This is a genomic window from Salinicoccus sp. ID82-1, assembly GCF_021991715.1.
Classification (GTDB): domain Bacteria; phylum Bacillota; class Bacilli; order Staphylococcales; family Salinicoccaceae; genus Salinicoccus; species Salinicoccus cyprini.
Genome location: NZ_JAGFLY010000002.1, coordinates 171,074 through 228,744, shown reverse-complemented (window position 1 = coordinate 228,744; position 57,671 = coordinate 171,074). Strand labels below are relative to the sequence as shown.

46 protein-coding genes, 1 tRNA gene and 3 pseudogenes (1 of these 50 cut by a window edge) are annotated in these 57,671 nt (G+C 44.5%); 10 read left to right on the top strand and 40 right to left on the bottom strand.

Features of this window, described 5'->3' with window-relative positions; all coding sequences use genetic code 11:
• Window positions 1-335: 335 nt before the first annotated feature.
• The 5 genes from J4760_RS13350 to J4760_RS06605 all read right to left on the bottom strand — a co-directional run bounded on the left by J4760_RS13350 (window position 336) and on the right by J4760_RS06605 (window position 5,885).
• Complete coding sequence (locus tag J4760_RS13350; RefSeq protein WP_020006662.1) at window positions 336-872, bottom strand: YdhK family protein; 537 nt, start codon at window positions 870-872, stop codon at window positions 336-338.
• Window positions 873-1,387: 515 nt separating this feature from the next.
• Window positions 1,388-2,704 carry an APC family permease gene (locus J4760_RS06620; RefSeq protein ID WP_237605181.1) on the bottom strand — a complete coding sequence of 439 codons (1,317 nt, stop codon included), beginning with the start codon at window positions 2,702-2,704 and terminating at the stop codon, window positions 1,388-1,390.
• Window positions 2,705-2,845: 141 nt separating this feature from the next.
• Entirely contained in the window at window positions 2,846-3,517 is a 672-nt protein-coding gene (locus tag J4760_RS06615) for a response regulator transcription factor (protein ID WP_237605180.1), read from the bottom strand.
• The gene (locus J4760_RS06610; RefSeq protein WP_237605179.1) at window positions 3,495-4,898 is read right to left on the bottom strand and encodes a sensor histidine kinase; all 1,404 of its coding nucleotides are present in this window, start codon (window positions 4,896-4,898) and stop codon (window positions 3,495-3,497) included. Before J4760_RS06610 ends, J4760_RS06615 begins: the two co-directional genes overlap by 23 nt.
• Window positions 4,899-4,973: 75 nt before the next feature.
• Window positions 4,974-5,885 (bottom strand): F510_1955 family glycosylhydrolase, encoded by a 912-nt coding sequence (locus J4760_RS06605; RefSeq protein ID WP_237605178.1) that lies wholly within the window; start codon window positions 5,883-5,885, stop codon window positions 4,974-4,976.
• A gap of 544 nt (window positions 5,886-6,429) precedes the next feature.
• On the opposite strand from J4760_RS06605, the gene J4760_RS06600 reads away from it, so the two are divergent.
• Window positions 6,430-6,999: a YdhK family protein gene (locus J4760_RS06600; RefSeq protein ID WP_074924558.1), complete on the top strand. Its 570-nt coding sequence runs from the start codon at window positions 6,430-6,432 to the stop codon at window positions 6,997-6,999.
• Between the two features lie 228 nt (window positions 7,000-7,227).
• Here the strand turns inward: J4760_RS06600 and J4760_RS06595 are convergent, their stop codons facing one another.
• The 12 genes and pseudogenes from J4760_RS06595 to J4760_RS06540 form a co-directional block, all read right to left on the bottom strand.
• Complete coding sequence (locus J4760_RS06595) at window positions 7,228-9,339, bottom strand: copper-translocating P-type ATPase (RefSeq protein ID WP_237605177.1); 2,112 nt, start codon at window positions 9,337-9,339, stop codon at window positions 7,228-7,230.
• 135 nt (window positions 9,340-9,474) lie between these two features.
• Window positions 9,475-9,981: a CueP family metal-binding protein gene (locus tag J4760_RS06590; protein ID WP_237605176.1), complete on the bottom strand. Its 507-nt coding sequence runs from the start codon at window positions 9,979-9,981 to the stop codon at window positions 9,475-9,477.
• A 243-nt stretch (window positions 9,982-10,224) separates the two neighbouring features.
• Window positions 10,225-10,929, bottom strand: a complete 705-nt coding sequence (locus J4760_RS06585; RefSeq protein WP_237605175.1) for a cytochrome c biogenesis CcdA family protein — start codon at window positions 10,927-10,929, stop codon at window positions 10,225-10,227.
• A gap of 561 nt (window positions 10,930-11,490) precedes the next feature.
• Window positions 11,491-12,111 carry a CadD family cadmium resistance transporter gene (locus tag J4760_RS06580; RefSeq protein WP_046791364.1) on the bottom strand — a complete coding sequence of 207 codons (621 nt, stop codon included), beginning with the start codon at window positions 12,109-12,111 and terminating at the stop codon, window positions 11,491-11,493.
• Window positions 12,108-14,576 (bottom strand): heavy metal translocating P-type ATPase, encoded by a 2,469-nt coding sequence (locus J4760_RS06575; protein ID WP_188357532.1) that lies wholly within the window; start codon window positions 14,574-14,576, stop codon window positions 12,108-12,110. The genes J4760_RS06580 and J4760_RS06575 overlap by 4 nt, the downstream gene beginning before the upstream one ends.
• Window positions 14,569-14,937 carry an ArsR/SmtB family transcription factor gene (locus tag J4760_RS06570; RefSeq protein ID WP_052256044.1) on the bottom strand — a complete coding sequence of 123 codons (369 nt, stop codon included), beginning with the start codon at window positions 14,935-14,937 and terminating at the stop codon, window positions 14,569-14,571. The genes J4760_RS06575 and J4760_RS06570 overlap by 8 nt, the downstream gene beginning before the upstream one ends.
• A gap of 925 nt (window positions 14,938-15,862) precedes the next feature.
• Window positions 15,863-16,537, bottom strand: coding sequence for an ABC transporter ATP-binding protein (locus J4760_RS06565; protein WP_145290238.1), 675 nt, complete (start codon window positions 16,535-16,537; stop codon window positions 15,863-15,865).
• A gap of 1 nt (window position 16,538) precedes the next feature.
• Complete coding sequence (locus J4760_RS06560) at window positions 16,539-17,570, bottom strand: FtsX-like permease family protein (RefSeq protein WP_237605174.1); 1,032 nt, start codon at window positions 17,568-17,570, stop codon at window positions 16,539-16,541.
• Window positions 17,571-17,586: 16 nt separating this feature from the next.
• The gene (locus tag J4760_RS06555) at window positions 17,587-17,979 is read right to left on the bottom strand and encodes a hypothetical protein (protein WP_145290232.1); all 393 of its coding nucleotides are present in this window, start codon (window positions 17,977-17,979) and stop codon (window positions 17,587-17,589) included.
• An 81-nt stretch (window positions 17,980-18,060) separates the two neighbouring features.
• Entirely contained in the window at window positions 18,061-19,449 is a 1,389-nt protein-coding gene (locus J4760_RS06550) for a HAMP domain-containing sensor histidine kinase (protein ID WP_370637544.1), read from the bottom strand.
• A complete protein-coding gene (locus J4760_RS06545) occupies window positions 19,446-20,126 on the bottom strand; it encodes a response regulator transcription factor (protein WP_237605173.1) in 681 nt (226 codons plus the stop codon). Before J4760_RS06545 ends, J4760_RS06550 begins: the two co-directional genes overlap by 4 nt.
• A 692-nt stretch (window positions 20,127-20,818) precedes the next feature.
• A pseudogene (locus J4760_RS06540) lies at window positions 20,819-21,483 on the bottom strand (IS6 family transposase).
• 476 nt (window positions 21,484-21,959) lie between these two features.
• On the opposite strand from J4760_RS06540, the pseudogene J4760_RS06535 reads away from it, so the two are divergent.
• A pseudogene (locus tag J4760_RS06535) lies at window positions 21,960-22,838 on the top strand (IS3 family transposase); the annotation flags it as partial.
• Window positions 22,839-22,994: 156 nt separating this feature from the next.
• Here J4760_RS06535 and hxlB read toward each other — a convergent pair.
• Both hxlB and hxlA read right to left on the bottom strand, forming a co-directional pair.
• Window positions 22,995-23,552 carry a 6-phospho-3-hexuloisomerase gene (gene hxlB / locus J4760_RS06530; RefSeq protein ID WP_035511432.1) on the bottom strand — a complete coding sequence of 186 codons (558 nt, stop codon included), beginning with the start codon at window positions 23,550-23,552 and terminating at the stop codon, window positions 22,995-22,997.
• Window positions 23,553-23,557: 5 nt separating this feature from the next.
• Window positions 23,558-24,190, bottom strand: a complete 633-nt coding sequence (gene hxlA, locus J4760_RS06525) for a 3-hexulose-6-phosphate synthase (protein WP_237605171.1) — start codon at window positions 24,188-24,190, stop codon at window positions 23,558-23,560.
• A gap of 211 nt (window positions 24,191-24,401) precedes the next feature.
• On the opposite strand from hxlA, the gene hxlR reads away from it, so the two are divergent.
• A complete protein-coding gene (gene hxlR / locus J4760_RS06520; protein WP_237605170.1) occupies window positions 24,402-24,764 on the top strand; it encodes a transcriptional activator HxlR in 363 nt (120 codons plus the stop codon).
• Between the two features lie 218 nt (window positions 24,765-24,982).
• A pseudogene (locus J4760_RS13345) lies at window positions 24,983-25,105 on the top strand (IS256 family transposase); the annotation flags it as partial.
• A 499-nt stretch (window positions 25,106-25,604) separates the two neighbouring features.
• Here the strand turns inward: J4760_RS13345 and J4760_RS06510 are convergent.
• The 3 genes from J4760_RS06510 to J4760_RS06500 all read right to left on the bottom strand — a co-directional run bounded on the left by J4760_RS06510 (window position 25,605) and on the right by J4760_RS06500 (window position 29,019).
• Complete coding sequence (locus J4760_RS06510) at window positions 25,605-26,756, bottom strand: zinc-dependent alcohol dehydrogenase (protein WP_237605169.1); 1,152 nt, start codon at window positions 26,754-26,756, stop codon at window positions 25,605-25,607.
• 272 nt (window positions 26,757-27,028) lie between these two features.
• A complete protein-coding gene (locus J4760_RS06505) occupies window positions 27,029-27,493 on the bottom strand; it encodes a TspO/MBR family protein (protein WP_237605168.1) in 465 nt (154 codons plus the stop codon).
• Between the two features lie 140 nt (window positions 27,494-27,633).
• Complete coding sequence (locus J4760_RS06500; RefSeq protein ID WP_237605167.1) at window positions 27,634-29,019, bottom strand: PQQ-dependent sugar dehydrogenase; 1,386 nt, start codon at window positions 29,017-29,019, stop codon at window positions 27,634-27,636.
• Between the two features lie 461 nt (window positions 29,020-29,480).
• On the opposite strand from J4760_RS06500, the gene J4760_RS06495 reads away from it, so the two are divergent.
• Entirely contained in the window at window positions 29,481-30,824 is a 1,344-nt protein-coding gene (locus J4760_RS06495; protein WP_237605166.1) for a YjiH family protein, read from the top strand.
• Window positions 30,825-30,920: 96 nt separating this feature from the next.
• Window positions 30,921-31,823: a DUF5996 family protein gene (locus tag J4760_RS06490; protein ID WP_237605165.1), complete on the top strand. Its 903-nt coding sequence runs from the start codon at window positions 30,921-30,923 to the stop codon at window positions 31,821-31,823.
• Window positions 31,824-31,960: 137 nt separating this feature from the next.
• Here the strand turns inward: J4760_RS06490 and J4760_RS06485 are convergent, their stop codons facing one another.
• From J4760_RS06485 to J4760_RS06470, 4 genes are all read right to left on the bottom strand, one after another.
• Complete coding sequence (locus J4760_RS06485; protein WP_237605164.1) at window positions 31,961-32,560, bottom strand: superoxide dismutase family protein; 600 nt, start codon at window positions 32,558-32,560, stop codon at window positions 31,961-31,963.
• 200 nt (window positions 32,561-32,760) lie between these two features.
• Window positions 32,761-34,032, bottom strand: coding sequence for an amidohydrolase (locus J4760_RS06480; protein ID WP_237605163.1), 1,272 nt, complete (start codon window positions 34,030-34,032; stop codon window positions 32,761-32,763).
• Window positions 34,033-34,056: 24 nt separating this feature from the next.
• Complete coding sequence (locus tag J4760_RS06475) at window positions 34,057-35,583, bottom strand: AbgT family transporter (RefSeq protein ID WP_237605162.1); 1,527 nt, start codon at window positions 35,581-35,583, stop codon at window positions 34,057-34,059.
• 31 nt (window positions 35,584-35,614) lie between these two features.
• Window positions 35,615-37,045 carry an amidohydrolase gene (locus J4760_RS06470; RefSeq protein ID WP_237605161.1) on the bottom strand — a complete coding sequence of 477 codons (1,431 nt, stop codon included), beginning with the start codon at window positions 37,043-37,045 and terminating at the stop codon, window positions 35,615-35,617.
• 282 nt (window positions 37,046-37,327) lie between these two features.
• Between J4760_RS06470 and J4760_RS06465 the strand changes: the two genes are divergently transcribed.
• Window positions 37,328-37,400 (top strand) — tRNA-Ala (locus tag J4760_RS06465).
• A 44-nt stretch (window positions 37,401-37,444) separates the two neighbouring features.
• Here J4760_RS06465 and J4760_RS06460 read toward each other — a convergent pair.
• Window positions 37,445-37,822: a VOC family protein gene (locus tag J4760_RS06460; protein WP_237605160.1), complete on the bottom strand. Its 378-nt coding sequence runs from the start codon at window positions 37,820-37,822 to the stop codon at window positions 37,445-37,447.
• A gap of 190 nt (window positions 37,823-38,012) precedes the next feature.
• On the opposite strand from J4760_RS06460, the gene J4760_RS06455 reads away from it, so the two are divergent.
• Genes J4760_RS06455 through J4760_RS06445 form a run of 3 tightly spaced genes read left to right on the top strand, consistent with a single transcriptional unit; the run spans window position 38,013 to window position 42,291 of the window.
• Window positions 38,013-39,443 carry a sodium:solute symporter family protein gene (locus J4760_RS06455; protein ID WP_237605159.1) on the top strand — a complete coding sequence of 477 codons (1,431 nt, stop codon included), beginning with the start codon at window positions 38,013-38,015 and terminating at the stop codon, window positions 39,441-39,443.
• Complete coding sequence (locus J4760_RS06450) at window positions 39,443-41,047, top strand: amidohydrolase (protein ID WP_237605158.1); 1,605 nt, start codon at window positions 39,443-39,445, stop codon at window positions 41,045-41,047. Before J4760_RS06455 ends, J4760_RS06450 begins: the two co-directional genes overlap by 1 nt.
• 32 nt (window positions 41,048-41,079) lie before the next feature.
• On the top strand, window positions 41,080-42,291 hold the full coding sequence (locus J4760_RS06445; RefSeq protein WP_237605157.1) for a DUF819 family protein: 1,212 nt from the start codon (window positions 41,080-41,082) through the stop codon (window positions 42,289-42,291).
• A 332-nt stretch (window positions 42,292-42,623) separates the two neighbouring features.
• On the opposite strand, the gene J4760_RS06440 is transcribed toward J4760_RS06445, so the two are convergent.
• The 13 genes from J4760_RS06440 to dgoD all read right to left on the bottom strand — a co-directional run.
• The gene (locus J4760_RS06440) at window positions 42,624-43,328 is read right to left on the bottom strand and encodes an MOSC domain-containing protein (protein ID WP_237605156.1); all 705 of its coding nucleotides are present in this window, start codon (window positions 43,326-43,328) and stop codon (window positions 42,624-42,626) included.
• A 71-nt stretch (window positions 43,329-43,399) separates the two neighbouring features.
• Window positions 43,400-44,812 (bottom strand): SLC13 family permease, encoded by a 1,413-nt coding sequence (locus J4760_RS06435; protein WP_237605155.1) that lies wholly within the window; start codon window positions 44,810-44,812, stop codon window positions 43,400-43,402.
• A gap of 3 nt (window positions 44,813-44,815) precedes the next feature.
• Window positions 44,816-46,300 (bottom strand): tripartite tricarboxylate transporter permease, encoded by a 1,485-nt coding sequence (locus J4760_RS06430; protein ID WP_237605154.1) that lies wholly within the window; start codon window positions 46,298-46,300, stop codon window positions 44,816-44,818.
• A 10-nt stretch (window positions 46,301-46,310) separates the two neighbouring features.
• The gene (locus J4760_RS06425; RefSeq protein WP_237605153.1) at window positions 46,311-46,769 is read right to left on the bottom strand and encodes a tripartite tricarboxylate transporter TctB family protein; all 459 of its coding nucleotides are present in this window, start codon (window positions 46,767-46,769) and stop codon (window positions 46,311-46,313) included.
• 78 nt (window positions 46,770-46,847) lie between these two features.
• Window positions 46,848-47,885, bottom strand: a complete 1,038-nt coding sequence (locus tag J4760_RS06420; protein ID WP_237605152.1) for a tripartite tricarboxylate transporter substrate binding protein — start codon at window positions 47,883-47,885, stop codon at window positions 46,848-46,850.
• Window positions 47,886-47,922: 37 nt separating this feature from the next.
• On the bottom strand, window positions 47,923-48,537 hold the full coding sequence (locus J4760_RS06415; protein WP_237605151.1) for an RraA family protein: 615 nt from the start codon (window positions 48,535-48,537) through the stop codon (window positions 47,923-47,925).
• Window positions 48,534-49,406: a LysR family transcriptional regulator gene (locus J4760_RS06410; RefSeq protein WP_237605150.1), complete on the bottom strand. Its 873-nt coding sequence runs from the start codon at window positions 49,404-49,406 to the stop codon at window positions 48,534-48,536. The genes J4760_RS06415 and J4760_RS06410 overlap by 4 nt, the downstream gene beginning before the upstream one ends.
• 16 nt (window positions 49,407-49,422) lie before the next feature.
• Window positions 49,423-52,110, bottom strand: coding sequence for an aconitate hydratase AcnA (gene acnA, locus J4760_RS06405; RefSeq protein ID WP_237605149.1), 2,688 nt, complete (start codon window positions 52,108-52,110; stop codon window positions 49,423-49,425).
• 122 nt (window positions 52,111-52,232) lie between these two features.
• Window positions 52,233-53,093 carry a LysR family transcriptional regulator gene (locus J4760_RS06400; protein ID WP_237605148.1) on the bottom strand — a complete coding sequence of 287 codons (861 nt, stop codon included), beginning with the start codon at window positions 53,091-53,093 and terminating at the stop codon, window positions 52,233-52,235.
• Window positions 53,094-53,107: 14 nt separating this feature from the next.
• Window positions 53,108-54,541, bottom strand: coding sequence for a plasmid pRiA4b ORF-3 family protein (locus J4760_RS06395; RefSeq protein ID WP_237605147.1), 1,434 nt, complete (start codon window positions 54,539-54,541; stop codon window positions 53,108-53,110).
• A gap of 12 nt (window positions 54,542-54,553) precedes the next feature.
• On the bottom strand, window positions 54,554-56,068 hold the full coding sequence (gene gntK / locus J4760_RS06390) for a gluconokinase (RefSeq protein ID WP_237605146.1): 1,515 nt from the start codon (window positions 56,066-56,068) through the stop codon (window positions 54,554-54,556).
• A 92-nt stretch (window positions 56,069-56,160) separates the two neighbouring features.
• A complete protein-coding gene (locus J4760_RS06385; protein ID WP_145290180.1) occupies window positions 56,161-57,522 on the bottom strand; it encodes a GntT/GntP/DsdX family permease in 1,362 nt (453 codons plus the stop codon).
• Window positions 57,523-57,542: 20 nt separating this feature from the next.
• Window positions 57,543-57,671, bottom strand: partial view of a galactonate dehydratase gene (gene dgoD, locus J4760_RS06380; RefSeq protein WP_237605145.1) — the end only. The gene runs 1,020 nt beyond the window's last position; only the last 129 of its 1,149 coding nucleotides appear in the window; its start codon lies beyond the right edge, outside the window; the stop codon is at window positions 57,543-57,545.

Genomic DNA, 57,671 nt, shown 5'->3' with positions numbered 1-57,671 from the left:
GTCGGAACTTATTCCGGACATACCACTTCTTTTATTTCCGATTAAAATTATACCCAGTATTTTAACGAAAATATACATTACGGTGTATTTGCATTATTACTTAAGAGTTCCTTTGATTTTGGCAATACTTATAAGAAACACCTTAGTTTAGACATGGTTATAGAAAAAAGTTAAGTTCATTCAGGACCCTCGTTGCAAGGAGGGTAAACCTAATCCCCTTCAAAACAGTCATTAATATATCTGTCAATTCTTATAATAAAAAGAGCTTATCCATGCAGATTATCCATTTGAGATAGATAATCCAGTAAAGATAAGCTCTTTAATATCATCTGTTTTTATTCAACAGGTGACAATTCACTTTCTGTCACCCATTTATGATTTTCTACTTTTTCTCCAGTTGTTGTTGTGAAGTCAAGCATATATACAGTAGTGTCTTCAGCAGATTCTATCACAGCGGTTGCACCATCCATGCCTTTCATGTGATCCGCATCCAAGGTCACTTCAGTGCCGGGCTCCAGTGGTGCTTCTCCTGGACCTTCCAATTCTTCATGGATGACCCATTTATGATTCTCCACTGGGTCTCCACCAGTTGTAGGGTAATAAGTGACACTATAAGCAACAGTATCAAATGCGCCTGCAATTGTTGCTTCAGCGCCATACATACCTGGCATATGATCGGCTTTGATAATGGCTTGGCTACCCACTTCATAAGTTGGATCTTCTGCTTCCTCCAGACCGTCAGGGACTACACCAGTGCTGGACATCTGTTCAGCAAAAATGGATTGAATCGTTTCTTTCACTTCTAAAATACTGGTGCGTATATCATTAATTTCTGCTTCAGTCTCTTCAATGGATGCATCCTGGTTTTCCATTTTTTTGGTCACAGCATCCAAATGGTTGTCAGCGGCGTTTAAGCGATTCAGCAGAGATTCCAGCTTGTCCAGATACTCTTTATAGAGCTGTACTTCATCAACTGTTATAGGAGGGCCTTCGATAGATCCTTCGATTGCCTCCAGCTCAGATTGGATAGCGTCCGTTTTCTTCTCAACCTTATCCAGTCTCTTTTCAACCTTTGCTTCCCCCTGTGCTTGTCCATTGGCTTGGGGAGCTGCGTTGATGGAATCTGCCGAAACTTGTCCTGCTGAGAAACTGATTCCAGTAACGGTTGCGAGTGTGACGACTATTTTTGTAAATCTGTTATTCATTTTACATTCCTCCCTGGTATTTTTTCTAAGAGATATTTACCTTAAATGATACAAGCAATCCAATGCCTTCTAATCATTTAAATTTCTATTGATTCACCTTCCTGAAAAAGCATCACCCCCTTTTGTAACTGTGATACTCTTCCCTTTTAGAAGAACACGCATGGCTCGAGATTAAAAATGCTTTAATGCGCATGCCCTTCTTCCCCATCATTACGGTGTTTAAGAAATACATACTCCCCTATGAAGATGATGATAATGAAAATGATGGAGACGACAACAATCAGCCAGTCATTCATCAGTTTGACCCACATAAAAGCTGCCAGTACAATTCCATCAAGTATGAATGCGGTCATGACAATGACTGGATTTGCATCCACCTTATCCCTCAGATGTTTAAATACACCCCAATGCACAATCATATCCATCACAAGATACAATATGGCCCCGACTGAGGCGATACGACTGAGGTCGAAAATGACGGCCAGTACCATCGCAAGTACAATTGTGTATACCAGCGTATGCTTTTGAATCCGTCCTGGCATGCCAAAGTGCTTATGTGGAATCAGCTTCATATCTGTCAGCATGGCAAGCATGCGTGACACCGCAAAGACACTGGCAATAATACCGGATACTGTTGCGATGATCGCAATGCCGACGGTAAACCATACACCGTAGTTTCCAAATGCTGGCCTTGCGGCTTCTGCAAGCGAGTAGTCTCTGGCTGCAATGATTTCGTTTAACGGCAGATTGCTGGATACCGCCCATGCAACCAGCAGATACACAAAAAGACTGATGGAAATGGATGCGACAATCGCCCGGCCGATATTCTTATGGGGCTTAACGATTTCAGAGCCACTGTTAGTGATCGTCGTAAACCCTTTGAACGATAGGATGGTGAGTGCCACAGCTGCAATCATGCTGGTAATAGTTGCGTCTTCCGTACTTCCACTGCCCTCTGCGGGTGTAATGGAAAAACCGGCGACCCATAACCCGCCCATCGCAAAGACGACAAGTCCAATTATTTTAAGCAGGGACACAATCGAAGTAAACGTCTGAATGAAACTGTTGCCAGAAATATTAACCAGGAATGCAAAGAGCAAAAGACCAACAGCGAGCACAGGCACCAGGTAGCTGGTTGCATCCATATTGAAAATCTGCAACGTATAGGTACCGAAAGTACGGGCCACGAGACTCTGGTTGATAACCATGGATACGGCCATCAGCATCGCTGCAGAAGCAGTGACGGTACCCTGACCATACGCTTTTGCCAAAAACATGCCGATACCCCCTGCTGAAGGATATTCATTGCTCATCTTGACATAGGAATACGCACTGAATCCAGTTACAATCCCTCCGACGACAAACATGATCGGGAACCACATGCCGGCAAGTGCGGCAACCTGACCCAGCAATGCAAATATTCCGGCACTGATCATAACCCCTGTCCCAAGACCGATCGCACCAGTCAGAGATAAGCTGTCTTTTTTATATTCGCTCATTAGCATCACCTCAGAAATAATAGTCTCTAAAACATATGCCCATGGTTTGTGCAGTTAGTGTGCAGTTTTTAAAATATTTCAAATTAATTTTAGCAATGTGCTCAAAATCTACATTTTTAAGCAATCGATAATATGAGAAAGCTACTTTCTAATCCACTTGTAGCCCACGCCCCATACTGTGTGAAAATAATCATCGATGGGAAAACCCACTTCCCTGATTTTTTCCCGCATGTTTCTAACATGTGAATCCACAGTCCGGCCTTCAGTTTCTGAATACATCCCCCACACCAGGTCGATCAGTTGATTTCTGGAATATACCCGCCCCGGGTTCTGCATAAGCAACCCAATCAACGAGAATTCTTTGGGGGTCAACTTGATATACTGATTCTTATAGGACAGTTCGAATCGATCCTTGTCCCATAGCAGTCCATCCATCTCAACATGGTTGCCAGGTTTCGCTCTCCTTAATAATGCATTCATCCGTGCAATGAGTTCTTCTTCATTGAAGGGTTTTGTTATATAGTCATCTGCCCCCAATTTGAGGCCTTTGACGATATCTGCCTTCTGCTCCCGTGCAGTCACCATGATGATGGGTACATCCGAATGCTGACGGATTTCTCTGCATACGCTCCACCCATCCATGTCAGGCATCATGATATCGAGCAGTACAATATCGAATCTTTCTTCTTCGATGTATTGGAGCCCTTCTTTCGGCCCCAGCGCTTTTCTACAGTCGTAATGGTAGGGTTTCAAATACAAAGCCAGCAATTCCAGCATTCTCTCTTCATCATCAATCAATAATACCTTTTTCATACGTATCCTCCTTCGGCAAAGATATGTTGAAAGCCGTTCCCTCGCCTGGTTCACTTTCAACTTCCATCCTGCCGGTGTGAAGTTCCACAATTTCTTTGGCGATTGTCAACCCAAGACCAGAGCCCCCCTTGGAACGGGACCTGGATTTTTCTGCACGATAGAGCCGCTCAAATATATACGGCATATCTTCTTCGGCAATGCCTTCCCCTGTATCCGAAATAATCGTTAAGACCTCATTTTTATTCTGAACCACTTCCAATCTGACATGATTTCCACGGGGTGTATATTTAATGGCATTATCGAGTATGTTCAACAACACTTGTTGGATTCTTTCCGGGTCAATGGTAATGACCACATTACTTGGACAGGAATATGAAAATTCTATACTTCTTTCTTCAATTGCCGGATAAATCCGTTCCACGATCTTTTGGATCAGTGCATCAAATTCCACTTTTTCTTTTTTTATGGCAAATTCATTCTGATCTATTTTGGCCAGCTCGAACAATGTTTTTATCAGGCCGGCCAGGTGCTCTGTCTCCTCCTGGATGATCTGTGTATATCTGATTCGATCTTCCTCGGATGTGGTGTCCCGATTGATGATATCTGTGTATCCTTTTAAATAGGTCAGTGGCGTACGGAGTTCATGGGAGACATTCGCCAGGAATTCATTCCTCTCGTTTTTCAAACGCTTCAAATCTTTTGATAAGCGTGTGATGGCAGTTGCCAACTCTCCGAGTTCGTCTTTTCGACTGGTGGACAATTCTACTTCATGGTTGCCTCTGCTCAACGCTTCTGTGGCCTGCTTCATCCCGACCAATGGTTGTGTAATGACCTTCGAAAGTACAATCACCGTGATGATGGTTAAAATGACAGTGATCACTCCGATGATTAAGAATTGTTGTGTGAGATTGCTGATGATTTTTTCAATGTGATTGCTGTTGGCAAACATGAATACATGTCCACTATGTACACCATCCATGATAATTGGGCTGTCTGTCGCCACAAAATTTTTCTCTGCCCAATCCGACTCCAGTACGACCCCCTCATCTGGCACTTGGTCATTATCCGTATGCCCGATCACCGAGATCATTTCCGGGGCCATCGGGTTGGAGCTGGTGACCACTACCCCCTCTTGGTCTGTAATCGCGACAATAAAATCAGATTCGGATTCCATGATGGCGACATGCTCCAGAGTAGAGGGGGTGTAGTTTTCTTCCAACACATCCCGATGGGTATTCCCGCGGGCCAACAAGTCTCCCATCACGTCATCGACACGATCATTGACCAGGTTTGTATATAATATGGAGAATAATATGATTTCAACAGTGATAACTACTATAAAAAATAACAGCCCGATCTTCAGGGATAATTTATTTAACATCACAGCCCCCTCCCTTCGACATTAACCCTTCAAGTGCCTAACAACAGAGTGAAAAGATGATCTCAAAGTTTACGCTTACCTGGTTTGACCCCCATCTAGAACTTTTTCCCAAGCAGTTGACCCGGCATCAGAAAAATATACGTCACCGTTTACGGTATAGATGGCCAGTTCTTTTTCATTCTGTCGGTTCCGGGCAATATATGCAATTCCATCATTCTCCAATTCCGGTGTATCAATGATGGCTTCTTCATTATTTTTAACATTTCTTCTGTGGAGTTCAACATTTTCATTATTTATCGCATAATATAAGTCGTCTCCATAGAAATATACAGTCGTTCCTACCTCGTTTGGATTTGTTAATGCTTTAAATTGATTGCCACCATCCTCTGACAGATAGATGCCGGTGGAAGTCGCTGCTGCGATAAAGCTGGAATCTGACGGATGGATTGCCAATGATAATACGCCCCCTTCTAGGCTCTCCGCATCTACTTTTTCCCAATTTTCTCCATCATCAGTACTTTTATAAAATCCTTGACCCAACGCTGAATTCGGTTCAGGATTCAACAGAAAAATATCATGGCTGTCGTATCCTACCGCCATGGCATGATAATCCGTTTCCCCCTCGAATTGGATATGTTCAAGTGTCCTGCCGCCATCAAAGCTACGTTGAATACCAAAAGGGTTGGGAATATCGGAATCTCCTCCTGGATGCCCGGAAGTATAAAATCCTTCATCTACAGCATTGAATCCCATATAATCATTGTAGTTCCTGGTGGTTTCATGCCATCCCCCGTCACGAAATATTTTCAAGCCGCCATGGGTCGCCAGATATAATCCATCATTCCCACCAGCATACCCCATTCCATGCACATGTTCTATTTCGCCGTTAAAGGCTTCTTCGAATTCACTTGCTCCGTCGCTACTGCATCCCGCTAGAAATATCGCTGATACTATCATTGCATTAATCATTAACTTTCTTGATACCATAGTCGTTTCCTCCTGCCTCTATTCACTAATTAACTTGGAAGCCCTCAACCATTTTATTATTTAAATATCGATTTTTAGTGCAGATTCTAATAAGGATATGACATGTTGTATCTAAGTTATGAAACTCTACATTGAAAACCTAAACATATATTTATAAACATTACTCTCTAATATTTGCTAATTACATCCACTTTTCATTGAATCTGCACTTAAACTGCACATTCTAAGGGTATGGTTTTAGTATCTCAAAAAATTGGAGGCTAGGTAGATGAGACAATTTCAAAGAATTTCTTTATCAGGTGCAATGATTTTCGCATTAGCGTTGGGGCTTAGTCCAGGAGCAGCAAATGCAGGTAGTACAGATACTGCCGCCCATGAAGATGGAAGTTATTACTACTACGAAGTCGATGTGCATGGAAACAAGACGCAGTACATTGATGGTTTGACTGAAAAAGAATTGGAAGATGAATTGGGTTACCCTTATAACGGAGCTCGTAGCCACTACTACTATGAAGTCAATGAAGATGGGGACAAGACGAAATACATCAATGGTCTGACAAAGGAAGAGCTGAAAGAAAGACTGCACCATTATAATATGCAGTCCGAATCCCATTCTGAGGACCACATGAATATGCAGTCCGAGCCACATTCCGGTGGACATATGAACCATTCCGCTGGGGAAATGTCGAGTTCTGGTGAAGTGCCTGAAGATTTGAAAGAAGCAGAAAATCCTACATACGAAGTAGGGAGCCAAGCAATTATTGAAGCCGATCACATGCAAGGCATGGAGGGCGCTGAAGCAACCATCTCCGGAGCCTTTGATACAACGGTTTATTCCGTATCGTATACACCAACAAATGGTGGAGAACCAGTAGAAGATCATAAATGGGTCATCCACGAAGAATTGGAAAATCCGGGTGAAGCCCCATTAGAACCAGGGGATGAGGTAGTAATGAATGCCACGCATATGGAAGGTATGGAAGGTGCCACTGCTACGATTGATTCAGCTGAACAGACAACAGTTTACATGGTAGACTTTGTCACAACAGATACTGGAGAAGAAGTACAAAATCATAAATGGGTAATTGAAAGCGAATTGGCGCCTGTTGAATAACTCTAAATATTTTCAACGATGAATAAAGAGTCTATCCAAAACGGATAGACTCTTTACTATTGGCCATATGTTATTAATCCAATATACCAAAATGTTAAAAACAAGTGAGAAAATTTATAAAATTAAGAAGGAAGTCGAAATTGCAATCGCCTTCCTTCCATAATATATTGCATAATTTTTACTTCTTATAAAAAATATTATCTCTATAATACTTCAAATAAGTTTACTTTAATCCATTTCGAATCGATGTAGCAATTGCGCATTGATTGCTACGATGATGGTGCTTAAGCTCATCAGTATTGCACCGACAGCCGGGCTGAGTACAATTCCCCAAGGAGCCAGAACGCCTGCAGCCAATGGGATGGCAAAAATGTTGTAGCCGGTTGCCCATATCAAGTTCTGAACCAGTTTATTAAAGGTCCGTTTGGAAAGGCTGAATATGGCCAGTATATCTTTCGGATTGCTGTCCACAAGAACGATATCTGCACTATCCATAGCGATATCTGTCCCTGCCCCTACCGCAATTCCAACATCTGCTTTCGTCAAGGCCGGCGCATCATTAATACCGTCCCCTGTCATTGCAACAACTAAACCACGCTTTTGAATCTCTGTCACTTTCTCTGCTTTCTGATCCGGCAAAACTTCTGCATATACTTCATCAATACCAATTTGTTCTGCAACGTAGTTCGCCACCTTCCGGTTGTCTCCAGTGAGCATGATGGCCTTAATATTTCGCTTGTGCAATTGTTCAACCGTCTGTTTGGAGCTTTCTTTGATTTTATCTGCCAATGCGATGGCGCCTGCCAGCTCTTCATCAATGATTAGGAACACAACCGTCTTTCCCTGTTCGGACCATTTGTTGAATTTCCGATCATCAAAGGTGATATCTTGTTTACTGATATATCCAGGACTCACAACTTTGATATTCTTCTTATCGATTGTCCCTTCAATTCCCACACCAGTAATGGAATTGAAATGAGTCATTTCATGCAGTTTCAGTTTTCTTTCCATTGCTTCATTGAGTATTCCCGTAGCAATGGGGTGCTCAGAGTCATTCTCCACTGTCGCTGCATAGCTTAGTATCTTATTTTCATCCATATCACTGAAAGTTTGCACGTCTGTTACTCCAAATTTACCTTCAGTCAACGTACCAGTCTTATCGAAAATTACTGCGTCAATATTACGTGCCCGTTCGAACTGAGGACGTTTGCGGATCAACAGACCATGCTTTGCAGATAAAGCAGTAGAAACAGAGATGACCAGGGGCGCTGCGAGACCTAAAGCATGCGGGCAGGTGATAACCATGACGGTCACTGTTCTTTGTATGGCCGTATCTACAGTGGCTCCGATACTTATCCAAACAATAAAGGTGATAATACCAGCAGCCAAAGCGATATAAAACAGCCATTTGGCCGCCTGATTCGTGATGTCCTGCGTTTTGGATTTTGTCTTCTGGGATTCTTTGACCATTTCGATGACCTGGTTCAAGTAGGACTCATCCATCAGTTTTTCTACTTCTATTGTAAGTGAGCCTTCCCTATTGATCGATCCACCGATGACCTCGTCATTAACAGATTTGGTTACGGGAACGGACTCACCTGTCAGCATGGATTCATCGATTTGGGATTTTCCTTTAACGATCTTTCCATCCAATGGCATCTTTTCTCCCGGTTTGACCAAGAGCAGATCCCCTGCTTTGATAGCATCAACCTGCACTTCTTCCGTCTCACCATTCTCAGCAATACGATTTGCTGTGTTCGGCATCAGGGATGCAAGTGACTCCAGAGCTTTGGATGCATTATTGATCGATCGCATTTCAATCCAGTGGCCCAGAAGCATGATCAGTACCAGGGTTGCCAGTTCCCAGAAAAGCTGCTCCCCGTTAAACCCAAATACGACAGCTAGGCTGTAGAAGAATGCGATGGAGATGGCCATGGCAATCAGTGTCATCATCCCGGGTTCTCTGTTTTTCAGTTCATCAAAAGCACCCTTGAGGAAAGGCCAGCCGCCATAGAAATAAACGAATGTGGACAGGGCAGCTAGAATATAGATATCCCCTGTAAAGCGCCAGTCGACGCCCATAAAATCCTGAATCATTGGAGACAGGAGAAGAATCGGAATGGTGAATATTAAAACAACAAAAAACTTATTCCGGAATTCCGTCACCATATGTCCGTGATGGTCATGTGCACCGTGGCCATGATTATCGTGCTCAAGTTCATCATGAGACTCATCGTGATTTTTATAATCATGATGGTCGTGATGGGTATGCTCTTCCTGACTATGATGATTATGATTTTCCTCCTGGTCAGAATGCGGCTCTTTTTTGTGATGATCCATTCTATCACTCCCTAGTGTTGTATCTTACTTGCATTATACCCCTAAGGGGTATAATTCGCAACTAAATGATTCCGAATATTGAATATAAAAAATCTCCGAACACTTTGGAAGTGTTCAGAGATTCAAACAGTAATACTACTTCAGTTGCAAGTCTGTCAAACAAGTACTATCCCCTTCGAAAGTGGAAAAGGTGTACTCAGTATGTTTATTTTGATAACTAATTTCTATGGTATATTGTTTATCTCTGGGTAACCAGAAATCCATAAAACCATTTTCAAGCGTTGTCACTGTTTCGTCAAAATGTATCTTACCTTGTTCATCTGTAATCTTTACATCCATCTCTTCATTTACCATCTCACCCTGGCACCCAGTCAGACTATGGAATTCACATGGATGAGTATATGTAAGATAAGGCGCTACCGATATAAAAAACTCATCTTCGGGAAGATTATAGATATCTTCCTCTCCACCATCTTGAACAACAAGGGTTTCATCATTTATTGATGCCGATTCTACGATATTACTGGCACTCAGTTGTGATATGAATTCTTTAACATTTGTTTCATTTGAGGCTGAATCATTGCCACACCCGGCTAGAATAATCGTTAAACCCAGTAAAGCTGGCATTAAATATTTTTTCATTTGGATACCTCCCACTGTTTAATTATATCAAGCTTATTCAAGTACATTTTTTGAAATTATAACGATTATATGGATTATGGTTAAAGGTATAGCATGAACAGATAGTTTCCTTCTTATCTTCTTGTAGTGATAAGAAGGAAACTATGTGGTTTGGTAAATCCCTCAATTTTTAAGACTAAGCTAAAACCTATCTACTGAAAATATATTTTCCATTACGATGATTTTTAGTTTCTATATTTATAACTAGAACCCTTGAAAATCGCCAAAGAATGGTTGTAGCCAAATAATAACCTGAGTCAATCCATCGAAGTATAGAAGGATGCCCATCAATACCATGGTTACGCCACCAGCCTTCATAATTACGTTTGAGTATTTCAACATCCACCGTGTACGTGAGACAAAGAAGCTCAAAATGAAGAATGGTACTGCAAATCCAAGACAATAAACAATCATTAAAATCAAAGCATTATTTGGTGCCGTTGCACTCATTGCAAAAATAGCTCCAATAATTGGACCATTACACGGTGTCCATCCGGCACCGAATGCCGTACCTATAAAAATTGAACCTAAAAATCCAGACGGTCTGTTTTTAAACTGTATTTTCCTGTTTTTCATCAGGAAATTGAAGTTGAGCACACCTGTTATGATAAGTCCGAATAACACTATCAGTATGGCGCCGAGCTGTCTGATCAGATTCGAATGCTCGATGAGAAATCCGCCGAGAAATACTGTACCAAAACCAAGTGCAATATACACTAAACTAAAACCAATGAGGAAAAAAAGTGTGTGTAATATCGCTCTTACATTAAAATTTTGATTTTCTACTTCATTGTAGCTCATACCTGTTATATATGAGACAAATGCAGGAAAGACCGGAAGCACACAGGGCGAGACAAAACTTAAGACCCCGGCTCCAAATGCAAGGAGAAACGTTACCTCACTGCCCATGCAAAAACCCCCATTCACAACCCATTTTAACAGATAAGATAATGGAGCTTTCATACTATTAGCTAATGTTTGGGAACTTTCTGTGACATTTGAATCGACCATCCAGTATTTTCTTTTTTTCTGTCTTTTTAAATTATTCTTTACTTGAAAAAGCATCCTTGTAAACCTGAATATTGAAATGTAACTTTATCTAATCATCTTTTATATGATTACGGTAGATCCTAAATAGACAACACTAGAGTGTCTCTTTCACCGATGAATTGCATATATTTTAAATACTATTTTGCACATACTACTTTAGAACCCAGCTTGTCTTCTTACGAAGACAAGCTGGGTTCTTTAATTATAATGCAAATTATCGTCTGAATTAGTGCAGAATAATTACGAAAGTGACAGAAGGGGTAACCGGATGTGAATCGGTGATTAAAGTTTAGCAGACCTTTGTCTTAAATCTGGGTGTGACTTTTGACTTTATTTTGCACTTATTTAAGTGATATTTTGCACTAAAATTAAGCCGATATCTCACATTAAAAGAGAGATATCGGCTTATAAAATTTTCTATTAAAATAGGAATGAGAACAGAGCGTTGAATGTGCCATTTTCAAATAGGATATAAATTCCTAATCCTATAAAGACGATTGGAACGATCCAACGTTCATATTTTTCGATTTTATCTGAAACAAAATTCAAGGAAGCCAATCGATAGCTGATTAGACATAGAACACCAACCATGATCATGAAAACAATGACGGCAATAATGATTTCCATCATATTTAAAGTCGTAAAGTACGGTATATAGATAGCGAAATCATCCGCACTGGAAGCCAGTACAATGAAAGTGACCGTTATGAATAATTGATTGAATCTGCCTGAAGAGAAAAGGGAGAGAATGTTGCCTTCATCTTCGTCTTCTTCACCTTGAATCCATATTTTTATACCCAGGTAAAGCGGCAGCAGTCCAAGCAGTCCGATTATCCATTGTTGGGGAACTAGATTAGCAACGCCCAATGACACCAGAAGACTCGCGAGTATAATAATGACTGTCCCAATATATTGTCCAATCCAGATATATTTGATCTGGTTCCTTTTCTTTATTTGCGAAAACAGAAGAATCAATATGACGAGATAGTCGATTCCTGTCGCTACATAGACGGCAGCAGCTGTAAATACCGTTACAATCATTTTTCCAACTCCAATATTTGGACATCAGTACTTTTATTTATCTGGGAAGAACCCAAGCTTAATTCATCTTCCTTCACACGCATAAGCCTCAAGCCATTCAAGGCCACCACTAAAGTGGCACCCATGTCCGAGAGAATCGCAATCCATAGTGTCAGCCATCCTGGGATGACCAACAATAGAGCAATCAGTTTGATTCCAATGGCAAAAGCGATATTCGCTTTGATGATGTTCAATGTTTTACGGCTAAGTTTGATGGTAAAGGGCAGTTTCCTCAGGTCATCGCCCATTAAAGCGACATCTGCTGTTTCAAGAGCGGTATCTGTACCGGCGCCACCCATAGCGATACCAACGGTGGAAGCTGCCAGCGCTGGGGCGTCATTGACCCCATCGCCGACCATGCCTACATGACGATAATCAGTTTTTAGTTGCTTGATTACGTCTAGTTTATCCTGCGGGAGCAATTCAGATTGAATATCTGTGACACCGACATGTGAACCAATCGCACGGGCAGTACTATGATTATCTCCCGTAAGCATGACTGTTTTTTCGATGCCTGCCTGATGCAGATTCTGGATTACCACTTTACTTGATTCGCGGACTTCATCCGCGACTGCAATAATTGCCTGAACTGTATTTTTCGTTCCTGCAACCATAACGGTCTTACCTTGTTCTTGAAGTGTTTTGACATCACTTTTAATTGCATCATTGAAATTAGCTGCCTCCATCTCTTCAAATAATGCCGGACTGCCAACGTAATACATTTCATTATTGATTTTGCCCCGTATCCCCTTGCCTGTAATAGAAGAAAAGTCTTCGACAAAGATATCAGAATAAGGAAGGTTATAACCGTCTGCCTTCTTTATAATCGCGGATGCCAATGGATGCTGAGAACGATCTTCCAATGCTGTGATGACTGCCAGCATTTCCTTTTCATCAATTGCATTGTCGATTAAACGATAATCAGTTACAACCGGGACGCCTTTTGTGAGTGTGCCGGTCTTATCAAATGCAATGGCCTTTAATCCACCCATTTCTTCGAGGTAGACCCCGCCTTTTATAAGGACTCCCTTCTTGGCAGCATTTCCGATTGCCGAAACAATCGCTATCGGCGTGGAAATTACCAATGCACATGGACAACCTACAACGAGAACCGCTAACCCTTGATACACCCAAGTGGACCAGCTCGCACCGAAAAATAACGGGGGTACAATCGCAACCAGCACTGCGACACCCATAATGGCAGGCGTATAATATTTTGCAAATTTATCAACGAATGCCTGGGCAGGAGCACGCTCACCTTGTGCTTCTTCCACCAGATGAATGATTTTGGCAATGGTCGTATCTTCAACCAATTTAGTGATTTTAACTTCCAGTAAGCCTTCTTCGTTCAGTGTCCCTGCAAATACTTCATCATCGATCGATTTTTCAACCGGCACTGATTCACCTGTGATTGCTGCCTGGTTGATTGCAGAGTAGCCATTGACAATTACGCCGTCCATAGCAATTTTCTGTCCAGGCTTAACAATCATGATATCGCCCACAGCAATATCATTGACGTGCACTGTCATTTCCTGTCCGTTGCGTCTGACAAGTGCCTCTTTAGGAGCAATATCCATCAATGAACTGATGGATTGCCTTGCTCGATCCATCGAGAAACGCTCCAACGCTTCGCTGATGGCAAACAAGATGACAACAATGGCGACCTCGGCCCATTCTCCGATGATGACACCGCCAATCACTGCGACTGTCATCAGGGTTCGCATATCAAATTCAAACCGGACTAAATTCTGGAGACCCGTTTTCAGCATTGAAGCCCCTCCGACAATCATGGACGTGATGAACAGCAGTGGTGTAAGAATATTGTCATCACCATTCACCAACATTGAAATGAAGCCAAAAGCGATAAACAGTAGCGAATAGAGCAGAGTGCTGTGCTTTTTATAAAATGGAATGGTTACTTCCTTTTCTTTTTTGTCTTGTCCACTTTCTTCCCGGGATTTCTCAGGCACCACTTTGAGGTTTTCAAACGCCCCTGCTTCTTCCAGTTCCTCAACCGTTGCAGAACCATATACAGAAATTTTTGATGCGCCAAAATTCACCTTCGCATCTTGAACTTCAGGTAGTTTCTTCACATTATTCTCAAATTTCCCTGCACAGTTCGCACAGGAAAACCCCTGAACACGGTAAACTTTTTTTTCTTTATTTACTTCTGGTTGCGTTTGACGCATAGACTTTTCAGGCACCACTTTGAGGTTTTCAAATGCCCCTGCTTCTTCCAGTTCCTCAACCGTTGCAGAACCATATACAGAAATTTTTGATGCGCCAAAATTCACCTTCGCATCTTGAACTTCAGGTAGTTTCTTCACATTGCGCTCAAATTTCCCTGCACAGTTCGCACAGGAAAACCCCTGAACACGGTAAACTTTTTTTTCTTCTTCAGTCAGCTCTGCAATCCCTTCAGACATTGGTTATCACTTCTTTCCTATGTATTAATGCAATCGTCATGATTTCTTTAATATGCTGATCTTCCAGTGAATAGAACGCGAGTTTCCCTTCTTTCCTGAATGTAACGATGCCTTCTTTGTAGAGCGTGCGTAAATGATGAGATGCATTTGCTACAGTCACACCGAGTATATTTGCGATATCACAGACGCATAATTCCTCTTCCTTGCATAAGGAATAGGTGATTTTTGCCCTATTCACATCGGCAATAGCCTTAAGCATCTGTGATATACCGGCAATATCTACAGTTTGTAAATTCTCTTGCATCCGGTTAACCTTTTCTTCGTCATAACAAAAAACTTCACATGTTTCTTTCTTATTCATACATACACCTCATCATTCAAATATTTGTTTGAATATAGCATAACATCTTGTTTTTCTTTATTCAAGCAGACGTTTGAATAATAATAAATTTGTATAAGTTTTTCTCGACATAGAAAGAATTTTCTGAAATAAAGCTGAAAGAAATTACGATATCGTAAGTGAACTTTATTGTGATAAATAATTTATTCGTTCTTAAAAGTACACTTTTGCGGACACTTCGAAAACATTTGAAATAAATAAAAACAAGAGTTTGTAAACATACTAAATTATTTTAAGATTGTTTTTCATTTATAACTAGAAAAATAATCTTCTGGTAAAACAATATATAGATGTATTTTTCTCTCTTAAATTTTTGATTGATTAGGGCAGACCCTAAATAGACAATACTAGAGTGTTGAATTCACTGGTTTTCGAGTGTATGATTAGGGTGTATTTTAATTATATTCAGAAAAGATGGTTATGTGAAAATTGGGTGTCAATTTCGATGTTATTTTGCACTAAAGTTAAAAAGCTCAGCTTATCTTTTCACGAAGACAGCTGGGTTTCTAAATTGAGTATGCAAAATAACACTTAAAATAGATGCAAAATAGTTACTAAAGTCACAGGACGATTTCACGGATGTGGCAAATCGTCCAATAAACGATCGTTTACTGGAAGAGTATAAAAATGATTACTATATCAAAAAAGAACTATAAAGAAATACAGAGACTCTATAAATAATATGGTGAGTGCTGCTTTTCTTGGTATGCTGAATGGCTGCATAAAAAAGCACCCCTAAAGCTGAATTTGGGAGTTCAACTTTAGAAGGGTACCACGGCAAGTGGGAGTTTTTTATGGGTCATACTGTATTTGAATCCACTCCTTCGAAACCCCATATTATATTACTAAGAACTGTTTGAATGTGAAAGTAACCATATCACCTTGATTACTCAATCAACCCATCCTTCATCTCTATCGTGTAATCTGCATATTTCAATGCACTTTCATCATGTGTGACCATTAAAACTGTAATCCTGAATTCTTTTGATAATGATGTTAATAGTTCCATCACTTCCTTCGATCTCTTTGAGTCCAAACTTGCAGTCGGTTCATCGGCAAATAATATTTCTGGTTGATGAATGACAGCGCGTGCGATGGCAACCCGCTGCTTTTCTCCACCGGATAGACTGTCTGGGTAAGTATCTCTATGATGCCACATATCTACTTTTTTAAGAATAGCTTTGATCTCTTGCCTTCTCTCTTCCTTAGACCACTTTAGTTCGGCTGTATCCAGCATCAGACCCAATTGTTCCTGAACCGTCAAGAATGGCACCAGGTGAGCCTGCTGAAAAACGAAGCCAAATCTTTTTGCACGTATATTCCTCACCTGATTGCTGTTCAGCGAAGTCAAATTTTCGTCTGCAAAAAAGATCTCTCCTTTTGTTGATTTCTGTAAACCGGCCACTATGGTCAGCAGGGTGCTTTTGCCGGAACCGGAGGCACCGACCAGTGCAGTGATTTCACCTTCGGGAAGATCAAGGTCAATGCCTTTAAGAATCTTTTCTTCAGTACTGCCATGCTTGAATGTTTTCTCCAATCCATTGATAGTGAGTATGGCCATGTTACATACCTCCTTGATTGATTGCCTGCATCGGCTCCACTTTACTGATCTGGATGCCTGATACTGTCGATCCAATAAAACCGACCACCAGGAAGACAAGGGACATCATTGAAGACGAACTCAATGTCAGCAGGAACGGCATTCCTTCAGGCATCACAGCTCCAAGCAATTGGCTGATTCCGACTGAGAGCACCAGAGAAATGATGGTAATGATGATCATCTGCACCCACATCATTTTGAATAGTGTAGACGTTTTAACCCCGACCGCTTTCAATATGCCGTAAGTTGCGATTTTTTGTACGTTGATCATATAAAAGAAGATGCCAAATAACATTCCGCTGATGACGAATAGAAATACAACAATCATATTCAAAGATAACTGCTCTGCACTGTAGCTTGATATCGTATTTAAAAATTCATCGTTGGTGAACTGGCTTAATCCATCGATTACGGGCGCTTCATTTCCTTCTATGAAAGCTAATTGAAATGCATCCGTCCTGTACATATTCTGGAAATCATCATGATTGATGAAGGCAACAGGGGCATGGCTGAACTTTTGCTGATCAGCAAATCCATCCACCTTTAATGAATGATCCAGCAGACCATTTGTCATTTTCTCGTCTTCACTGATTCCCTCTTTCATAATGGAATTATCAAGAACTAGCCGCTTGGCCTCTACATCAGGGAAATGATCACTATTGGCTGTACTGACGAATGCAACACCATGCCTCTTTTCATCAGCAGCTTCGACCTCTCCCATTTGGATGGACAAAAACATGGCATCGGATGAAGCTTCCTCAATTTCATTCCTGGTTTCTCCATCAAGACTTGAAAAGTTGTACTGTCCTTCTGCTTCTTCCTGCATATAAAATGTACCTTCAGGCATATCTTTGATTAAAGATGCATTGTCGTAGGAGAGCCCATTCGCCAATCCTGAAATGATCATCGTCAGCAGACTGATCAGAAAGATGATTGATCCAAGGATCAAATATCTTGTCTTGGACTTCATTATTTCCTTCCACGCCATCTTCATTTTAATCCCCCCTCCATTAATTGTTCTCCGGTTTGTAGATGAGTGTCTGGGCGAAGAATAGTATGAAGCTGATCAAAACAGCCACACCGCCACCGATATATATAATCAGCGTTACGATGTCCGGCATTTCAATCTGACTTACCATATGCAGATACATCCCTGCCGTCAAGCCGGTGGTGCCGACGATGCTGGTCCATACATGAATTTTCGTCAGAAGTGTGTTCTTTATGCTGAAGACCTTATAGAATACGGCCCATGAGAATAATGTCAGCCAGCCGACCACGAGAACGTGCGTATGCACTGGACGGAAGGCATATCCCCCTGATCCAGCCATATGGGCACCCATCACTGCCCCGATTACGCCAAACATCCCAGCGAAGACAAGCAGTACTTTACTTGGATTTTTCATAAATAAAATCCTCCTCAGTTGATTGATACTTCATATTCTATAATCGGAATATGAACGCAATATGAACTGAGAAGGATCATTTTATTTTTTCGGTAGTGTCACAGTGAATATGCTGCCCTGCCCATTCTGGTTTGACTCCACACAGATTGTCCCTTCATGGAGAGAAATCACTTTATGGACAATGGATAAGCCAAGACCTGACCCTGGGACCCTATGGGATCTCGCGGTATCTTCTCTGTAGAACTTCTCGAAGATACGCTGCTTCACCGCATCATCCATGCCGATGCCTGTATCTTTGAAACTCACCTTCATCTCTTTGTCACACTCCATCAATTCAATCTCGATCTCACCGAACGTGCTATTATATTTCAGAGCATTGGAAATCAGATTATCCCACACTGTATTCATCAAGGCCTGGTCAGCAGTAATCTCCACATCCGGGATATCATGGGAGAGCATCAGGTTATTCGAGTCGATTTTCCATTCATAGTTGTGAATCAACTGTCGTATCTGTCTGCCTACATTATATTCTTCCACTTTTAAGATATGCGCTTCCTGATCGAGTGATGACAAGAGCAGTAACTGATTGGTCATCGAACTGATTCGATTGGATTCATCATCAATGATCCGTACATATTCGAGCCCTTTTTCATTCTCAACCAGTTCATTTTTCAAAAGCATACCATACCCTTTGATGTTGGAGAGCGGAGACTGTATATCGTGGGAAATATTTGATATGAAATCCTTGCGCATATTTTCATTCTGCCGTATTTTCTCTGCCATTTTGACAAAGTTGTTTGTCAATTCGCCCATTTCGTCCTTCCTTCCTGTCTCTAGTCCCTCGACATTATAATTTCCGGAGGATAGTATCTTTGTCGCCCTGCTCAGACGGCTCACAGGACGAACCATATATTTGGTGGCAATAAGAACGAGAATGATGCTTAAGATGATGGTGATCAGAAATAACCAGCCAAACAACAGATGCATTTCATTGAATAGCATCTGTATGTCCGGCCTTATGAATATTGCGTAATTTCCACCATCATAATTTACAGGAACACCGATGGTATTCTCCAGCTCATTGGCAAAAAATCCCGTGACAAAAGTCTCTCGTGGAAATTCCCGCATGCCGTGATAGATATTTCCATCAAGAACATCTTGCACTATACTTATAGAAAGTTCATTTTCTCTGAATTCAGCACCATAGAGGATTCCATTCTGCATCGTCTCGAACAGATAGATTTGATAACCGATATCCGCAATGTTTTTCAGATATTCATCCATTGCAATCTCGGGGTTCTCTTCAATGAAAGTAGATATCTCCTGAGCAATTCGAGTATTTTTCTCATCGTTGACCGGTTTCAAATATTGCTGGTAGTATGCATTTGAAATTAGAAATGCGACCAGGAAACTGGTGAGCATGATGCCTATTGTCGTTGCAGCAAAAGTGCTATACAAGGATCTCATCATTGATTCATCTCCAGTGTATAACCTACGCCCCTTACTGTACGGATGCTGAACGGCACGGACAGATGACTGAAGCGTTGCCTTAATCTTTTGATATGGACATCCACTGTCCGGTTATCCCCCTCAAAATCCAAATCCCAAACATTTTCGATAATTTGTTCACGGGAGAAAACACGCTGAGAATTTTTTGCCAGTAAATATAACAGTTCAAATTCCTTAAGTGGCAGTTTGATTGTTTTGGTATCAATCTTTATTGAGTAGTTTTCGTGAATAATCAAAACATTCCCCAGTCGTATTGGATCATTATCACTCTCAGGGTCGACATACCGGCGAAGAAGCGCCTTAATCCTGAACGCCAGCTCTTTCGTTTCGAAAGGCTTGGTCAGATAATCATCAGTCCCTGCTTCAAATCCGACTGCTTTATCATCAATCTGATCTTTCGCTGTTAAAATAATAATTGGGATTTCATATGTGTTCCGAATTTCTTTTGTCAAAGATATACCATCCATAAAAGGCATCATCACATCTACTACTGCGATATCACAAGGGAGGATCTTCAGCTTTTTTAACGCGTCCCTTCCATCCGTTGCTTCGATTACATCATATCCTTCTTCTTCAAGATGTAACCGGACAAATTTTAAAGTGTTCTTATCATCATCAACAACCAAGACTCTTGCCATACATTAACCTCCATATAGCTTCATATTCTTAATCTTATTGATAGAAGCGTTACTATAGTGATATAACAAATTTTACATTGAAACTTAATTTGTGAAAAAGATAATATTAGCATCTTATATAGTACAATTATCACCTAAAGTCAGTACAAAATAAAACAGAAGCAACACCGAGTATATTGGGCCTTTTTACAAAGTTACAATTGACAGTTGTTTCTTCATCTTTTTTCGTTGGAGTTTTTCTTGTTATCCTTAAAAATATTGAAAAAAAAAAGCAAGTGCAGAATATTTACTCTGCACTTGCTTTTCATTTCTATTCCCTTATGCTTTAGTGGCTGCTTATAAGTCGGATTATGTTAAGTTCATAATCTTTTTTAAACTCACTTAGAAATTAACTTCATTTCTTTGGGAATATCTTTTTGTTGAATAAACCACAAATTATTTTCGGTTCTAGTGCAAGCCACATAAAACTTCCCTAAAGTTAAAGGTTTTAAATTTTTTAAGTCATTTTTATTAAATGCGTTAAAGGTAGTACCATTTAGAATTATACAAACATTTGAGTAAGAAACGCCTTTGGAATCTCCCCAATTAATAGAATTACATCTATAATCGGTCGCTTTTTCATAAAACAATTTCGGTTCTGTTGCAAAGTAAAAAAATATAGCTAACCACTAATTTATCATGTCAGTGTTCGCTTAACTTGCTAGCATGATGCTAATTTCGTGGCATGGCGAAAATCCGTAGATCTGAAGAGACCTGCGGTTCTTTTTATATAGAGCGTAAATACATTCAATACCTTTTAAAGTATTCTTTGCTGTATTGATACTTTGATACCTTGTCTTTCTTACTTTAATATGACGGTGATCTTGCTCAATGAGGTTATTCAGATATTTCGATGTACAATGACAGTCAGGTTTAAGTTTAAAAGCTTTAATTACTTTAGCCATTGCTACCTTCGTTGAAGGTGCCTGATCTGTAATTACCTTTTGAGGTTTACCAAATTGTTTAATGAGACGTTTGATAAACGCATATGCTGAATGATTATCTCGTTGCTTACGCAACCAAATATCTAATGTATGTCCCTCTGCATCAATGGCACGATATAAATAACTCCATTTTCCTTTTATTTTGATGTACGTCTCATCAATACGCCATTTGTAATAAGCTTTTTCTTCCAAATTTGATATAAAATTGGGGCATATTCTTGAACCCAACGGTAGACCGTTGAATGATGAACGTTTACACCACGTTCCCTTAATATTTCAGATATATCACGATAACTCAATGCATATCTTAGATAGTAGCCAACGGCTACAGTGATAACATCCTTGTTAAATTGTTTATATCTGAAATAGTTCATACAGAAGACTCCTTTTTGTTAAAATTATACTATAAATTCAACTTTGCAACAGAACCACAATTTCTTTATTGAGTTGTCATTAAGAATCCTTTCAATTTCTATTGGATCTTCTACAAATTCAATTGTCGAAGTATGCTCATGGTATGACTCAATATTAATTCCAAGTTTTTCTTTGACGAATTCACATACTTCCTTAGAGCATCTATAACTTTTTAATAAAGTTTCTTCATCAAAGAAAAAGCCAGCTTCTTCAAGTTTTTTTCTATAGACGTTTTTATCAGAAAAAAGGTTTTTTAGATTATTTCCTCTTCGACTTGAATCAGGTGGTATAAACAAGGGGAACTTTATCGATTTGATCAACCGATTGGAAAGCAGTATACCTATGGACATGGTCCTGAAGCGCGCTCAGCTGATGAACGAAAAGATCGTCAGATTGAACATTTGAAGATGGAGAATGATATTTTAAAAAAGTATATGGTGATCGAAAAGGAGTTGAAAAAGAAATAGTTCTGGCACTTGTTGAAAGAATGCAGACCAAATACACGATTACTGCCATTTTAAGTGCATTGCTTGTGCCGCGTTCCACCTACTACCGATGGCGGTCGGAAGGCATTGATTCATCGTTGATGGATGTGGAACAGGCAATCATTGATATATGTGAGTCGACGAAGTATCGATACGGCCATCGCAAGGTGAGAGCGTTGTTGCAGCGAAACTACAATATCAAAAGGAATCGGAACACTGTGCAGCGCATCATGCAAAAATATCATCTACAATGCCGGATTAAGCCGAAAAAGAAATGGCAGTCACAAGGGGAAACCATCATTATCGCACCCGATCGAATCAAGCGTGACTTTCAGGCTGCCGCGCCCAATCAAAAATGGGTCACGGACATTACTTACATCCAATACGGATGTACTGTGCAGTACCTGTCCACGATTATAGATCTTTACAACAATGAGATTGTCGCAGCCAAATTGTATAGTCATCAGCAGACGCCATTAGTGCTGGATACACTGAAAGAAGCTTTGGAGAAACGGGCATATCCTAAAGGGGTGATCATTCATTCGGACCAAGGGAGTGTGTATACATCATATGCCTATCAGTCATATGTAATGGAAAATAATCTGGTGAGCAGCTTGTCCAGACGCGGGAACTGTTGGGATAATGCGGTCATCGAATCGTTCCATTCCCCCCTGAAGTCTGAAGCGTTTATATACACCAGATTCAATTCACTCAGTAATGTTGAGACGATTTCACGCGCTAATCAATACTTAAAGTACTATAACGAAGAAAGAATACAAGAAAAATTAGGCTGCCTTCCTCCAATTCATTTTGGAGGAAAAATAGCCTAATTAAGGTGTTTTATCTTTGTCTCATACTGCTAGGTCAGTCTAAGGGGCACTTTTTTATTCGTGTCCATTATTCGGGGTATAGTTCAAAGTGTGGCCTTTTATGCTCTATTCTATATCGATATAATTTAAAATAGGGTAAATAAATTTATTTTTAATTTATTCAAGATTAGCATGTTTACCATACATTTTATCCGAATCTAAACCTTTTTTCTCCATAAAACGCAAGATTAAGGCATCATAAAATAACAACATCGTTTGCTCAAATAGAGATCCCATCGGTTGTATAGTCTTGTAATCACCTGCAGATTGATCTTTCGTTACCCCGGGTAATTTAACAATTATATCCGCCAGTTCTCCAATGGTGGATTCGGGAGAAATGGTTATAGTTGCAACTTTACCTCCTAAGCTTTTGGCCTTTTCAGCAATAGCAACTAAAGTCTTGGTTTCCCCTGAACCTGAACCAATGATTAAAAGATCATCCTTTTCTAAGTTAGCTGTTACAGTTTCGCCAACCACATAGGCATCAATCCCCATATGCATCATTCGCATGACAAATGATTTTCCCATAAATCCGGATCTGCCCGCACCAGCCACAAAGATTTTCTTGGATTCTGAAATCTGGTTTACTAATTTCTCTGCTTCTTCATCAGAAATTAAATGGACCGTTTGACTTAATTCTTGAACGATCTCAGATAAATATTCAGTAGTTTTCATTTGAATCAACCTTGTTTAATTAATGTTTGCATTTCGCGGGCAGTAGCTTGTTTATCTTCTTTGCTTGTAATACCGCCACCTATAACGATGAGGTCAGGTTGTTGTTTAATGACTTCTGGAAGTGTTTCTAATTTGATTCCACCGGCAATTGCAGTTTTGGCATTTTTTACGACGTTCTTAATCGTGTTTAAATCTTCAAAGGAATTTTTCCCTTCAGCTTGCAGATCGTAACCTGTGTGTACACAGATATAATCGGCACCAAGTTCATCCAATTCTTTAGCACGGGCTGCAATGTCTTTCACTGCAATCATATCTACGAGGATTTCTTTCCCTTGTTTTTTAGCTTCTTCTACTGCGCCTTTAATGGACTCGTCTTCTGCGGTCCCAAGGATCGTAATGATGTCTGCGCCTGCTGCAGATGCTTGGCTTACTTCATAGCCAGCTGCATCCATAATTTTCAAATCAGCTAATACAGTTAAGTTTGGAAAAGCAGCTTTTACTTCTTTCACTGCTTTAAGACCTTCATTAATAACCACAGGTGTACCAATTTCTACAACATCAATATACTCTTCTACCTCTTTCACTAATTCAATGGCTTCCGGAATATCGACAAGATCTAATGCTAATTGTAATTTCATTTAAGTTCGCTCCTTCTAGAGGATTTTTCTGTTTTATATTGTGCTAATAGGTGTCATTAGACACGTGTAAATATTTACTTAGAAAAAACATTTTACTTACTAGCACGTTTCAAAGTATACTAAGTCTGTTGCGAAATAAAAAGTACGCACTTTAATCGCATATAGTGATAAAAAGTATACTATTGGATAATATAAGGGGGAAGTGAAGTAAATGCCGAATTTAGGAGAGAAATCCTTTAACTGTGAAAAGGAATTAACCCTTGCAGTAATAGGTGGTAAATGGAAAATGTTGATTTTATGGCATTTAGGTAAGGAAGGAACAAAACGATTTGGTGAATTAAAGGCCCTTATGCCAAGGATTACCCAAAGAATGCTTGTAAATCAATTACGCGAACTGGAAGATCATTTAATCATACATCGGGAAGTGTACCCTGTCGTTCCACCAAAAGTTGAATACTCATTGACTGAGCATGGAAAAAGTCTTATGCCGATTTTAGATGCTATGTATGAATGGGGTAAAGATTATATTGAGAATGTATTGGAAGAGGAAACGGAAGATCCATCTGCCACTTAGTGGGAAAAAGTTTCTTTCCATGCTGAAAGACAATTGTAAAACACCACGGTTAGCTTTTACTATCCGTGGTGTTTTACAGTAAAGGGAAATTTAGAATCAACACCATGTCTAATAAAAATAGAATTAAAAAATGGGGTAATTATAATCCTTGTATTTAGTCGATTAGAACTGAATTAAGAAAGTGAGTGCCAGTTAGCCTTTACCAATACTAAAGTCTAAAAGAATCACTTGATTGTTTTCTCGTTACTCAATTTGAAGCATATAACCAGCGGTTTGCCACACGGTGTCACATCGGTTTCAACCGAGCACGGGCCGAACTAACTGAAATGTTTAGCGAGTAACAAATACTACAAGAAAAGGCATGCCTTCATTTACATATAATTATTGACGGTCCCCATGAATTGGGTAGACTCTAATCATACACGTTACACCTGAAAATCGAATTTAATCCTCGAAGAATTAAGCATCACTATTTTTGTAATAACCTCATCAACGATGATACGTTGAAGCGTATCATCGTTGATGAGGTTTTTAATCATTCTAAGAAATTGTTTATTAAATTGAAATAGCTAGTAAATGAGTTTTTATAAATTTGTTTATTGGTGGCCTTACGTATAATAATTCAGTATTGTTGAATCTAATTTCTTAGAAGGCAACTTTAACTAGTATTCCCTATCTTCTTTTGTTCTCTCGGGAGTCTAAATATAAAACAGAAAAAACTCTCATTCATAGTATTAAAATAATATAAGAAAACCCATCTCTATATTATTTCAATAGAAATGGACTTTCTTCATTTAATCAAGAAGTTACGTTTATACTTCTTTTTTATTTATATAGTTATCATTGCGGTTTTAAAATGACTTTAATATTGTTATCTTTTTTCTGATCAAAAATATCATAAGCTTGACTTGCTTCTTCTAAAGGCATTGTATGCGTTATAATTTCTGTTGGATCAAAAACTTCATTTTTAATCATTTCATATAACTTTGGCATTTGATGAATAACTGGAGCTTGTCCACTTTTTACTTGAATGTCTCTATTAAAAATTAAATCTAGTGGGAAATTGTCTGCAGGTGAACCATAAATACCAGTTAATTGAATGGTACCAAATTTTCTTACCGATTCAGCTGCTGTAATAATTGGACTAATATTACCTCGTTGTGCTGAGTTTGAACTTATCTCTAAATCATCTTGAGCTACTTGTCCATCCATTCCCACACAATCTATAACAACATCTGCGCCACCACGTGTTGTTTCACGAAGTAATTTTCCGATATTATCTTCTTTAGAAAAATTATATGTTTCAGCGCCATTGAATTTTTTTGCATGATTTAATCTGTGCTCCACATTATCAATAGCAATCACACGTTCAGCACCTTTTAATTTAGCAAATTTTTGTGCCATTAAACCAATTGGACCACAACCGAGAACAATCACGGTATCTCCAGATTTTACGCCTGCGTGTTCTACACTCCAATAAGCTGTTGGAACAACATCAGATAAGAATAATACTTGTTCGTCTTTTAAGTCACTATCTGGAACTTTGAATGAAGAGAAGTCAGCAAAAGGAACTCTCAAATACTCTGCTTGTCCTCCCCAGTGGTTTCCGTGCATGCCACCAAAACCGAAAAGTCCGCCATTGTCCATTTGCCAGTTTGCTGGTGATTGATTAGAATTATCACATTGAGACTCCATGTGATTATCACAATAGAAGCAATCACCACAACCTATGTTGAAAGGGATTACTACTCTATCGCCTTTTTTAAGGGTCTTCACATCTTTTCCTACTTCTTCTACAATCCCCATTGGCTCATGTCCAATAACAAACCCAGGATCCATGAATAAATCGCCCTGATGATAAAGATGTAAATCAGAACCACATATACCTGAAGCTGTTATTTTTATAATGGCGTCTGTTGATTCTTCTATTGTTGGATCATTCACTTCTCGAACTTCCATATTTTTATGACCTTGATAAGTAACTGCTTTCATTAATATCACCCTCCTTGAGTCAATCTACCCATCCGTAACACCTTATAAACACAGTGTAATAATATATTATTTTTTAAAGAACGCCGATTGTAAAATTAAGCTGGACACCTAAAAAGGGTCACACGTGATACACATAAATGGCAACATCTATTGATACCGGTTTCGATAGTTGAGTATGCATAGAAAAACCGAATAATGGACGTTTCTTCTTGATTTATCCATTACTCGGGTTATTGTATACATGGCTTTTAAATTTCTAATGTCGAGTCCTGTCATTTATTGCGGTTTAGATACCAACTTCCAAGTGTCAGGTAAGCTGCAAATGTCGTCCATAGCGTATATGGCAGCAGAATAAAGCCGGATAGTTTGCTTACTTTAAAGAATTTAGATAATACAGCGTACATTGTAATCCAAATCATAACACTGTTGACCAATGCGAGTTGACGTTTTCTGAGCCGGAAAAATAGGAAAGACCAAGTGTAGTTGATGATAAGATGAACTTTGAACAGTCTGCTTGCCTTACGGTCCCCTTTTCTATTGACGAGCGCATGGGCCAATCCCATCGTCAGGTATAGAAATGTCCACATGGGAGCAAAAATTTTACGTGGTGGGGCAAAGGGCGGCTGTCTAAGCTTCTTGTATTGCCTCGGTGCGGATCTAGTAGACAGTTTCCCGATTGTTTTACCTAATATAAGTGGAGTGACAAGATGAAATATGAACTTGATGACTGGTTTCATAGAATATCCTCATTTCTGAATTGTTAACAAGTATATACTATATTAAAGATTAACAAAAAACCAATATTGAAGCAGACATTCGCGGGGTCCACAAATGTCTGCTTCATTAATAGTGTTAAATACGCTTAGAGCATAATGCTTTATTCGGCATCTTCACTTGCTGCACTCACCCTATAGATCAGCCCGCCATCAGTCGATGCAATAAGCGCGCCATCTTCAGTTACAAGAATATCACGGAAACGTTCGCCTTCTTCAGTCAATAGACGTTCTTCTCCAACAATGACATCATCTTCAATAACGACACGTACAATATAGTTCGGCGCCAGACCACCGATGAACAGGTTGTTCTCCCATTCAGGGATTGCGTCGTTATCATAGAACGACATGCCACTTGGTGCACTTGTCGGATCCCAATAATATCTTGGTTCAACAAAGCCTTGCGCTTCGTGCTCTGAAATCCCCTCATTGATCAATTCACCAGTGTACTCGATACCATAGGAGACGATTGGCCATCCGTAGTTATTGCCTGGCTCAATAATATTCAGTTCATCCCCAGCTTGTGGACCGAATTCAACAATCCATAAGTCTCCTGTTTCAGGGTGGAAGTCGACACCTTGAATATTACGGTGACCGTAGCTGTAGATACCATCCAGTGCATCTTCATCTTCGATAAACGGATTCGTATCTACTGGTTCTCCATCTGGTGTAATGTGGATGACTTTACCCAAGTAGGCATCCAAGTCCTGTGCACGTTCGCGGATCGGATCATCTGAACGCTCACCCGTTGTCAGGAACAGGTTGCCTTCATCATCGAAGATGATACGTCCACCATAGTGCAGGGTACCCTCATATGCTGGTGTTGCTTGGAAGATCACTTCAAAATTTTCAAGTGCGGTTTCATCTTCTGACAACATACCTTTACCGACAGCAGTTACGGTACCCCCTTCAATATCTTGAGAAAACGTTAGAAATACTAATCTTGATTCGTCAAAATCAGGTGCAGTGGCTACATCAAGCAAACCACCTTGATCTTCGTTATTCACTTCTGGTGTCCCTTGGATTGGCTCGGAAACAGAGCCATCTTCAAGATTTACAATAAGAAGTTCTGCTGAATCTCTTTGCGTAACAAGCAGGCGGTTTGTATCAAACTCCACCATACCCCAGGTCACGCCAAGACCCTCAGTAACAACTTCCACATCAAGTTCTGTTTCAGTCTCTACTTCAGGTGCTCTTGTCTGTTCCGGGAACGCGGGTTCAAACTCAGTCACTTTTGGTTCGGTTTCTGCTGATTCAGATCCAGTATCTGTACTTTCATCACTTTCTTCTGTTGCTTCTTCGGATTCTTCACTCTCTTCTGTTGTTTCCTCCGGTTCTTCAGTGGATTCCTCAGTTGTTTCTTCTGTTGCAGTATCCGATTCCTCAGTGGATTCTTCTTCTGAAGTACCACCATTGCCACATGCTGCCAAAGCCAATACAAAGATCAGCATCAGCAGGAATGTCAATCTTGACCACGAAACTTTCCCCATCGTTTTTCCTCCCCTTTATATAATATTGAACTGAATATATTAAAATCCAGTCCTTAATACCCAGCATCAAAAATGGTTAAGACTTTCATAACATAACTGAAATTATGAATTTATTTGTATATAATTTTATCATAATTATCTGAAAAACTTAACGATAGATTTACTATATTCACTATAAATGGAATAATACTATCTACTGATTTAGGTGATGACTTGCACTATAATTTAAAAAAACAGCTTATTTTTCACCGAGGCAGCTGGATGACGAAGTTCAATGTTTAAAAGATAATTAAAATAAGGGCAAGCTATCAGATGAAGCAGCATATGTAAGTCAGCTCTCTTGGTTGGAAATTCCCGCTGAATATACGACTTAATTTTTTTGAGAGCAACAATGTATAGACATGGGCTCCGTTTTCCTTTATTATCATATTATTCATAAAGATACGAAAAGAGGTCTATTTATGCAATTCTCAACACAGACCAAAGTAAAGACGTGGACAATTTCCATCATCGCCCTGCTCCTGTTCATCGTCCCGGTCTACTTCAACGGTCAATGGACCATCATTCTCGGTATATTCGCCGACTACATACTCGGTAATCTGGAGACTCAGATTCCGGCAATTCTTGCGGTCATCATGGCAATCTTTCTGATCATCACCATCTACGGTACACTGATCAACCGCAATGCGTTCAGCCAGTCTCAGAAAATGAAGGACATCTTCGTGCTCGACTGGCTCTGGTTCACACTCCGTGTGCTTGGTACTCTATTTGCCGGCATGGTCGTGCTTGGTCTAGGTCCTGAGGCGATTACGAGTGATGCGACAGGCGGTACGATGATGTACAGCCTCGTACCGATACTCGCCACATGGCTGCTGCTTGCCGCTTTCCTCATGCCACTGCTCATGAACTTTGGTCTGATGGAATTCATCGGTACGTTCCTCGAACCGGTCATCCGCCCACTTTATAGAGTGCCCGGACGCTCCTCCATCGATGCCCTCGCTTCATGGATGGGCAGCAGCCCAGTCGGTGTCATGATTACAACACAGCAGTACGAAAAGGGGTTTTACACGAAGCGTGAAGCGATGAATATAGCCACCAACTTCTCGGTTCTGTCCATTCCGTTCAGCCTGGTCATTGCATCATTCATCGGCATCGAGGAATACTTCCTGCAGTTCTATATGACGATGGCCATCGCCTGCATACTTACAGCTCTCGTCATGGTACGCATTCCGCCCCTGTCCAAAAAGGAGGACACGTACTATGAAGTGACCGGCAAGCAGATTGATGACAGGGATGTCGAAAGTACGATGCTCAAAACCGCAACGACACGTGCCTACAAGAGAGCCGACGAAAGCGATGGACCGAAAGGCATCATCAAGGACGGTACACTGAATGTTGTCGATATATATGGCGGTCTGATTCCCGTCGTCATCGCCATCGGTACACTGGCACTGATTGTCGCCGAGTATACACCTGTATTCACCTACTTGAGCTACCCGGTCCAGCTGTTCCTGGAACTCATCAATGTACCAGAAGCCGCTGCCGCAGCACCGGCATTCATCATCGGCGTCACCGACATGTTCCTGCCATCCGTCATCGGTTCCGGCATCGACAGCATGTTCACGAAGTTTCTGATCGCCGTCATGTCACTCGTGCAGATCATCTACTTCTCTGAAGTCGGTGCCCTGCTCCTCAAATCGAAGATTCCCGTATCCGTCTGGGAACTGCTTGCCATATTCATACTGAGGACGATCATTTCGTTCCCGATCATCTATGTACTGGCACTGCTGTTTGTCGGATACTGAAAGAAGCACCTGGGGCCTGGCCTCGGGTTTTTATTTTGACGTAGTTGATGGCAATTTGCTCAATGTACTGGTTATAATACCCTTGAGGTGATGAATATGAGTTTTCATCAGGAAAATATGAAAGAGATCACAACACTGCAGCTGGTTTCTCAGATTATCGGTAAGATCAAACTCGAGTATGCACATCAACAGCCCCAATGGGCCCACGTCGTTCTCGACATCACACCGCGCGGATTTACAACTGGACTACTGAAACAGAATGGAGAGGCCTTCAGCATCGAAGCCGACCTTATGCACAACCGTGTCGTTATAGAGACGGCTTCAGGAGACGAAACAGTTGCACTGGAAGATGGCAAAACCGTCCGTACGTATTATGAAGAGATCATTGCTGCCGCACGCCGGCTTGGTCTTGACCTTTCCGTCTTTACGACGCCACAGGAAATGAAGACGACGACGCCTTTCGAGCTTGATGATGAGCACCACCACTACAAACCGGAAGTTTCCCGGGAAATACTCGCCTGGTTCCAGTACGCCAGTGACACTGAAGCGATGTTTCTTGCCCCGCTCAGAATACGCAAGGCGATGCCGGGACTGTTCTGGGGCACGTTCGATGTCTCCTGCTTCGCAGTCTACGACCAGTTCGAACCTTTCCCAGATGACACGAAAGTCATCGAGCGGGCCGCTTTCGACGAGCATATGATCGAGTTCGGCTTCTGGCTCGGCGATGACACTTTCAAAGACCCGCCTTTCTTTGTCCTTCCCTACCCGTTCGTTTCCGATACGGTACTTGAAGTCGATGACAGCTTCCCGGAAGGCAGCTACTTCAAAGCTGAGATGACCGAATACCTGTACGAAATGAAAAATGGCCGCGATGAACAGGAGAAGGAAAAGATTGCCCAGTTCTTCAGAGCATCCTTCGTCAAATCCCGGCAGCATCTCGGCTGGGACAATCAGCAGCACTGCTTCAATTCCTTGAAGATGAATGATAACAAGAGATAGAAGCTGTGCTCCAGCAGCTTTACTGCATATGGTGGCCCTATGATCGAGGATGAGGAAACAACAGAGGCCCAGCTCCTTGGAACTGGGCCTCTGTTGTTTCCTCTGATAAGCCATGTCTGTTGAACCTATCTGTTCTTCTATTCTCCAACCACGCCACATGCTATACGCTCTCCAGCATCACCTGATGGTTGACTTACATAATCATCGGCTTCCGAGTGGATGATGAGTGCGGTGCCTTCTTCCGTGTATAATGTATTCTCCTCATTCTCCTGCATCGTCACCATATCCGCAGTAGTTTCTGTATCTACCGTACCATCTTCCGCAACTTCGATATTTTCCATATCACCGGCATGAGGCCCTTCCGGGTCTTCAAATCCATGATTTGCGTCTGTCGGATTATAGTGCCCGCCTGCAGACTCAAAGTCCGGTAATTCGCATGATCCCGTTTCATGGAAATGGAATCCCAGCTCTCCAGGTGGCAGGTTCTCCCCTTCAATTGCTACATTTACGCCTGAATCCCCTTCACTCAATGTAGCCGTTGCAGTCTCCTCACCTTCAGTGTTTATGAGCGTGACTTCTTCTTCAGGAACATCAAGGACACCTCCTGGATCCTCTTCATCAACCGTTTCGTCTATTGCCCCCTCTTCCACTTCGGGATCCGATTCGCTTTCGTCTCCACAAGCTGCCAGAACAACACTTACTGCCATCACCAAAAGTAGCATTTTCCACAGTTTCATAGCATACCCCTTTCAAATATGTCTTATAGGTTTAAATACCCTATATTGAAAGGCTGGAACCACTTTTTTGAACCCGTTCTCCTTTAGGGCTGTCTTATCCGGAAGGATATCCCTATGCAGTTGTTCCTATTTTCATTCCGGGGTCGCTGATAATTTAAAAATAACGGAAAAAACCGAGGATACTTTCCTCGGTTTTTCCGTTATTGGTTGCTGAGCTTTTTGGCAGATGCGAACAGTGTCTCCACTGCCGGCAGCATGCTGGCTTCGTTGATGTCGAATTTCTCGTTATGGTGTCCGGCTGCAAGGTCTGTACCGAATACGCAGTACGTCGCCTGTCCACCCTGCTTCTGTACGGCGTTGATCATGAATGTCGCATCTTCCGAACCTGCAGCAGCATCACTTTTCAGTTCTCCTGTGAGGCCCGCTTCCTCGCCGACACCTTTCAGTACTTCTGCGAGCTCCAGTGAACAGTTCGTATTCTCTGCTTCACCGACGAGTTCGATGTTGTACGTTGCGCCATACATCTTCGCGGCCCCTTCGATGACGGCTTCCGCCTGTGCTTTGACATACTCATTGACTTCCGATGTCTCACCGCGCGTCTCGATCTTCAGCGCAGCATGGTCCGCAATGACATTTCTGCCACTGCCGGCGTGCAGTTCACCGACGTTGATGCGCGTTGCGCCGCCCGAGTGTCTCGGTATGGCATTCAGATTGATGACGGCATTGGCTGCCGCGAGCATGGCATTCTTGCCTTCTTCCGGTCTGCCTCCGGCATGTGAGGAGACGCCTTTGAATGTCACATCCATCTTGGATGTTGCGAGGAAACCGTTATTGGCAGCGACGATGGTGTCATGCGGAACCCCTGTACCGATATGGGAGGCGATGAGGTAGTTGACATCTTCGACTGCGCCTGCCTCCACCATCGAACGGGCGCCGCGTGTGCCTTCTTCGGCCGGCTGGAAAAGGATCTTGATCTTGCCTGCGAGCTGGTCTTTATTTTCCATCAGTCTTGTTGCGAGACCGAGACCGATCGAAGTATGCACATCATGTCCGCATGCATGCATATTCTCGGTTGTGGATCTGAAGCCTTTTTCAACAGGGAAGTGGTCTTCGCCTGTCGCTTCAAAGATCGGCAGTGCATCCATATCGACACGATAGGCTATCGTTGGACCGGGCTTGCCGGTATCGAGTGTCGCAACGATGCCGGTATAGCCTTCAGAAACGTAGCCGAGGTACTTCTCGATGGCGCCGTTCTCCTTCGCCCATTCGAGATGCTTTTTCGTCTCTTCATCATCCGGCTTGCCCATGACATAGTCCGGATTCATGACTGCTTTGCCAATTTCAAATTCAAAGCCGAGTTTTTCGAGTGTATCAGCAACGATGGTTGCTGTCCTCATCTCCAGGAACCCGAGTTCCGGATACTGGTGGAAATCCCTGCGCCATTCTATCAATTGTGTTTCAAGCTGAGTCATTTTATTCTCTCCCTAAAAGTGGTTTTATTGCGCTCTGTCTTCCAGGAACGTGTAGACACCCGGACCGTATGGCAGGCCTGCATAGTAGAAGACCATGATCAGGATGATCCATGCCACGATGAACGCGATGGAATACGGCAGCATCAGTGAAATGTATGTGCCGAGGCTGGCGTTCTTATCATAGCGTTTCATGAACGCCAGGATGATGACCAGGTACGGGAACAGTGGTGTCACGATGTTGAATGAAGAATCCGCAACACGGTAGGCCACTTGTGTAAAAGCCGGGTCATAGCCGAGCTGCATGAACATCGGCACGAATATCGGTGCCTCGATTGCCCATTTGGCTGAACCTGAAGTGATCAGGAAGTTCATCGCACCGGTGAAGATGATGTAGCCGATGATCAGCGGGATTCCGGTAAAGTTGACGCTCTGCAGGAATTCCGCACCATTTACGGCGATCCATGTACCCAGGTTGGACCAGTTGAAGTAGGCAATGAACTGGGCGATGGCGAATACAAGCACGATGTAGCCTGCCAGTTCCTTGATCGCTTCCGTCATATGATCGGCAACGTCCTTGCCGGATCTGACTGTACCTGTGACGATACCGAAAGCCAACCCGATGATGACGAAGAAGATCAGGATGAGTGGTACGATGCCGTCGATGAATGGTGAAGGGATGATGGTTCCGCCTTCACCTCGAAGCGGGCTGTCCGGCAGCATGATGACCGTGAAGATGAGTGCCCAATAGAGCAGTCCTGCAATCAGTGCCGCAAAGAAGCCCATTTTAGCGCGTGGCAGTTCCTCAGTGCTCTCCTCTTCGACTGCATCACCTTTATATTTTCCTAGTCTCGGCTCGATGAACTTTGAAGTCAGCAGGCCGCCGACAACCGTCAGCACGAAGACGGAAACGATATTGAAGTACCAGTTGTCGATCGGCGTGACGACGATACTGTCGTCGATGACCGCAACCGCTTCTGTTGTAATACCGGCAAGGAGTGCGTCCGTTCCGGCAATGAACAGGTTGGCCGTGAATCCGGCGCCGGCGCCGGCAAAACCGGCTGCAAGACCAGCAAGTGGATGTCTGCCGACCTTATAGAATACAAGGGCACCAAGCGGCGGAATCAGTACGACCGCTGCATCGGATGCCAGGTTACCCATGATACCGACGAATACGACCGTATATGTCAGCAGGAATGGGGGCGATTTCAAAATTGTTTTGCGGATGGCGTAATCGAGCAGGCCGACTTTCTCGGCAAGACCGATACCAAGCATCATGGCGAGCACCAGTCCGAGTGGTGCAAAGCCTGTAAAGTTCTCGAGCATCGACGTCAGAATGAACTGCAGGCCTTCACCGGACATCAGGTTTCTGATTGCGAGTTCTTCCCCTGTACCCGGGTGCTGGACGGATGCGTCTGCCAGGCTGAATACCCAGGAAAGCAGTATCATGAAGAATGCCAGCCCGACGAAGAGTACAAATGGGTCCGGCAGCTTATTGCCAACACGTTCAATTACATCTAGAAATCTGGCAAAAATGCCTCTTTTTTGTTCCATAGGACACCTCACTATTTAAGTTTTATTTCGTTTATCTGTCGCTCAGCTTTGAAGGGGTGACCGAATCCGGAATCGGATTCATATAGTCATTCTTCTCCCTGAAGCGTTCGAACTCCGCTCTGACCTGTTCCAGATCTTCTTTCGATTCGAAAAGTTTTACGCCGGCGTATGCCATGCTTTCGGCCGCGCGCAGCATGCCGCGGTTGGCGAAGTCGCTCAGACCCTGCGACGTCATCTGCCATGAATGCAGTATTGTACCAAGTGCCGAAGTGGCGGCGGAAAGCTGTGCCGTCGGCACAATCCAGCTGACATCACCGACATCTGTCGAGCCGGGCAGGATGCCTTCCCGTCCGATGTATGGTGAGATCGTATCCGCCAGATATTTACCGGCGTATTCCGAGCCATCACCCGTATAGCCGAAACCGCTGATCGGTTCGAGATAGTTCTGCTGCACGGATTCAGGCAGTGTATTCCACAGCTTTTCAGCGTATGCCTTCTCCGTATCCTTTGGCGCTCCTGCACCTGCTGCTTCAAGCCCCGCGTAAAGCAGCTTTTCAAGATGGCGGTTCGGTATGTAGTTCGAACAGCCCTTGTCGAAATCGATCGTCATTTCGGTTTCCGTCATCATCGCAGCACCCTCGGCAATCTTGACGACCCGCTGGTAGATCTCCTCCACCTGGTCGACACGTGGTGCACGGATGAGATAGAGTACTTCCGCCTGCGCCGGGACGACATTCGGCGAAATACCGCCGGTGTTCGTCACTGCATAGTGCATGCGTGCTTCCGGTATGACGTGTTCACGCAGATAGTTGACACCGACGTTCATGAGCTCCACTGCATCGAGGGCACTCCTCCCGAGATGCGGTGTATGCGCTGCATGGGACGAGCGGCCATGGAACTTGAAATAGACCTGATAGTTTGCGAGCGTCGAGTAGTCCATGACGGCATTTGTTGAAGATGGATGCCAAGTCAGTGCAGCGTCCACCTTATCAAATACGCCCGCTCTCACCATGAAGGTCTTGCCGGAGCCGCCCTCTTCTCCCGGACAGCCGAAAAATGTCACTTGGCCTTGCAGATTGTGGTGTTCCAAATATGCCTTCGTCGCACAGGCAGCAGCGAAAGCGCCCGTGCCGAGCAGATTGTGTCCACAGCCATGGCCGATATCCGTTTCAAGCGGCTGATAGGTTGTCTCTCCCGGTTTCTGGCTCAAGCCTGATAATGCGTCAAACTCACCAAGAAAACCGATTTCAGGTCCCTCAGTACCGTAGGTTGCCGTAAATGCCGTATCGATGCCGGCGACATTCCGCTCAACCGTGAATCCCTGCTTCTCGCATTCATCCGCAAGAAACTTTGCAGATTCGTACTCTTCAAAGCGCGTTTCAGGATGATTGAATATGTATGCACTGACCGACTCGAAATACGACCTGTTCTCCTTCAAATATTCGTTTACAAATGTGTTCATCAATCCATATCCCCTTTCATATGTAATAGAATGATGCCCCTGACCCCGTTATTTGCGTAGTAAAGTTCGTGTTTTTCGTTCATAAAAGTATGAACACTTAATTATGTTACAATGATTTTTCAGATATGTCTACCTCTTTAGAATATTATCATTTATCGTTCGTTTTATACAAGCTTTGGAATTTTTATACATAATATGTATATCCCATTTATTTTGAATCAATGTAAAAATTGGTCTTGTATATCCCATCGAGTTCGTATAAAATATGGGAGTATGATTAAAGGGGCCATAGCTCAGCTGGGAGAGCGTTGCACTGGCAGTGCAAAGGTCAGGGGTTCGATCCCCCTTGGTTCCATATCAAAAGCCGCACCTTCGACAGGTGCGGATTTTTTTCGTCCACTATCCTTTCATCACTGCAAAATAGTTCTCTTCCTCATCAGAGAAGTTGAACGTTCTCATTGATCCGTACTCCTCGATTTTACCGACATTGACACCCTTATCCGTCAGTTCCTGATGCAGCTGATCCAGATCATCCGTGAAAAACATGAGGGACGGTGTTCCGAAGTTCAGCTCCGGCGAAAACTTCTCCACCGTCTTCCTGTCGAAAAGAATGAGGCTTGCCCCGGCATCTTCCATCGGTCTGACTTCGATCCAACGCATCTCATCCCCCGCCTCCGACTCGCTGATCACTTTGAAACCGAGCTTTTCCGTCCAGAACTTCTTCGATGCATCCTGGTCATTCACATACAGCATGACTTCCGCAAGTTTGGTGAACATTTCCCTCTCCCCTTTAAATATGAAGTTTCTGAATCATAAGCAGACGACAGTCATTTGCAGCATCCATACGGTTACATTTTACCACATCAACATCGTTCTTTCTCCTTGTAAGAAATCATTACACAAGTTAGAAATATCACTTCATTTCCTATATAATTTAAAGCATCCTAAAAATCGGAGTTGATTACCATTGGGTTGGTACATAGTCTATTTTGTCCTGTACTTCATTTTCATGCTCGGTATCGCAGCATACTACTTTAGAAAGATCACCACTTACGAAGATTATCTGATCAGTGGGTGGAATACCGGCTTCTGGAAGATCACCGGAACCATCATCAGCACATTCTGTGGTGCAGCGGTCTTCATCGGCTGGGTCGGTCTCGGCTTTACAGTCGGACTGTCCGGCTACTGGAAGTTCGCGTTTGTCGCCATCGTCTTCTCGCTCATTCTGATTCTCGGCTTTGCGAAGCCGCTGCGCCGCCAGCGCCTCATTACACTGGCGGACCTGTTCACCGTAAGGTTCGGCGGCAAGGCGGGCATTGTGCCTTCCATCCTTTCCGCGTTCATCTATTCCGTGCCGACGACGGCACTGCAGATGGTCGGCATGTCAACCGTCTTCAACATTACGCTCGGCGTCAGTCTGCCGGTCGGCATCTTCATCTCATTCGTCGTCATCCTGATATTCACCATCATCGGTGGACTGCCGGCAACAATTCTGACGGATGCCATCCAGTCGATCATCATCATTATCGGCGTGGTCATTCTCGCAATCGTCACGGTGTCTCATGTCGGCGGATTGGGCGGCCTGTTCGAAGCAAGTGCGCCGGAATACTTGAGTATTGCCGGTCCTGATGGCTATGGTGAAATTCTGCTCTACGCCCTGTCGGTCGGACCTTTCTATCTCGTCTGGCAGTCGACATGGCAGCGCATATTCGCCGCAAAGGATGAAAAAGTGGCAGTGGGTGCCAACGCACTCGGCTTCATCATCGCCGGCCTGATCTCATTCCTGCCGTTCATCATCGGTCTCGCTGCACGCCAGTTTGTGCCGCTTGATATGGACCCTGACCTTGTATTTTCATATGTCACGGACTTCCTGCTTGCGAGTCCACTTGGCGGCCTTGTCTTCCTGGGACTGCTCGCTGCGCTCATGACCGGCGCCACGTCATTCATTCTACAAGGCTCAAGCAACTTGACGATCGATTTCTACAAGACATTCATCAATCGCCATGCGAGCGGCAAGCGCATGCTGTTCTTCTCGCGTATTTCCGTGCTGATCATCACGAGTCTTGCCTGCCTGTTCGCCTATACGGTCGAGGATATCGCGACGACGTACCAGTGGGCGCTGCGTCTGACGGCGACCGTCATCGTATTTCCGTTCCTGGCTGTCATGTTCTGGAAGGGTGTTACGAAAGCCGGCGTCCTCGTCAGCATGATTGGTACAGCAACTCTTGTACTCGCCTATCCGTTTCTGCCGATCGGCATGGATCACGCTTTGTTCGGCTTCCTGGTCTCCTTCATTCTGCTGATCGGTGTCAGTCTCGTGACGAAGCATGCTGATTCCGAAACCGTACAGGCCGCCTATTTCGAAAAACTGCACAATCCGACATTGGAGGATAAATAATGACAAAAGTACTGATCAAAAATGCAAACATCATCGATATGGTGATGGACACACCCTATTTGGGAGACATATTGGTAGAGGATGGGAAAATCGTCCATATCGACGCGGAGATTGCTGCCGGGGAGGAAGAGGTGCTGGATGCAGAAGGCCGCTTCCTCATCCCGGGCTTCATCGATACCCACAGCCACCTGCTGCTCTACGGCCTATACAAGTCGCTCGTCGATCTGACGCCACAGACTGTCGGCAGCATTGATGAAATAAAAGCGGCGCTGCAGGCACGTGTGGATACGACTCCAGACGGTGAATGGGTGGTCGGTCATGGCTACAGTGAAATCGAACTCGCAGAGGACCGGCACATCACGATAGACGAACTGGATGCGATTTCGACGGATCATCCGATCTATATCCGTCACAGCTCAGCGCATATGGGCGTCGCCAACTCACGCGCGCTTGAGATTGCCAGCATCAATGAAGAAACACCGGATCCGGATGGCGGATACTTTGCGCGGACGGATGGCAGGCTGAACGGACTGCTTTTTGAACTGCCGGCCGTTGAGATGCTGCTTCCGCACCTCCCGAAACCGTCGAAGGCCGAGATGATCGAGGCATTGAAGGCCGCTCAAACAGATTACATTTCAAAAGGCATCACGACAGCAACCGAAGCATGTGTCGGTCTGGCACATGGCAAGGATGACTACGATGCGTTTACTGCCTATATCCAGCAGAATAACGATATGAAGCTGCGCCTCATGATCGACTATCAGCTGATGCTCGAATCCGAATCTCTAAAGGGACTTTCTTTTGATGAATTGAAGCAGCGGATAGAAGGCTTGTCCGACGGGCAATGTACGCTCGATAGTGCAAAGTTCTTCCAGGATGGCTCCATCCAGATCAACACGGCTGCGCTGACCGAGAACTATCATAATGTCGATGATAAAAGCCATATCATCATTCCGCAGGACAAGCTCGAAGACCTTTATATGGATTTCGCCCGCCGCGGCTACCCGCTGACGACTCATGGCAATGGCGACGCTGCCATCGAGTCGATCATCGAAGCCTACAGCAAAATCAATGCAATGGCGGACTATGATGAAGTGACGCGCATCGAGCATATCCAGACCGGCAAATATGCGGATATCGAAGCGATGAAGGCGAACGATATCGAGGGTTCATTTTTCACAAATCATATCTACTACTATGGCGACAAGCACTATGAGAAGTTCCTTGGACCAGCACGCGCTGAAAAAATGGATCCGGCACGCTGGGCAGAGGATCTCGGTGTATTGTATACACTCCACTCCGACTGTCCGGTGACGCCGATTTCACCACTCGATACAATCCGCATCGCCTGCGACCGTACGACGAAAAGCGGCCGGGTGCTCGGGGAAGACATGAAACTGTCCCGTTTCGAGGCATTGAAGGCCATGACAATCAGTGGCGCAAAGCTCAACCAGACCGAGAGTGAGAACGGTTCAGTCGAGATCGGCAAGGCCGCCGACTTCGTGCTGCTCGATGAAAATCCACTGGATGAGGATATCGTGCTCGAGGATGACCTTATCCTCTACACTTTCATTGACGGTAGACTGGTATATAAAAGGGATTAGAAGTTTCAAGTTCAAACAAGGGGGATTTGAATATGAATGCTTTAATATCATCAGATGAAACTTGGCTGCTTTGGGCATTTCTCGTCGGCTGGGCCGCTGTGTCCATCTATCTCGAGCAGCGTTTCGAATGGGCGTCGAAATTATCCGGCGCCATCATTGCTCTGCTCGGCGCGATGTTGCTTGCAAACTTCGGCATACTGCCAGTGGAGGCCCCGGTCTATGATGCCGTGTGGGCTTATGTCGTTCCTTTATCCATTCCACTGCTCTTGTTTCAGACAAACATCCGCCGGGTCTGGCAGGAAAGCGGGCGCCTGCTGCTCATCTTTCTGATCAGCACAGTCGGCACCGTTGCCGGGTCGATTGCCGCCTTCTTCCTATTGAAGGATCTGATTCCCGGCCTGCCGCACATCGCAGCGATGATCACTGGATCGTATACCGGCGGTGGCGTCAACTTCGCAGCGCTTGCTTCCCGATTCGATGTGCCCGGGGAGACCGTTTCTTCCGCGGTCGTGGCCGACAACTTCCTGATGGCCGTCTATTTCTTCGTGCTGATTTCGATTCCGGCAATTGGGTTTATTAGAAAACGCTTTGCCACACCGCACATGGACGAGATGGATGGAAGTGATGAGACTGACGATACCGCCGCCGCTTCCTACTGGAAGCGCAAGGAAATTTCACTGAGCGATATCGCGATGGCTGTCGGGACTTCCTTCGTCATCGTTGCCGTATCATTCAAGCTTGCAGAAGTTTTCAGAGGACTGATTCCGGAAGATGGGAATGCATTCATGGTCATACTCCGTGGAATTGTCGGCGATGACTATCTGATGCTTACCACTCTGACGCTACTCCTTGTCTCGATCGTGCCAAGATATTTCGAGCGCATCAATGGCGCTCAGGAGATTGGAACGTTTCTGATCTATATTTTCTTCGTTGTCATCGGTGTGCCCGCTTCGATTCCGTTGATTCTGCAGAATGCACCGCTCATTCTGGTGTTCGCCGCCATTGTCGTGTTCATCAATATGCTCATATCCTTCTCGGTCGGCCGACTGTTCAGGTTCGATCTCGAAGAGATTATCCTCGCCAGCAATGCCAATATCGGCGGACCGACAACCGCTGCCGCCATGGCCATCTCCCGCGGCTGGACGAAACTCATTGGTCCGATACTGATCGTCGGGACACTCGGCTACATCATCGGAAACTACATCGGCACTGCCCTCGGACTATGGTTCAGCAGCATGATGTAGGTTGAGATGTGGTGCTGATTGGGGTGTTAACTGTCATTCGTGGCGGCGTCGAGTGTTAATTGGAGGCCTAACGTACACTGACCTAGATGCTCAACGCAAATTGGAGGTCCAACGTGCACTGACCTAGATGCTCAACGCAAATTGGAGGTTCAACGTGCACTGAACCAGACGCTCAACGCAAATTGGAGGCCCAACGTGCACTGACTTAGACGCTCAACGCAAATTGGACACCAACCCAATAAAAATAAAAGGATGTCATCTGCACAAGAATAGATGACATCCTTTTTCACTACCTATTATCAAAACTTTATACGCCCACAGCCACCTTCATCCTACCTGTTTGGTCCGAATACACGCTTCTCGCTGCTACCCTCATCGCCGGAAAGGCGCTTGCTGATTGTCGTTTTCCAGCTTTCAGCCAGAAGGTCGAGGGATGCCAGGCTTTCATTCAGTCCGATGTTATCCTTCTGGTTGTACATCACTTCGTTGCATGCCTCGATCGACCAGTCGGGATGGGGACGGCTGATGAGCTGAAACGTATCTCTGCTCTCCACATCCCCTTCTTCAAGCACCCGGAAGTACCAGCCGGTGCGGCCGGTCTTCTGGATCCTCAAGGCCAGGTCGAGTACATTATGGCGACGTGCGGGCTTCCAGCACGGGCGTCTCGGCTGGGAGACCTGGACGACTGCCCCACCAACCTTGTATGTATCCCCGATGCAGACGGATGTCTCGTCCATATGCATGACAGCGAAATTCTCTCCGTTGCCTCCGATTTCAATATCCGCATCAAGCTCCCGACGCCATGATTCATAGTGGCTGACCGGATAGGCGAAGACCGCCTTTTCAGGGCCGCCATGATTTTTCTTATCGGCGACATCGTCTCCTACAAATCCAGTCTTCGTCAGATGGACCGGCCCTTCTGTGGCTGTCTTGAAAATGGCGCTTTCCCACTCCTGAGCCATCTTGTTTTCTGCATCCTTCTGTCCGACCTTCTTCACTTTGCCGGTAAACAATTTATATATCTTCTGCTGCTCCATTCTCTATCGCCTCTACTTCCTCTGAATTATCTTATAATTAAGATTACTGGATTTGAGCATAAAGTCAAACGTCACCAGTAAAGAAATAGAGCAACTATGGCTATCCCTGTCATAATCAGACTCCCCAGCAGACCAATAATCAGCTGATCTTTATTTTTGATTACCCCTGTCTGATATGCCAGGTACACAGTCGGTGTATGGATTGGCAGGATGAGCATACTGCCGATGATTACAAATAACAGCATTGATAGCTGCAGATCCGCTACACCAATGAGATCTGCATAGGATATGACAATCGGGAAGATGACAATGATTGCAGATGAAGGGACGATAAACATGAAGCGCAGTATGAAAACGATTATCGAGAAGACAACCACTTTGAACAGGATTCCAGAATTTTCGGGCACTGCCATCATGAGTACTCTGGCCATTGCATCTGCCGTATCATTTTCAGCCAAAAGGAGGCCAAGCGAAAAGGAAGTGCCTAACAGAAGAAAATTCTCCCAGTCGAATCCGCGTATCACCTGACTTGTAATTAGATTGATGCCTGGAAGAGCCAAAACAGCAATCAGCAACATCGGTGGGAGCAGCAAAGGCACAGTATTCTGGTCCAGTAATATCCATGCCAGTATCATGAATACAAATCCGACCAGTACAATGATAAACTCCTTTGAATAGGTGACCAAAGCAGCAGTTTCTGACACTTCATCTGCAGATTCATCCGTCAGAATATGACCACCAGTGACACGCAGATAGACCAGCAGGATCAACACGAAAATGAGCGCCCCGATCCATACTGGAGGTGCAAGGAGCAGAAACCATTCAGTCCAGCCGATATCCGCTACACCGAAATCCCTGAGCAGCTGAACCGTCAGTACTGAGAAACCGCCCCCTGTGACGACGACCATTGTACTGAGCTGGTTAAGCATGCCGATGATGAAAAGACTGTACTTATGATAGGTGCTGTCAGGAGAAAATCCATACCTTTCATTCAAGCTGCCGACAAGCGGTTGAAGCATTTTGAACCTTGCGATGGCCGACGGAAGGACAATCGGCAGCAGAAGGATGAATACAGGCAAGCCGATGACACTTTTCATCACACTATTCCTGCTCAGTTTTCTGATCATCCCGGCAATCCACTGATCGATTCCGACATTAACAAAAACCTTGCTCAGAACAGACAACGCGAATATGAAATAGAGTGCAGAGGAGAGAAATCCCTCAAATGCCTCTTCAGTATTATCGACAAGGCCAAATACCATCATCAGTGCAAGTATGAGAATGCTTCCCGCTCCAAGCGGCATCGGAGCAATAATCCAGACGTAGACCGCTATCAACAGGAGTGAAAGTGTCAGTTGCTGTTCCTGTCCAAAAAAAGTCCCTTCCCCTATATCTGTGAATAATATAAGAAAAAGGACGCTGAATATGAATAGGAGTGAAAACAAGTTTTTTAAACCAGTGTATGATGAGATGATACCTCTCATAATTTACGCCTTCTTTTTTCTAAGTTTCAGAAGCGGGAATATGAAGGATAGTGCGGACAGGATAATCAATACGAGTGAAATAGGATTTTCAAGGAATATCATGAAGTTCCCATTCGAAATGGAAAGTGACTGTCTGAATGACTGCTCAAGCATACCGCCAAGTATGAATGCCAGTATGAAAGGCGGTGCAGGAAATGCAAACAACCTCATGATGAAACCGACAAAACCGAAAGCAACCAGCAGGTAAAGATCGAATGTGCTGAAGCTTATTGCATATACACCAATCATACTGAACATGATGACCAGTGCAATCAGTAATGGCCTTGGTATATTCAGTATTTTGGAAATGTAGGGAATCAGGGGCAAGTTGAGTACCAGCAGTACGATGTTACCGAGGTACATACTTGCAATGATGCCCCAGAAAATTTCCGGACGTTCGATCATCAGAAGCGGTCCCGGCTGTACACCGAGAACAAGAAATGCACCAAGGAGTACAGCAGTTGTACCGGACCCTGGAATACCCAGGCTGAGTAATGGGACAAATGCACCACTTGTCGCCGCATTATTAGCTGTCTCAGGCGCAGTCAGACCTTTAACGGAACCCTTGCCAAATTCTTCAGGTTTTTTTGCAATTCTTTTTTCTGTAATATATGCGATAAAGGATGCAATGGTTGCACCTGCACCAGGAAGTACTCCCAGAAAGAAGCCGAGGAATGACTGTCTGCTCATCGGTCCACGCATTTCTTTGAATTCATCCTTGGTGATTCTAAGCGAGCCGATATCTTTCTTGTCTTTGAGGGAGTCATCATTTCTGGCGATGATCAGCTTCCCTACTTCAGCGACTGCGAAAAGACCAAGTGCAATGACCAGAAAATCTATACCTTCATATAGATTTGCATTACCGAATGTAAATCTTTGTGTACCTGTCTGCTGATCAATACCAACGGTGACCATCATGAATCCGACAACAGCGGAAATCAAAGCCTTGATGGTCGATCCTTCAGAAAGACTGGCAATGGCTGTCAGTCCGAGAAGCATCAGTCCAAAGTAAGCCGGAGGACCAAATGATATCGCAACACTTGCAAGTGCCGGAGCAAGAATCATAAGCAGAACAATACTGACAGTTCCGCCTGTAAATGAAGCAATGGCTGCGATAGCCAGAGCCTTGCCGGCCTTTCCCTGTTGTGCCATCGGGTAACCATCAAAAGAAGTTGCTACTGTACCGGATATTCCGGGAGCGTTTAACAGTATGGAAGAGGTGGATCCCCCGAATACAGCGCCGTAATATACACCTGCCATCATAATAAGACCGGTTGAGGGATCCATACCAAATGTAATAGGTATCATTACAGCAATGGCACTGATTGGCCCCAGGCCAGGCAGCATTCCGATAAATGTTCCAACTAAAACACCGATCATGACAAACATTATACCTTCTATACTGAAAGCTGTTTGAAAACCGGTCATAATTCCTTCTATCGAACCCATTCAATCCCTCCTAAAATGGTAATAGACCTTGTGGCAGGTCGATTCTTAAAAACTGTGTAAAAAGCATATAGAGTATGACCGGGAAAATAATTGACACTACCGCGTTCGTAATAAATTGCCTATAGCCAAGAAACCATGAACAAAAGAATATGAATAGTGCAGTTACAAGCACGAAACCAAGCATTTCGAGCAGAAATATGTAGAGCAGTGTCATACCTGTAACAATAAGCAGCGCTAGAACTTCCTTCCTCGGAATATTCCGTCGTTCCCGCTGTTCTTCGGTCTCAGAGTCCCTTGCAAAAAACAGCATGATCGAAAGTAGCACAAGCAGCCATCCCAGACCCTTCGGCACCATATCTGCGTCTATTTGTGTATAAGCATAAGCAGGTAGATTGTATGTAAAATACAGGTAGGCTCCCGCAATTGCCAAAAGCACGAGACTGATTCTCTGGTTATTAGTTTTTAGCATTCCATCCACACCTCTTCATTTCATCAAGAATACGAGATAATTATTGAATTAAGCCGGGCAGTTGCCCAGCTTAATTTGTTATTCAGCTTGGCCAAGACCAAGTTCGTCAAGAATTGACTGGAACTCCTGGTTCTGTTCATCAAGGTATTCCTGATACTCATCTGGAGCCATGAACATTTCACCCCAGCCAAACTGATCTCTTACACTTGCGAAGCCTTCGGAATTGCTGAGTTCTTCAAACTTGTTGACATAGTAGTCGACAGCTTCCTGATCCATATCCGGTGGGCCAAAGAAACCTCTCCAGTTGATTAGTTCAGCATCGATGCCTTGTTCCTTGACTGTCGGGAACTGGCCAAGCGTTTCCCCTTCAAGTCTCTCGTCAGCGGTTACACCAAGTACCCTCATGTTTCCTGCACGTGCCTGTTCTGCAGTTTCTGCAATACCTGTCGAGTAAACATCTGCACTGCCGTTCAGAATCTGTGTGACACCTTCGCCATCCTGAGCAGAAACGTATTTAATCTGAGTGATATCAACACCCGCTGCCTTCGCTACATATGCAAAAGCAATATGATCCATGCTTCCTGGTGAAGATGTTCCAACTACGGTGACGCTTGAAGGATCCTCTTTCATATCTTCAAAGAGTTCGTTCAGATCATTCCACTCTGAGTCATCTGCTACTGCAAACGCCGGATAGTCTGCAATCATGTTTGCAATTGGAGTAAAGTCTTCATAATTATATTCCGACTGTCCGTTCAGAGGTACCAGAAGGAATGGTGGGGAGGTAACGAAAAGGTGATGATTGCTCTCCGCCTGATCTGCGATATAGGACCAGCCTACAGCACCGCCGCCCCCAACTTTATTGGTAACACCCATATCCTCTTCAATGATTCCTTCTTCACTGAATGTCTGCATGGCCATTCTGGCAGTGGTGTCGTATCCTCCGCCTGCACCCGCTGGTGCGACAATTTCAATCGCCTCTGAAGGCTCCCAGCTCTCAGCGGATTCTCCACCTTCACTGCTTTTATTGCCTGCATCAGCTGATTCTTCTCCACCGGAACACGCGATTGCGAACACTGCGATAGCAACAAGCAATAGCAGATTCAAAAACTTTTTCATTACTGTTTCCCCCTTGATTTAAATGATTTTCTATACTTCAACTCGTAATCGAGTCAATATAGCGATGGATTTCCTTAATGTCGGTTCCAACTCTTTCATCTCTTGCTTCGTCTTTTTCGATCTTCTTCCTTGCTTTATCCAGAACACTTTCGGCTTCGTTTTTTGGCACGACCACTACCCCATCCGCATCACCGATGATGATGTCACCGTTCTTTACAGCAACCCCGCCACAACTAATTGGGCGGTTCAATACACCTGGATCTGCCTTAAATCCAGCATCACAAGTGGTACCCAGTGCGAACACCGGAAAATCAAGTGCCCGGATGCCCTCGATATCTCTCACAACACCGTCTATCACGATGCCTTGGATACCGAGCGTCTTTGCCATGCCGACTACAAAATCCCCAGCTATTGCCCTGCGTGTGTCTCCCTCAGCGTCAACAACGATGACGTCATTCTCGTTTGCTTCCTTAAGCGCCTTCAGAAAGTCCTTGTTTTGACCTTTTGTGATTTTGACTGTAAAGGCTCTGCCTGCCACCTTACCGGAAGTCAGTGGTTTAATGAGGTAGTCCATCGTAGTATGCCCCTTCAGTGCATCAGAAGCACTGGTTGTCGGGATATTCGCGAATGCCTCGACCAATGAATCATTCATGCTTTTTCCTCCTCGAATTTATGTTTTACAAATTCAACAAACTCCGAAATGATCTTATTCTCCAATAGGGATTCCGTATAATAGATCCATGAGCTCGCAACCAGCGGCGTATCATCATCAAGCATGAGCCGAGACTTATATAGCTGATCCTGATCCGTAACGATGGATTCGGGAAGGATGCCATAGCCGAAACCATTCATCACCATTTCCTTGCATCCTTCAAGATTGTCGACGTGCATACCAATATTGCGAGGGGAGTCGAAGTTTGACTCCCACCAGCTTTCAATCATCGAATTGGTGGTACTGCCGGTCTGATAATCGATATTGACCAGTTCAGGCAGATCCTCCATTGAAATCGGATGCTTATAGACAAGGCATACCTGATCTTCTCCAAGCTTTTCTTTGCTTCCGCCCCATTCATAATCAGCCCGGATGAGGCCAACATGTATATTCTGAGTGTTCATCATCTGATGCACTTCACGACCGTAGCCGCTGAAAATATTGAATTCAACCATCGGATAAAGTTTATGAAACTCACTCAGGACTTCAGGCAGCTTGTACTTGGCGATATGATTGCTGACACCAATGTTCAGCTTCCCGACAGTTTCACTGCTCATGCTTTTAACATCTTTTTTGACCTGGTCCATCTCTTTGGATATTTCACCTGCTCTTATAGCCAGGTATTCTCCTTCAGGCGTAAATTCGATGCCTTTGCTTTTTCTTTCATAGATGATGATATTGAACCTTTCTTCCAACTTTCTAATTTTCTTAGTGATGGTCGGCTGTGAAATATACAATGTCCGGGCAGCTTTTGTGACGTTCTTCTTCTTGTAGACTTCACTTATAATCAGCCAGTCGATATCATCCATCTAGTCCCCCCCTCCATCACTTCTTTTTAGATACCATGCCGTCAGCGATATAGGGCAATATCCCGCCGTGCTTGTAATAGATCACCTCTGCTTGGTTATCCAATCTGACTTTCGCTTTGAAGTACTTCATTTCATTACCTTGTTCCATTCGAACTTCGATTATTTTGCCTGGATGAAGCGCTTCCAATTGGTCGGAGAAATGAAACTTATCGGTTCCTTTGATGCCAAGTGTCTCCTGATTCTCCCCGTCCTCGAACTGCAAAGGCAGAACACCCATGCAGATCAGGTTACTTCTGTGGATTCTTTCGAAGCTTTCTGCGATGACTGTCCTTACACCGAGGAGCATGGTTCCTTTGGCAGCCCAGTCTCTAGAACTCCCGGTGCCGTATTCCTTACCGGCAATAATTGTCAACGGCGTGCCATCATCCTTATACTTCTGTGCGGCCTCAAAAACATCCATGACCTCACCAGTGGGAAGATATCTTGTGAACCCACCTTCGATATCCGGGACAAGCCTGTTGCGTACTCTTACGTTTGCGAATGCAGCACGTTCCATGACCAGATAGTTCCCGCGTCTTGATGGATATGAATTGAATGCTCTCGGACTTACACCCTTATCACTCAGATAGTTTCCAGCCGGCCCATCGACTTTTATGCGCCCAGAAGGCGAAATATGGTCCGTCGTGACCGAGTCACCGAGCATCAGGAGAATTCTCGAACCTTCCAATGAATCAGGAATCAGATCTTCATTGAGGAATGGTGGCTTCTGGATATATGTCGAGTCCCGATCCCACGAGTAGTTCCGACTGTCTACTGGTGTCAGATTGTTCCATCGCTCGTTTCTTACCATGATGTCGTCATAGCTTTTCTTAAACATCGTAGAATCTATGGCGCTTTTTTTAACAGCTTCCACTTCTTTTGAGGTCGGCCATAGATCCTTCAAATAGACGTCGTTTCCGCTGTTGTCTTTGCTGATCGGCTCATTATCGAAATCTATATCGATTCTCCCCGCAAGTGCGTATGCAACAACCAGAGGTGGCGACCCCAGGTAGTTTGCCCGTACCTTAGGATGGACACGCCCTTCAAAGTTGCGGTTGCCGGAAAGGATGGAGGAAACTACCAGATTTTCTTCGTCCACAATACGATCGGCTTCGGGAAGCAGATCTCCGGAGTTTCCAATACACGTTGCACATCCATAGCCGACGATGCCAAAACCCAGAATATTCAACGCATCCTGAAGCTCCGACTTTTTCATGTATTCGGTGACGACCTTCGACCCTGGTGTGAAGGAGGTTTTGACATATGAAGGGACAGTAAGCCCTCTCTCGACCGCATTCCTGGCCAGGATGCCAGCACCAACTAGTACATCAGGATTGGACGTATTCGTGCAGCTCGTAATCGAGGCCAGTACGATACTTCCCGCTGTAAGTTTCTCACTGCCGGAGGAAGGGAGCGGAAATGCCTCATCAACCACTGAGGGTTCGATTCCATATCCACCATCATCTGGTGCTGCTTTGAGAAGATGTTCGAAGTTTTCTTTGACCTCTTTGATATCCGCTCTGTCCTGAGGTCTTTTCGGTCCGGATATCGAAGGCGTCACACGATTCAGATCGAGCTGTATATGCTCAGAGTAGATAGGATCTTTCTTATTCGCATCAAAGAATAAATTCTGTTCCTGGTAATAATCTTTGATGAAACGGATGGTCTTCTGATCTTTCCCTATCGTCTCCAGGTAATCCAAAGTTTCCTTATCAACCGGAAAATAAGACATCGTCGCTCCATACTCGGGAGCCATGTTTGATACTGTGGAACGATCGAAAACAGTAAGGCTCTGAACGCCTTCCCCATGGAATTCCACGATCTTTCCAACGACGTCATGCTTTCTCAACAGATGTGTGATGGTCAGTGCGAGATCAGTTGCCGTGGAACCTTCAGGAAGTCTGCCGGACAACTCTACCCCAACCACCTTCGGAGCGCCAAGATACATGGCTTCACCAAGCATCGCTGCTTCAGCTTCAATGCCACCAACACCATACCCGAAGATACCAAGACCATTTATCATTGTCGTATGTGAATCAGCACCTACAAGTGAATCCGGATAGACAATTGTCATCCCGTCTTCCTCTCTGGTTCTTACAACTTCTGATATGTATTCCAGGTTGATCTGGTGCATGATACCAGAGGAAGGCGGAAATACTCTGAAATTGTCAAAGCTCTCCTGGGCCCATTTGAGGAATTGAAATCTTTCTTCATTGCGATCGAATTCTCTCTGCTCATTCAACTCGATTGCCCGTTCACTCGCCGAAGCATCCACAATCAGTGAGTGGTCGATGACCAGATCGATCGGTATGACAGGGTTGACCTTCTCGAGATCTGCACCCATATCTTTCGCATGGTCTCTTAAGAGTGCCATATCTACAATAGCCGGGACGCCCGTCGTATCGTGAAACAGTATACGATGGGGTTTGAATGAGACTTCTTCGATCTCTATCCCTTCTTCTCCCCATCTTACCAGAGGTTCAATATGCTTTTTCGTTATCTTCTGTCCATCGAAGTTTCTGAGGCTCGATTCCAGAATAATTCTTAATGCATAAGGGAGCTTCTCCACATCCTTACCATACTGTTCTGCAAGATTCTTGAGAGAATAGTAATGATATGTTTGCCCATCCGTTTTGAATGATTTCAAATATAAATGCCTATCCATATGAATACACCCCACAATGTTTCTTACTTTTCAGTATATTGTAAGCGCAAACATAATGGAAATAAGTTTTATTTATCCAAATGCATAACCATTTGGAATAACACTAAACTTGAGGTGTATTTTTAAAAGTCTATCTCATCAAAGTGTTTGATAAACCTCTTAAGCAATGCCACTTCTTCTGTCTGATGGGAATAGAACATCCAAGTAGGCCGGACAATCACTTTTCCATGTTCATCCATCAGATCATATGTATGTATGTCTGGAACGTCAGCTACCGAATATTTAGGAAGAATAGCATATCCGAGCCCGGATTTGATCAATTCTTTGCATATATCTGTTCTTGAAACCTCGATTGATATATTCGGAAGTTCACGATAATTCTGCATCCACCATCTATCTATCAGTTCGCGAAGCTTATCATCCGTACGATAGTCGATCCGCTTCCTCCCAGGAAGATCAGCCAACTCAAGCGGTTCGATCGATGCCACGCACATCGGCTCCAAAAAAAGAAGCTGTTTGCCTTCTCTCCATGCATAGTCTCCCCTTACAAATGCTATGTCCACCTCGTTATTCTGAAGTTTTTTCAGCATGTCACGACTCCATCCGACTTCTATCTTGAAATCGACCCTTGGGTACATCCTTTTGAAATCAGATAGAGCTTTCGGCAATCTGTACCGCATCATAAAATTGGCGGCACTGATTTTAATCGAGCCGGATAAGGCGTCTTTCATTTTTTGAAGGTCATTTTCAATATTTTCAACGTCTGTTATAATTTTGAGCGCTTTATCTGCCAGAAACTCTCCTTGGGGAGTCAATAACGCCCCTCTATTCGTACGATAGATGATATTGACTCCGAGTTCTTTTTCCATCTGCTGTATTCTTTTGGTGACTGCCGGCTGTGTCAGATAGATTTTCTTGGAAGCACGAGAAAGGTTGCCTGCTTCACTGATCGATCTCAAAATTAACCAGTCTTTATAGTTCATATGTTTCGCCCTCCCTACATATCCGTTTCATCTGAATTGAACTCCGTAATCGGATGGGATTTCCTGAACAGCTTTTCAAGCTGGTTGTTGATGGCAGTAATCGGATAGCGTTCCCTGAAATTCGTCGCCCGGACCTTCTCGTACGTACGGGCGTATTCCGGATGTCTCGGGTCGCCGAGTATCTCAAGCACACCAGCCAGATTGCCGGCACCGCCGATATTCTCGATCGGCGCGGGACCTGCGTAGTCGCGAATGCCTGGAATCCGCCGGTGGATATTGGTTGTATTTTCAGCCAGTACTTTCAGGCGATAGGACGCACCATACATATATTCGAGCACTTCATGCTGATCGAACACACCATCGATCTGGGTGAAGCTTGAAAGAAGCTCCATTGTTCCCTCGGAGCGCCCTTCCACCTGGTTCATGCGCTCAACGATGACCAGATTGCCGGATCTGAACATCGCGTCATGCTTCTGCTGCCAACCCATCGCCTTCTGGATGATGAGGTGCAGCTCGAAAAAGTTGATGCCGGCAGGTACGATGATGGTGCGTGTAATCTCAAAATCGATATCTTCCACAGTCAATCGGATGATATGCGCGTTGTAGTCGCCGCCCTGGCTTTTATTTCCGGCAGGGCCGAGACCTTGGCGAACTTTGGTTTCGACTGCATGGAAGTCGACCTGTTCGAGTGCGCGCCTCACGTCCTCATGCATGACGTAGTGGTCGGCATGGATCTTGACGAGAAGACCGATCTCCTTCGCCGTCTCCCATCTCGAGCTCGCCTCATACACATTGAAGCTCTTCTCGACATTTTCACGGATGCTGGCATACTCCTCCGGCCCGAGCTGAAGCAGAATGCCTTCAAGATATTTCGGGTGGGTGATGACGGACGTCATATGGCGCAGATAGTCCTCTTTCTGATGGCCGTCCGGTTCCACGTTGAGCCGCTTCAGCATGGCACGGAGTGTCCGCCATGTCAGGTTGTCGTACAGCCAGTAGATCGGGCCTTTGTATATATGATGGAGCTGGCTGATCTCTTCCGGATCCAGCGGATCATCCTTATGGATATACATCGGATAGGCCGGAAGTGTCCCACTCTCCTTCAATATGCCGTGCAGTGCCCGGATGATGTCATGATGGATGGCGCCGGTCCCGTCCCCTGCCTCGAGCACATACTGGTAGTCGATCAGCACAGGATACTGCCTCACGTCATAGGCGACGTAATGCAGCCGGTCGTCGGTCTCCATGTCGACCAGGTGGCTGATGAGTTCGACTTCGGTCATCGACAGCATGCCGGCCACCACAGAGTCCGCATCGAGTCCCGCAACTTCCGCCTCCTTGAACTGGACGAGTGCGGCCTTTGTATCAAATTGCCGATCATTGATCAGATTGGCTCTGACAAGTTCATTTTCTTCAAGAAAATGGGTGAAAAATTGATGCAGATCCATGATGCCACCTCCCTATCTGATATCATCCATCCTGTCATAGAATGGTTCCAGTGCACGTCCGATTTCGATATACACACTCATAATTTCCTGATATTTCATATATACTTTCTCATCCGGTGTATATGCATCGCTCTCTCCGACGAAGTTTGATACTGCACTCAGATCATCCATCTCGCCAATGGCGTACAGGCCGAGCAGGCAGGCTCCGAAAGCACTCGATTCATAGGATTTCGGCACAGTCAGCTGTTCACCGAACACATCGGACATGAGCTGCTTCCACATCTCGCTTCTGGCGAATCCGCCGCTTGCCTTGATGCTTTTGACGCTGCTCATCTGTTCCCTGAGTGCAAGGTATACGCTGTAGAGATTATAGACGACACCTTCCATTGCCGCACGGATCATGTGGCTTCTGCTGTGCGACAGTGTCATGCCGTAGAATGAACCCACTGCCTTGGCATTCCACAGCGGTGCCCGCTCGCCAGCCAGATACGGGTGGAAGATGAGCCCATTGCTGCCGGGCTGGATATCCTTGGCCGCCTGGGTCATCACTTCGTATGGATCCTTCCCCTTCGTTGCGGCCTCTCCGACTTCCTCCTGGCACAGTTCATCGCGCACCCATCTCAGAACGACGCCGCCGTTATTCACCGGACCGCCGATGACATAGTGGTCGTTCGTCAGGTGATAGCAGAATATGCGCATCTTCGCATCCGTCCTCGGTGCATCGATCACCGTACGGATGGCACCACTCGTACCGATCGTGATGGCAATATCTCCCTCCTCGATGGCATTGACACCAAGATTGGCGAGTACGCCATCACTGGCACCGATGACAATCTTTGTCTCCTCCGCAACACCGAGATGACCATAGACCCGGCTGAGCCTAGGATATACGCGTGTCGTATCCACAATATCGGGCAGCTGTTCCGGGCTGAGTTCGAGAATATCAAGCACTTCCTCATCCCACTGCGATGTCTCAAGGTTCATCATGCCCATGCTGCTCGCAACCGACTTATCGACTTCATAAAGTCCTGTGAAGTGGTGCAGCACATATTCCTTGATGCCGACAATCTTGCCGATGCGGCTGTACATCCCGGGATTTGCCTCCTTGAAATAAAGCAGCTTGATGAATGGGCTCATCGGGTGGATCGGCGTCCCCGTCCGTCTGTATATGCTGACCCCTTTTTCCGTATTCCACGCTTCTGCAACATCTTCACTGCGACGGTCCGCCCAGGTGATGCATTCGGTCAGCCGGCTGCCGGAGCGGTCCAGCAGAATCAGGCTGTGCATGGCGGAAGAGCATGAAATGAATTCGATGCTGTTACCGCAGCTGTTGCGCTCAACGAGCGTTTTGACTGCCCGCATCGCCTTGCCGAGAATCTCATCCGGATCCTGCTCTGCGGTATGTACGTCCGGGGTGTGGAGCGGATAGTGTTCGGTCTCCTTGTCCACATATTCGCCCTCTGTACTGAACAGCACCGCCTTCACTGCTGTTGTTCCGAGATCGAGACCCATCATATATTTCTTCATGCCATTTCCTCCTCGTTTTTCCTGTTACCTCTATTATATGTGTTTTTGCCGCTGTACACAAAAACCCCATGCATCGCATGGGGTCTGTATTGCTATATGAATAGACTGATGACCAGTACGACGGCAAAGCCGGTCAGGCCGATGATGGTCTCCATGACCGTCCACGACTTCAGCGTCTCACCGGTGGTCATGCCGAAGAAGCGGTTGACCAGCCAGAAGCCGGAGTCGTTCACGTGGGAGAGCACTGTCGCCCCACTCGCAATCGCAATGGCGATCAGACCGAGTTCAGGCTGCGATACGGGGCTCACTGCAATGATCGGTGACATGAGTCCGGCACCGGTAACCATCGCAACAGTTGCAGACCCCTGGGCCACACGGACAAATGTCGTGATGACGAATGCAGCGATGACAAGCGGCAGTCCGGCTCCAACGACAAGGTTACCCATGACGTCGCCGACACCACTCTGGATGAGCACTTCCTTGAATACGCCACCGGCACCCGTGATCAGAATGATGATACCTGCAGGTTCGAGTGCTTTTGTCGCGATATCCTGTACTTCGCCTCTCGTATAGCCACGGCGTGTACCGAGCAGCATGAACGTCAGAACAACAGTGATGATCAGTGCCACGAACGGATGTCCGACAAACTGGATGCTTTCAGCAAGAAGGTTTGTGGATTCCTCTCCAACAATTGCGCCTGTCACGGTGTTGGCCAGAATCAGTACGAGCGGAATGAGGATGAGGGAGAATACGAGCGTAAAGCTTGGCATATCTCTTTCCTCGCGCATTGCGCTGACATCATCTTCAAGCTTCTGGTAGTCCGGAATTTCAAGCTGGATCTTGCTTCCGATGTATTTACCGAAGACGGGGCCTGCAAGAATCATTGCCGGGATACCGGCTGCGATACCGAACAGGATGACCCAGCCGAGGTCGACGCCGAGCATGGCAGCAACGGTCATCGGACCTGGTGTCGGTGGTACGAAGCTGTGAGCCACGGCAAGTCCGGCAAGCAGCGGAATACCGTAGTACAGCAGGGATTTCCTCGTTTTCGTAGCCAGGGAGTAGACGATCGGGATCAGGATGACAAGCGCCACATCCAGAAATACTGGGATGGAGACGAGAAATCCTGTAAAACCGAGCGCCCACTGCGAGCGTTTCTCGCCGAACTTGTCGATCAGTGTGAGGGCCAGCCGTTCGGCACCTCCGGAAACTTTCAGTACTTCACCGAACATCGCACCGAGACCGACGACGACTGCGATGAATCCGAGCGTGCCGCCCATCCCCGTTTCGATGACGTCGATGATGTCCATCGGGCTCATCCCTGTTGCGAGACCGATGAAGAGAGATGCGATAAGCAATGATACAAATGCGTGAAGCTGGACTTTCATGATCAGGAACAGCAGTAAAGCGATTCCAATAACAGTCGCAATGACCAGCCATAGTTCATTAGACATTTTCTATACCCCTTTCCTTTTTACCATTCTGCGATACTGCCGTCTTGATGCAGCCATACCGGGTTCTTCCAGTTGTGTCCGACCATGCTGCGTTCCCTGACGTAGTCTTCATTGATTTCAATGCCGAGACCCGGCTTGTCGAGTACTTC

Bases quoted from the DNA above. Each gene is read 5' to 3' on its own strand.
- J4760_RS06440 (WP_237605156.1), bottom strand. From the start codon at position 43,328: ATGGAGCAGCAGAAGATATATAAATTGTTTACCGGCAAAGTGAAGAAG.
- hxlB (WP_035511432.1), bottom strand. From the start codon at position 23,552: ATGAAAACTACTGAATATTTATCTGAGATCGTTCAAGAATTAAGTCAA.
- J4760_RS06495 (WP_237605166.1), top strand. From the start codon at position 29,481: ATGCAATTCTCAACACAGACCAAAGTAAAGACGTGGACAATTTCCATC.
- J4760_RS06430 (WP_237605154.1), bottom strand. From the start codon at position 46,300: ATGGGTTCGATAGAAGGAATTATGACCGGTTTTCAAACAGCTTTCAGT.
- J4760_RS06590 (WP_237605176.1), bottom strand. From the start codon at position 9,981: ATGAAAAAATATTTAATGCCAGCTTTACTGGGTTTAACGATTATTCTA.
- J4760_RS06615 (WP_237605180.1), bottom strand. From the start codon at position 3,517: ATGAAAAAGGTATTATTGATTGATGATGAAGAGAGAATGCTGGAATTG.
- J4760_RS06445 (WP_237605157.1), top strand. From the start codon at position 41,080: ATGAATGCTTTAATATCATCAGATGAAACTTGGCTGCTTTGGGCATTT.
- J4760_RS06575 (WP_188357532.1), bottom strand. From the start codon at position 14,576: ATGTCTGAAGGGATTGCAGAGCTGACTGAAGAAGAAAAAAAAGTTTAC.
- J4760_RS06560 (WP_237605174.1), bottom strand. From the start codon at position 17,570: ATGAAGATGGCGTGGAAGGAAATAATGAAGTCCAAGACAAGATATTTG.
- J4760_RS06385 (WP_145290180.1), bottom strand. From the start codon at position 57,522: ATGTCTAATGAACTATGGCTGGTCATTGCGACTGTTATTGGAATCGCT.
- J4760_RS06595 (WP_237605177.1), bottom strand. From the start codon at position 9,339: ATGGATCATCACAAAAAAGAGCCGCATTCTGACCAGGAGGAAAATCAT.
- J4760_RS06500 (WP_237605167.1), bottom strand. From the start codon at position 29,019: ATGGGGAAAGTTTCGTGGTCAAGATTGACATTCCTGCTGATGCTGATC.
- J4760_RS06415 (WP_237605151.1), bottom strand. From the start codon at position 48,537: ATGAATGATTCATTGGTCGAGGCATTCGCGAATATCCCGACAACCAGT.
- J4760_RS06585 (WP_237605175.1), bottom strand. From the start codon at position 10,929: ATGGGCAGTGAGGTAACGTTTCTCCTTGCATTTGGAGCCGGGGTCTTA.
- J4760_RS06545 (WP_237605173.1), bottom strand. From the start codon at position 20,126: ATGGCAAGAGTCTTGGTTGTTGATGATGATAAGAACACTTTAAAATTT.
- J4760_RS13350 (WP_020006662.1), bottom strand. From the start codon at position 872: ATGGAAAACCAGGATGCATCCATTGAAGAGACTGAAGCAGAAATTAAT.
- J4760_RS06480 (WP_237605163.1), bottom strand. From the start codon at position 34,032: ATGACTCAGCTTGAAACACAATTGATAGAATGGCGCAGGGATTTCCAC.
- J4760_RS06450 (WP_237605158.1), top strand. From the start codon at position 39,443: ATGACAAAAGTACTGATCAAAAATGCAAACATCATCGATATGGTGATG.
- acnA (WP_237605149.1), bottom strand. From the start codon at position 52,110: ATGGATAGGCATTTATATTTGAAATCATTCAAAACGGATGGGCAAACA.
- J4760_RS06580 (WP_046791364.1), bottom strand. From the start codon at position 12,111: ATGATTGTAACGGTATTTACAGCTGCTGCCGTCTATGTAGCGACAGGA.
- J4760_RS06565 (WP_145290238.1), bottom strand. From the start codon at position 16,537: ATGGCCATACTCACTATCAATGGATTGGAGAAAACATTCAAGCATGGC.
- J4760_RS06605 (WP_237605178.1), bottom strand. From the start codon at position 5,885: ATGGTATCAAGAAAGTTAATGATTAATGCAATGATAGTATCAGCGATA.
- J4760_RS06555 (WP_145290232.1), bottom strand. From the start codon at position 17,979: ATGAAAAATCCAAGTAAAGTACTGCTTGTCTTCGCTGGGATGTTTGGC.
- hxlA (WP_237605171.1), bottom strand. From the start codon at position 24,190: ATGAAATTACAATTAGCATTAGATCTTGTCGATATTCCGGAAGCCATT.
- J4760_RS06435 (WP_237605155.1), bottom strand. From the start codon at position 44,812: ATGAGAGGTATCATCTCATCATACACTGGTTTAAAAAACTTGTTTTCA.
- hxlR (WP_237605170.1), top strand. From the start codon at position 24,402: ATGCCGAATTTAGGAGAGAAATCCTTTAACTGTGAAAAGGAATTAACC.
- J4760_RS06485 (WP_237605164.1), bottom strand. From the start codon at position 32,560: ATGAAACTGTGGAAAATGCTACTTTTGGTGATGGCAGTAAGTGTTGTT.
- J4760_RS06395 (WP_237605147.1), bottom strand. From the start codon at position 54,541: ATGGATCTGCATCAATTTTTCACCCATTTTCTTGAAGAAAATGAACTT.
- J4760_RS06550 (WP_370637544.1), bottom strand. From the start codon at position 19,449: ATGATGAGATCCTTGTATAGCACTTTTGCTGCAACGACAATAGGCATC.
- J4760_RS06460 (WP_237605160.1), bottom strand. From the start codon at position 37,822: ATGTTCACCAAACTTGCGGAAGTCATGCTGTATGTGAATGACCAGGAT.
- J4760_RS06620 (WP_237605181.1), bottom strand. From the start codon at position 2,704: ATGAGCGAATATAAAAAAGACAGCTTATCTCTGACTGGTGCGATCGGT.
- J4760_RS06490 (WP_237605165.1), top strand. From the start codon at position 30,921: ATGAGTTTTCATCAGGAAAATATGAAAGAGATCACAACACTGCAGCTG.
- gntK (WP_237605146.1), bottom strand. From the start codon at position 56,068: ATGAAGAAATATATGATGGGTCTCGATCTCGGAACAACAGCAGTGAAG.
- J4760_RS06505 (WP_237605168.1), bottom strand. From the start codon at position 27,493: ATGAAACCAGTCATCAAGTTCATATTTCATCTTGTCACTCCACTTATA.
- J4760_RS06610 (WP_237605179.1), bottom strand. From the start codon at position 4,898: ATGTTAAATAAATTATCCCTGAAGATCGGGCTGTTATTTTTTATAGTA.
- J4760_RS06475 (WP_237605162.1), bottom strand. From the start codon at position 35,583: ATGGAACAAAAAAGAGGCATTTTTGCCAGATTTCTAGATGTAATTGAA.
- J4760_RS06570 (WP_052256044.1), bottom strand. From the start codon at position 14,937: ATGAATAAGAAAGAAACATGTGAAGTTTTTTGTTATGACGAAGAAAAG.
- J4760_RS06470 (WP_237605161.1), bottom strand. From the start codon at position 37,045: ATGAACACATTTGTAAACGAATATTTGAAGGAGAACAGGTCGTATTTC.
- J4760_RS06400 (WP_237605148.1), bottom strand. From the start codon at position 53,093: ATGAACTATAAAGACTGGTTAATTTTGAGATCGATCAGTGAAGCAGGC.
- J4760_RS06410 (WP_237605150.1), bottom strand. From the start codon at position 49,406: ATGGATGATATCGACTGGCTGATTATAAGTGAAGTCTACAAGAAGAAG.
- J4760_RS06420 (WP_237605152.1), bottom strand. From the start codon at position 47,885: ATGAAAAAGTTTTTGAATCTGCTATTGCTTGTTGCTATCGCAGTGTTC.
- J4760_RS06425 (WP_237605153.1), bottom strand. From the start codon at position 46,769: ATGCTAAAAACTAATAACCAGAGAATCAGTCTCGTGCTTTTGGCAATT.
- J4760_RS06510 (WP_237605169.1), bottom strand. From the start codon at position 26,756: ATGAAAGCAGTTACTTATCAAGGTCATAAAAATATGGAAGTTCGAGAA.